Here is a 56,849-nt window from a genome sequence, read left to right on the forward strand (position 1 = left end):
CGGACTCGGCGACTCGTCGATCGTCAGCTGGGGCACGATCCTCTACTGGGCGCAGAACTCGAACGCGCTCCTCACGGGGCAGTGGATCCTGCTCTTCGCGCCGGGTCTCTGCATCGCCTTGCTGGCGATGAGCCTCACCCTGATCAACTTCGGCGTCGACGCCGTGTCCAACCCGCGGCTGCGCGACGGCGCACGGCCCCGTAAGGAGAAGCGCGCATGAGCGGCTTGCCAGAAACGCACCCGGCAGACGGCCTGGAGGCGCCCACCGGCGCCGCCACGGGCCTCCAGTCCGACGCCCGTCACGACCAAGGCGACGCCTCCGTCCTGCTCGACGTCCGCGACCTGTCGGTCGTCTACGAATCGGCCGGTCAGAGCGCCGTCCAGGCCGTCGACCACGTGTCGTTCCAGCTACAGAAGGGCGAGTTCGTCGGCCTGGTCGGCGAGTCCGGTTCGGGCAAGTCGACGCTCGGCTACGCGCTGACCCGGCTGCAGAAGCCGCCGGCGCGCACGAACGGCGGCAGCATCGTCTTCGCGGGCAAGGACATCCGCGACCTCGACGACGAAGCCCTGCGCCAGCAGCGGCAGGGCGGCTTCGCCATGGTGCTGCAGTCCGGCATGAACGCGCTCAACCCGGTGCGCACGATCCGGAACCACTTCATCGACGTCTTCAGGGCGCACGGCCACGTGTCACGCGACCGCTGGGACGCCCGGATGAAGGAGCTCATCGAGAAGGTGAAGCTGCCGACCTCGATGCTCGCCCGGTTCCCCGGGGAGCTCTCCGGCGGTATGCGGCAGCGCGTGTCCATCGCCCTGGCGCTCTCGCTCGAGCCGCAGCTCATGGTGTTCGACGAGCCGACGACGGCGCTCGACGTGCTCGTGCAGCACGCCGTGATGGACACGATCATCGAGCTGCAGCGCACCGAGGGCTTCACGGCGATCCTGATCAGCCACGACCTCGGCATCGTCCTCGAGGCCACCGAGCGCGTCCTCGTGATGCACGAAGGCCGCATCGTCGAGGACGGCGGCTCCCGCGAGATCCTCCGCGACCCGCAGGACGAGTACACGCAGATGCTCCTGTCGCACTACGCCGACCCCCGCGCCGAGGTGGTGTCGCTGCCGGGCTTCCCGGACCGCTCGCTCCGCGCCGAGGCCGGCGAGAAGCGGCAGGAGACGACCTCGTCGTTCAGCACCGTCGGCTCCCGCGAGCGCAGTGCCGCCCGCAACCCGATCGTCGTCGACCACATCGTGAAGACCTACCCGGCGCCGCGCCGCGGTGAGCAGCCGGTGCAGGCCGTGCGCGACGTGTCGTTCACCCTCGAGCCCGGGCAGTCGCTCGCCCTGGTCGGCCAGTCCGGTTCGGGCAAGTCGACCATCGCGAAGCTGCTCACCGGCGTCGAGAAGCCGACCACCGGCACGGTCCGGTTCGGGGACCTCGACGTCGCCCGCCTCGGCAAGCGCGGCCTGCGGGATCTGCGTTCCGAGGTGCAGATGGTGTTCCAGGACCCGTACTCGGCGCTCAACCCGCTGCACACGGTCGAGTACACGCTGTCCCGGCCGATCGCGAACTACACCGGGCTCACCGGGCGTGATGCCCGACGTCGGGTCCTCGAGCTGCTCGAGACGGTGGGGCTCACCCCCGTCGAGCAGTTCGCCCAGAAGCTCCCGCACCAGCTCTCCGGCGGGCAGCGGCAGCGCGTGGTGATCGCCCGTGCACTCGCGAGCGACCCGCAGGTGATCATCGCCGACGAGCCGGTGTCGATGCTCGACGTGACGCTGCGTGCCGGGGTGCTCGCACTGCTCGAGGACCTCCGCGAGCAGTGGGGCGTCTCGCTCCTCTACATCACGCACGACCTGCTGAGCGCGCGGCTCATCACGGACGACATCATGGTGCTCCACGAGGGCGCCGTGGTCGAGCGGGGTCACACGGCCCAGGTACTGCAGGACCCGCAGGACCCGTACACGATCGCCCTCCTCGACGCCGTGCCGAACCCGCGCCGCACGCTCTCGGAAGGACGACCATGACCACCCTGCACGACTTCCCGACGGTCCCGCCGTTCGGGCACCTGCCCACCCCGGACGGCGTCGACGTCGTCGGGATCGACGTCCCGGTCGGGCGGCTCACGGCCTACCGGATCGTGCCCGAGGGGGTGTCGAAGGGCACTGTGCTCATCGTCCCCGGGTACACCGGCTCGAAGGAGGACTGGCGCACGTTCCTGCCCGTCCTCCGCGACGCCGGGTGGACCGCCGTCGCGATCAGCCGGCGTGGTCAGGCCGACTCGGCCGCGCCGACCGAGCCGCGGGACTACTCCCTCGACGAAGAAGCGGCCGACGTCGTCCGGGTCGCGCGCCTGCTCGACGACGGCGCCCCCGTGCACCTGGTCGGGCACTCGCTCGGTGGTGTGATCGTCCGGGCGGCCGCGCTGCAGGACCCGACGGCGTTCCGCGACGTCGTGCAGTTCTGCTCCGGCCCGCACGGGTGGCCGTACCGCAAGGTCGCCGAGCTGACGATCCTGCACGACACCGGCGGGAACCTCCGGCAGCTGTTCGACTCGACGAACCCGCTCTGGGCGTACCGGCCCGACGAGGAGCTGCCCGACGACGTCCGGATGGTGCGCGACCGCTTCGACGCGACGAGCCCGCTCAGCGTCGTCGCCGGTGGCCACATCCTCGAGGACCACACCGACGCCTCCGACGCCCTGCGCGCCACGGGCCTGCCGGTCCTCGTCGCCCACGGCGAGTGGGACAACGCCTGGCCGATCCCGTGGCAGCGGGCGATGGCCGAGCAGACCGGCGCCGAGTACGTCGTCATCCCCGCGAGCTACCACGGCCCCCAGGTCGAGAACCCGCTCGGGACGGTCGCCGTCTTCGACGCATTCCTGAGCCAGCACTGACTCGAACACGCACTGAAAGGCACCATCATCTCCACGCTGCAGTTCCCCGACGGCTTCCTCTGGGGTGCCGCCACCGCCGCCCACCAGATCGAGGGCAACAACGTCAACAGCAACTGGTGGGTGCACGAGCACGAGCCGGACACCACCATCGTCGAGCCCTCGGGTGACGCGGCGGACAGCTACCACCGGTACCGCGAGGACATCCGCATCGCGGCCGAGCTCGGGCTGAACTCGTACCGGTTCAGCATCGAGTGGGCCCGCATCGAGCCCGAGCGCGGGTTCGTCAGCCGTGCCGAGGTCGACCACTACCGCCGCATGGTCGATGCCTGCCACGAGTTCGGCATCGAGCCGATCGTCACCCTCATGCACTTCACCGTGCCGCGCTGGTTCGAACGCGACGGCTTCTGGCGCGCCCCCGATGCCGCCGACCTGTTCGCCCGCTACACCGAGGCCGCGCTCCCCGTGGTGCAGGACGGCGTCCGCTACGTCTGCACGATCAACGAGCCGAACATCGCGGCGATGCTCGCCGGCGGCGAGGACGCGGCCAACCTGGTGGCGTTCGGCCTGCCGAACCCGGACCTGGGCGTCGCCGACGCCCTGCTGGCCAGCCACAAGCGGTCGCGCGAGGTCCTGTCACAGGTGTCGGGCCTCCAGTCGGGGTGGACCATCGCGACCCAGGCCTTCAAGTCGTCCGGCGAGCCCGGGGCGGACGCCATGCTCCGCGAGTACGGGTACCCGCGCGACGACTGGTACCTCGAGAACGCCGCCGGCGACGACTTCCTGGGCGTGCAGGCCTACACGCGCACGTTCATCGGTCCGGACGGGCCCCTGCCCGTGTCCGACGACGTCGAGACGACCCTCACCGGCTGGGAGTTCTACCCCGAAGCCTCGGCCGACGGGCTCCGCAGCGCGTGGGAGCTCTCCGGCGGCGTTCCGCTGATGATCACCGAGAACGGCATCGCCACCGCCGACGACAGCCGTCGGCAGGCGTACACGCAGGGCGCCCTCGAGGGCATCCACCGCTGCATCGAGGACGGCATCGAGGTCCTCGGCTACCAGCACTGGTCGCTCCTCGACAACTACGAGTGGGCGTCGGGCTTCCGGCCGACGTTCGGGCTGGTCGCGTGGGACCGTGAGACCTTCGAGCGCACGCCGAAGGACTCCGCCCGCTGGTACGGGCGCGTCGCGCAGGCGAACGCCGTCGAGCAGGTCACCGTCTAGGACGGTCGACCCGCGAGCGCGCGGCGGACGGGAGGCCCTGCTCCCGTCCGCCGCGCTTCGTCACGTCCGGCGCGGGTCGGCCCACGGGCCGTGGTGCGGACGGCGCTCAGGCAGCGGCGAGCAGGTCGGCCACGGCCGTCTCGCGGAGCAACTCCGCGCGGTCGGCAGCGGTCGAGCCCTCGTCGTCCACGGCATCGCGGTCGACGCCCTGCGCCAGCACCGCACGGACGGTCTCGACGTCGCCGGAGTCGACGGCCGCGATCAGCAGCGTCGCGCCACGTGAGCCGCGCGCCGCGGTGTCCGCACCCGCGGCGGCGAGGGCACGCACGATCGCGGCGTGCCCACCCCACGCGGCGCGGATGATCGGGGTGTTGCCGTCGCCGTCACGGGCCTCCAGGTCGGCACCCGCTGCCACCAGCACGTCGACCGCCCGTCGCGCGTCGCGGTCGATCGCCAGCGTCAGCGGCGTCCGTCCCTCGGTGTCCTCGAGCTGCAGGGTCGCGCCGCGGCGCAGGAGCTCCTCGAGCATCTCGGGGTGGTCGAACCACGCGGCGGCGTGCAGCGGGGCGAAGCCCCATCGGGGGTCGACGTCGTCGACGTCGCTCGCGTCGTCGGCCAGGTGCAGCCCGCCGAGGTCGCCGTAGGCCGCGGCCCGGACCACCTCGGTCGTCCACTCCACCCAGCCGTCCGGCACCGGGCCGTGCCAGCCGCGTGCCGGCCGCGACTCCAGGCCCGAGTAGACGGACTCGGCGACGCTCCGGATCGCCACCCGGACACCACGGAACCGGATCGCGACCTCGCCGACGGGGGAGATCAGCAGCCGGAGTTCCCAGGCGTCGTGCTCGTTCAGGTACTCGAGCTCGCCCCGGGCGACGTGCGCGTCACCGGCGAGCAGCGCTGCGGGATCGACCCCGTGCGGGTCGATGACGGCGTCCCGGAGCCGGAGCGACACCCTGGCGTGGTTCCAGCGGCGCCACAGGCCGCTCGGGGTGTCGAGGACCTCGTCGTTGCGGACCACGATGTCCGCGTGCACGACGACCGGGTCGGGCACACCGTGGCCCGGCAGGTCGACGGGGGTCGTCACGTCGTCCTCGTCGGCGTCCGGGTCGACGACGGCGTCGGCGGACTCCACGATCCAGCGTTCGATCCGCGAGTCGGTCCACTTGACCGTCAGGAGCGCGGCGACCGTGGGAGGGGCGTCCTCGAGCAACCGGGTCACGTGTTCGCGCTGGCCGTCGAAGTCCTCGAGGGAGACGTAGCCAACGGAGGGCCAGTTCACTCGACTCCATCGCACGGGACGACACTACCCGGCGGGTAGCCGGTGCCTCGCGGCGCGTGGGGTCCGTGGTGGTGCGGTCCGACGACGCTGGAGCCGCCGGATCACCGGACGGTCGACCGCGAACCACACCACGACCGAGGCGGCCACGGCGGCGACCGGCGCGGCGATGCCCGCGACGATCGGCGCTGCGGGGCCGGAGACGACCGCGGCGACCACGGCCACCGTCGCCGGTGCGAGGATCGGGTGCGTCAGGTACAGCGCGTACGAGGCATCGCCCAGCGTCCGCCCGACGGTGCCGGTGCACCGACGCAGGAGCGGCTCACCCACCACCGTCGTCGCCAGGGCCGCGGCCGCGAGCGGCAACAGCAGCAGGCTCGGCACGGACGCGCCCGCGACGGTGCCCACCACGAGCCAGATCGCGGTGATCGCCGCGGTCCGGAGCAGTGCCAGCCGGGTGCGGCGGTCGAGTGCCCACCGGCCGATCACCATGCCGACCAGGAAGCACAGCACGATGCGGTTCGCGTGGAACTGCCAGGTCGGCCACCCGTCCGGCCCGCGGAACGCCGAGGCGACCGCGAGCCCGACGAAGACGACGGACGCCAGCCGCAGGGGGTCGGAGCGGGTGGCGAGCGCGATCGTGACGACCACGTAGAACAGCAGCTCGAACGACAGCGTCCAGGTGACCGTGAAGAACGGCTCGACCACGCCGTTCGGGCCGCGGCTGGGCAGGAACAGGTACGACGACACGATGTACGTCGGTGACGTGGCCGCGCGTTCCAGGGCCTGCGGGGCCACCAGCAGCGTGACGAGCTTGATCGTCATCACCGCCCACGCGAGCGGCAGGATGCGGACCAGCCGACGGCGAAGGAACCCGCGCCAGGTCGGCCTCGGGGTCCGCTGTGTCACGAGCACCGCGACGAACCCGCTGATCGCGAAGAACACCGTCACCCCGACCTGGCCGACGGGGATGTCGACCAGGGGTGTGCCGAGACGGGCGTGCAGGTACGTCGGCAGGTGCGAGAACACGACGAGGAGCGCGGCGACGAACCGCAGCACCTGGACGCCGGTGAAGGTCGGTCGTTCGGCTGGCATCGAGCAACTGTGGGCGGGCGGGTTCGCCGATCGCCAGCAGTTCGTACTCCGAGTTCCGTGTTTCGCAGCGTGGTCGAGCCGATCGCATCGCATCGCAGGTGCCGTGCATTCCGATTGCTCGCCAGCACCCGTCCGTGCTGTCGATGATGGCCCGATGGAACACGTCGGGCCCTCCGTTGGCCGCCCCGCTCCCCGTCCCCCCTCCACCCGCCGCCGTGGCCTCACCGCAGCTGCCGTCACGGGCGTCCTCCTCGCGGCGATCCTGTCCGAGCACGCCCAGCCCTCGTCCGCACGGGGCACCACGTCGACGGCCTCGACGACGCCGACGATCCGACCGGTCGGCGGGAGCGGTCTGTTCGGACCCGACGATCGCCCCCGGTTCACGGTCGACGGCGTGGAGCGTGCGGCGGACGTCACCTGGCGGGTCAACGACACCACGGGGACGATCGTCGACTCGGGGACCGGCCGGGCGGGGACCCGATCGGTCGAGGTGCACCCCACGAGCGCCCTGCCGTCCGGCACCTACCGGCTGACCGTGCAGACGCCGGGCGCGACCTCCGCGTCGACCCGGTTCGTGCGGACCATCGCCGGTCCGGTCGGCTCGGACCCGTACTTCGGTCTCGGCGTCAACCCCGTGGCGAGCGCGCTGCCCTCACTCGCCGCACTCGGTGCCGGCAGCTACCGACAGGACCTGCAGTGGAGCGCGGTCGAGAAGGTCGCCGGACGGTTCGACTTCACGGCGACGGACGCCCGCATCGACCCGGTCGTGCGTGACATGGGGGTCAGCCCACTCTTCGTCCTCGACTACGGCAACGTCGCGTACACGAACGACCCGATGGCACCACCGGACGTCTCGAAACCCGCCCAGGCCGCCGCGTGGAAGCGGTACGTCAAGGAGACCGTTTCCCACATGCGGGACCGGCACCCGGACACCGATCTGTCCTACGAGGTCTGGAACGAGTGGACCAACAACCACGGTGTGCTGCCCGCGACGCCCGCCGCATACATCGAGCTCGCACGGGTCACAGCACAGGTCATCCGTGCCACCGACCCGGCGGCGACGATCGTCGGGCCGACCCAGAACGCGGTGTCCGACGACGAGCGCGCCTGGATCGGCGAGTGGTTCCGCCTCGGCGGCGCCGACCACGTCGACGCGGTCAGCATCCACCCGTACAGCAACCCGTGGGGTCCCGAGACCTGCGTCCCGACCAATCCGTGCATCGAGGACGCGCTCGCGTGGCTCCGGACGACGGCCGACCGGTACCCGCGCCCAGACGGCAGCGCCTTGCCGATCTGGATCACCGAGGTCGGATGGCCGACCCAGTTCGCCGGACCGGGCTGGGTTCAACCGGAGGACCAGACCGCCTACGTCCTGCGCACCTACGCCATCGCCGCGCAGTACGGCGTCGAGCGGCTCTTCCTGTTCGAGATGGCCGAGCCCGCCCTGGCGAACGGCACCGCACGGACGTTCGGTCTGCTCGGCAACGCCGACGGCGGCTACGAGCCGAAGCCCTCCGCCGCGGCCTGGGCGACCATGCAGCGGGTCCTCTCCGGCAAGCGGTTCGTGGCGGAGCACCGGATCGGTCCGGTCCGCCACATGCGGTTCACCTCGCCGGACGGCAAGCACCACGCCCGTGTCGTCTGGCAGTCGGAAGCGCAGCACCTGTCGACGTCCGTGCGCGTCTCACTCCGTGGAACGGGCCGGATCGTCGAACCCACCGGGTCCGACAAGGCCGTGCGGGGCACCGCCGGGAAGCTCGACATGTCCGCGAAGTGGATCCCGCGGTTCGTTGTCTGGGACGAGTGACTCCGAGCGGTCCCGCGGTGCACCTGGTGCTCCGCGGGGCCACTCGCGTCATCCGTGTGCCGGCGTCGTGGCGCAGTCGAACGCGTGGTGCACGCCGTGGTCGTCGGTTCCGTGCCACCCCTGCCACCGGCCACGGAGCTGTGCCTGTTGGAACCGGGTCGCATCGTGGTCCCGCTTGATCCGTGCCACGAGGACGGCCGCCATCGACCGGGTGACCCAGTAAGCCGCCTGGCCGCGGAGCCGGTGCTTCCGGAGCACCCGCCCGAACCCCCGGTTGTACCGCAGCACCTTGGCCAGGGTCTCGTCCGTCATGCCGTCGTGCCGGAAGTCGCCGTGCCGCACGGCCACGTCCGGCATGTAGGCGATGCGGGCACCGCGACGGAGTGCGCGGATGACGAGGTCGTTCTCCTCGCCGGAGCCGAACGGCGTCGCCGAACCGGTCCCGAGGGCGACGTCGAAGAGCCCGTGCCTCTCGAGCAGGTCGCGTCGCAGGAAGATGCCTGCAGCGACGATCGTCCGCGGTACCCGCCAGCTCGTGACCCGGCACGCTCGTCGGCGCCAGCGGAGCATCGTGCCGCTGTCGTCACTCGCACGGCAGGGGATGGCTGCTCCGTCGAGCTCCCGGTCGTCCATCCGCTCGGACAGGAGTTCGAGAACACCGTCGTCGAACCAGCAGTCGTCGTCGGGGAATGCCACGATGTCCCCACGGATCGTGGCGAGCCCGCGGTTCCGGCCGCGGCTGACTCCACGGACGACGGGCTCGTGCACGTGTTCTGCGTGACCGGCCTCGATCAGGTCCCGGAGGAGCGGCAGCGCGTCGGGCGTCGGGCGCTGCTCGACCACGGTCACGAATACCGGCAATCGTGTTCGGCGGATCGAGTCGAGGCAGCGTTCGATGTGTTCGGGCGAGCGGATCGTCGAGATGACCAGGTGGATGCGGTGGCTGGCCCCTGCGACGGCGCTCACACCGACACCGTGCTCGTCGTCAGCAGGTCCGTCGTCGAGCGCGTCCCCGACTTCCAGGCGAGCAGCTCGCCCCTGATCCGCTGCAAGCGGTCCTGCAGTTCGCGGACCCGTTCGGCGATGCCCGCACGCTCCTGTTCGGCCGCGCGCATCGCGTCGACCAGGTCGTCCGCCGAGTGGCCCACCGTGACGGGGGCGGCACGACCGGTGACGCTCGACCAGAAGTCGTCGCACTTCGAGGCGTAGGACAGCGGGACCGTCGCGATGCCGAGCGACACCGCGGCGACTGCGCCGTGCAGTCGTTCCGACACCACGAGGTCGCAGCTGCCGATCGCGGCCATCGTCGCAGCGACGTCCGTGTAGGCGTGGACGACCGACGCCGTCGTCAGACGGTCCGACAGGTGACGTGCGGCGGCCTGGTCGGCTGTCGACAGGGCGAACGCGACCACCTCGGTGGCACCGATGTCACGTGCGTGTTCGTCGACGGCCGCGGCGACGGTGGCGACGTCGAAGCGGGAGTGTGGATCGGACCCGAGGCTCACGCCGATGCGCGGAGCAGCCCGGGTGGGCCTGGGCACGTGCCGGACGAGGGGGTAGAGCAGCGCCGGGTCACCGCTGATGTCGACGGGCATCAGGTGCGCGGAGACCTCGTCCCGGGTGAGGGGACCGCGAACGCCGGCGATGTGCAGCCGCTGGAGCGTGCGCCAGGCTTCCCAGCGTTGCCGCTGCTGCGCCAGCGAGTACGTGTCCGATGCCGACGCTGCTCCGAGGCCCATACCGATCAGGCCGTCCGCGCCGAAGTTGCGGATCGCCAGCCGTGCGTGCTCGGCCCACGACGCGAACCCGACGGACGTCCCACCGCCGAGCAGGACGACCCGTTCCGCGCCGAGTGTGCGGAGCCGGTCGAGCCCGAATCGTGGCGCCGCTCGGAGGTAGTCGCGTGCGTTGAGCGGCGCCTGCACCGTGAGGGGGTCGTCGAGCGCAGCGCGCCAGGTCTCGTACAGCAGGTCGTCGCCGAAGTTGGCGTTCCCCTGCCACCCGAGGTAGACGAGTGAACGGCGTGCGGGCGGCTTCATCAGTGGTCCTCCGGGGTGCGACGAGCTCGCGACGATCGACGAGGGCTCTCGCTGACCGGCGCCGACGGCTCGTAGTTGTAGTAGGTCTTCGCGCGACGCTGCACCGGCAGACGGTTCACGACGAGGCCGAGCAGGCGCGCACCGACCTGGGTCACGGTCCGCTCTGCCGCGGTGAAGTCTGCTCGTCTGGTCCGCCCGTCCACGCTCACCACGAGCAGGACACCGCTGCAGATCGCACCCAGCACAGCGGGGTCGGTCACCGGAAGCATCGGAGGGGCGTCGACGATGACGTACTCGTAGCGGGACTCGAGTTCGCGGACCAGGTCGACCATGCGGCTCGAGCTCAGGAGTTCGCTCGGGTTCGGGGGGACGCGCCCCGCTGCGAGGACGTGGAGGGGTGTGTCCGCGCCGACCTGTTGGGTGGCGTCGTCGAGGGCGACCTGCCGGGTGAGCACCGTGGAGAGTCCGACGCGGCTCTCGATGCCCAGGTAGGTGCCGGTGGTCGGCCGTCGGAGGTCGGCGTCGACGAGGACGACGCGCGATCCGTTCTGCGCGAGCATGAGCGCGAGGTTCACGGCGGTCGAGGACTTCCCCTCGCCCGGCGTCGCACTGGTGACGACGATGCTCTGCGCGTCTCCGTCGAGGTTCGTGTAGGTCAGGTGGGTCCGGAGCTGGCGGAACGCCTCGGCGCGTGTGCTGTAGCGGTTGTCGAACGACACGAGCGGCTCCTTCGCGATCGTCTCGTCCATGGCGAACTCGCCCAGCACGCTCGCGTGGGTGAGTCGGCGCAGCGCCTCGAACGAACGGAGGCGGGTGTCCAGGACCTCGCGGAGGACGGCTTGGGCGATGCCGAGCGCGAGTCCGGCGAGCACACCGATGGCGATGTTGACCGCCAGTCGGGGCGAGAACGGCGTGCTCGGAGCGGTGGCGGGCTGGAAGACGCTGAGGTGGACGAGGCCGTCGGTGGCGGCTCCCTCGTTCTCGACCTGGTCGACCACCTTCACCAGCTGCTCCGTGACGGCGTTCGCGATGGCGGCGGCCTGCGTCGGGGACTCGTCGGTGGCGCTGATCGAGATGAGCACGGTGTCGCGTTTCGACTCCGCCGTGACCACCCGCCCGAGGCCGCCGCCACCCGGCAACCCGAGCTGCTTCGCGGCCTGCCCGAGCACCTGGGGCGTGACCGCCAGCTCCTCGTATGACTTGACCCGGGCGGCCGAGAAGGTGTTGCCCTGACTGAGGTCGGTGACCGAGGCCCCGCCCGCCACGGACACGAACACCTCGCTCGTCGCCCGGTACTGCGGTGCCTGGACCGCGGAGAAGGCCGCCGCGAGTCCGGTCGCGAGCAGCAGCACCGCAGCGATGGAGATCCAGCGGTGCCGGAGCACGTCGATGAACTGCGCGAGTGTCATCCGAGCCTTTCCTTCGGGTTTCGATGTGTGATACTCATAGTAGTTGATATGAAATATTACGCAACCAAGTGGAGGAAGCGCGGATGACCGTCCTCGGAGCCGTGCTCCTCGTCGCGCTCGGCGTCGGACTGACGGTGCGTCGCGAGTGGTTGCCGGTGATCATCGGGGTGGCCGCCGGGTTGCCGTACTCCGCGGGCGTCGTCCTCGGGGGGAACGGCGTGCCGCTGTTCACCGTCGCGGCAGCAGCCAGCGCCTGCGCACTCCTCGGGACGCGTCGGCTGGGGACGTCGCACTGGACAGCGAACGCGTTCGCCGTCTTCCTCGCGTGGACGACGGTGATCACCGCGGTGGCTCCGTGGATGTTCGGCGGCATCCGGGTCCTCGTCTCGCGCGGCGGAGTCGATCACCAGGTGGCCGACCCCGGTGTGCTCGCCTACACGGTGAGCAACGGGGCACAGCTCGCCTACCTGCTCCTCGCCGCCTGCTGCGCGCTCTACCTGGTGCGCGTCCGGGGTGCCGTCCTAGCGGTCGGTGTCGCGCTGGTCGTGGGGACGGTGACGACGAGCATCCGGGGCTTCCTCCTGCTGTTCCGAGCGGACGTGACGGCTCCCCTCTTCGACACCCTGCCGAACGTGGCGTACGCCTGGACCACGACGGAGGACCGGTTGCGCGGGGTCTTCAGCGAACCGAGCGAGCTCGCCGCGTTCTCCTTACCGGCGGTCGCGTTCTTCGTCGTTGCGGCGCTGCGCTCGACGGGCCGGGCCCGGTTCCTCTGGTCCACGGCGGCTGCCCTCGCATGCTCCAACCTGCTGCAGGCGTCCTCGGGGACCGCCGTCGTCGCATCCGCTGTCGTGATCGGGTTGGGCATCGTCGTGCTGGCCGTCCGGTACGTCGTCCGCGGCGGTGTCGGCACCCCGTCGCTCGTCATCGCCGTACTCACCGTGGCCGTGGTCGCCCTCGTCGCCGGTGACCACCTGCTCGCGCCGATCCGGGAACTCGTCGTCGACAAGGTGGACAGCAAGTCGTACGACTCCCGGACCGGGGCGGACATGTTCAGCTGGGGCGTCCTCGCGGACACGCTCGGGATGGGCGCCGGCATCGGCAGCAACCGGCCGTCGTCGTTCGGCATGTCCCTGCTGTCCACCGTCGGCATCCCGGGCACCGCTGCGTTCGCTGCACTCGTCCTGGGCATCGTCGCGACCGCGATCCGGCGTCCGGGCACGATCGCGGCGGCAACGGCACTCGTCGCGTTGCTCGTCGCCAAGGTCGTCGGGACGCCCGACTTCTCGACCCCGGTCCTCTGGGTCCTCATCGCGGCCTGCGCGACTCCGGCGTGGGTGCCGACCGCCGTCCCCGCCCTCCGGCCCACGATTCCCACCCTCTGGCCCACCGTCCCCGCACTGACAGGAACTCGATCGTGATCGCCATCCTCATCGTCTGCGAAGGGAACGTCTGTCGTTCCCCCTACGTCGAACGCGTGCTCCGGGCCCGCCTGGACGCCGTCGCCCCGGGAACGTTCCGGGTGTCCAGCGCAGGGACCGCCGCCGAGCCCGGTGCGGCGATGTTCCCGCGCTCGTCCGACGCCGTCCTGCGCCACGGTGCCGATCCCTCCGGCTTCGCAGGGACGCCCCTGACGGCACGCGTGCTCGACGGCCCCGCGCTCGTGCTCACCCTGGAGCGCCAGCACCGTGCCGCGGTGCTCGACATCGCTCCCGCGCTGTTGCGGCGGACGTTCACGCTGCGCGAGTTCGAACGGCTCGTCCGTCCGCTCCTCGGTCAGGACGCCGTCGGCGCAGGGTTCTGGGACGACTTCCCCAGGTTGGTCGCACGTTCCCGACTCGGCACCGCCCCCACCGAGCCGGAGGCGGACGACATCGCCGACCCGGTCCGTGGGGACGACGCCGACCACGCCCGGATGTGCGCGCTGGCCGACGAGGCGATCGACGCCGTCGTCGCCTGTGCCGCACGAGCGACGGAAGGAGCTCGAGATGCGCGGACTGCTCGTGCATGAGTGGATCGAAGCGGTCGGCGGCGCCGAACGTGTCCTCGACGCCATGGCGGACGAGTACCCGGACGCCGATCTCTTCGGCCTCTGGAACGACGCCACTGGCCGGTACCCCGGCCGGCGGGTGATCGAGAGCGCCCTCGCGCCGACGCCGCTGCGGGGTCGCAAGGCCCTGGCCGTCCCCTTCCTCCCCGCGCTGTGGTCGCACGGGCTGCGCGACCTCGGACCGTACGACTGGGCGCTCGTCAGTTCGCACCTGTTCGCGCACCAGGCCCGTGTGCCCGGTGTCGATCCCGAGCGCCAGTTCACCTACGTGCACACACCGGCGCGGTACCTCTGGAACCCGGAGCTCGATGCCCGCGGCGCGTCCGTCGCCGCACGGGTCGCGGGTCCCGCGCTCCGTGCAGTGGACCGCCGTCGGGGCGGGGCGCTCCGGCACGTCGCGGCCAACAGCCGTTTCGTGCAGCAGCGCATCCGAGCGAGCTGGGACGTCGATGCGGTCGTGATCCACCCGCCCGTCGGGGTCGAACGACTCACCGCTGTCGACGACTGGGCGCAGGTGCTCGACGACCGTGAGCGTGCGCTGCTCGAGTCGCTGCCCGCGGGCTTCCTGCTGGGTGCGTCCCGGTTCGTGCCGTACAAGCGACTCGACGTGGTGATCGAGGCCGGCCGGGCATCTGCGCGGCCGGTGGTGCTCGCCGGTGACGGACCCGACCTCGAACGGCTCCGGGCGCTCGCCGCTGACTCGGACGTCGACGTCCGCATCGTCGTCCGGCCGTCCGACGCGCTCCTGGCGGCACTATTGCAGCGTGCAGCCGTCTACGTGTTCCCACCGGTGGAGGACTTCGGCATCATGCCGGTCGAGGCCATGGCGCTCGGCACGCCGGTCGTCGTGAACGCCGTCGGCGGCGCGTGCGACTCGGTGGAGCCCGGTCGGAGCGGTGTCGTCCTGCACGACTTCGCCCCGTCGACGATCCGGTCGGCCGTCGAGGCGGCTGCGGGACTCGACGGTGCGGACTGCCGAGCGCGGGCCGACACGTTCTCCACCACACGCTTCCGGCGCGAGATCGGCGCGTGGACCGGGATCCCGAGCGCGGTCCGTTCCTGACGCGCCCGGCCAGGAGGCCCGCCAGTCGTCGCCGGGTCGGCCCGCGGCAGGCGCCGCGCACGTGCAGTGCCGCCGTCCCGCGTCAGCGGGCGGCCGCCACCAGGATCGCCTCGAGCTGCGCGACGACGCGCGGGAGGTCGAACCGCCTGGCGGTCCGACGGCCGTTGTCGGCGAGCCGATCCCGGGCCTCCTGGCCGTCTGCCAGTCGCACCATGGCGGACGCGAGCGCTGCGACGTCGCCGGGCGGGACGAGGAGGCCGTCCTGATCGTGGGTGATGATCTCGGCGGGGCCGCCCGCATCGCTGGCGATCACGGCCCGGCCCAGCGCCATGGCCTCGATGACGACCTGTCCGAACGGCTCCGCGCGTGTGCTGGCGTGGACGACGAAGTCACACGCGGCCATCTCGGCGGCGACGTCGTGCTGGTGCCCACGGAAGTCGACGGAGTCCCGCACATCGAGTTCGGACGCGAGCGTGTGGAGCGACCGGGCGAACGCGTCGTCGGCGCCGAACAGCGGTGCACCCACGAGACGGAGTCGTGCGTCGGGGTCGAGACCGGACGCGCGGGCGGCCGCGAAGGCGCGGAGGGCGACGTCCTGACCCTTCCACGGCGTGAGGCGTCCGACCATGCCGATCGTGCACACCGGAGCGGTGTGCGGCGTTGGTTCCGGCGGGACGGACACGGGGCAGGCGACGACGGCGACGGGCCGGGGCAGGCGACCGAGCGACCGGGCCGTGGTCCGGGAGTTCGCGACCACCGTCCGGGGGAGGACCGCGAACGCGAGCCGGAGCAGCGCTGCGTTCACTCGCGACGACTCATCGGCACCGACGAGGTCGTGTGCGTGGGCGACCACGGGGATCCCGGCCCGCCGCCCGGCGAGTCCACCCCAGATGTGTGCCTTCGCCGAGTGGGTCGTCAGCACGTCGACACCGAGGGCGCGCAGGACGCGGGTGAGTTCGTGGGTGGCGCGGAGCGTGCTGACCGTCTTCGCGAGGAGCCCAGCTCCCGTGGTGGCGGTGTGGTGCCGGACGGTCGCATCGAGGGGAACGACCTGGCAGCGCACCCCGGAGTCGGCGAGGCGTTCCTCGAGCGGGCCGTGTTCGCCGAGGACCACGATCGGTTCGATCGTCGTGCACGAGGCGGTCACCCGCGCGACGAGCAGTTCTGCCCCGGAGAGGGCTGCGGAGTGGCTGAGGAAGGCCACCAGAGGCAACCGATCAGTTGTCATGCATTCAGCATATCAAGTATTGTATAGAACGTGACATACAAATGTCCGCGGGTCCGATGACGCGCCCGACACCTCCCGCTCCAGATCGGAACACACCATGGCCCTGAGCTCCCATCCTCCCGTCCGCCGCTTGCTCGTCACCGGACTGACCGCCGTCGGCATCCTCGCTGCAGTGACCGCGTGCTCCGGCACCGGCGACGACAAGCCGACCCCGAAGCCGAGTGCGAGCGCGACGGCCCAGGCGGACGAGCAGGTCTTCTCGAACCCGCCTGCCGACATCGGGAAGGTCCGGGCCGGGTGCAAGGACGGCAAGGCCGTCGTCGACCAGGCCAACAAGGACGTCACCGTCGGGGACTGCGCGTCGGTGGAGATCACCGCGGGTAACGCGGTCGTGCACCTCGGGAACGTCGAGGAACTCGTCGTCTCCGGTTCCATCAACGACATCGCCGCGAAGCAGGTCGGCTCGGTGCGGGTGACCACCGACGGCAACCGCCTGACCAGTGACAACGAGCCGAAGATCAGCGACGACGGCAAGGACAACGTGTTCCGCACGCGCTGATCGACACACACGCAGAACGACGAATGCCGCCGGCCCCAGGCCGGCGGCATTCGTCGTTCTGTCCCGCTGTTCTCCTCCCGCATCGCGGTTGACGCACGGGAACGGGCGCCCCTCCTGGTGGAGGGGCGCCCGTCGCGTGGTGCTGGTGGTGTTACCGGATGACGTTGATGGTGCGCTGGTCAGCAGGGCCGTTGAGGTTGCCCTTGGTGATCTGCTTGGTGAACAGCGTGTACGCCTGCGGGGTGAGGGTGCGCTCGACGGAGATCGTCCAGGCGCCCTGACCGTTCACCGTCGCGGAGCCCAGGCGGCTCACGGTGCCGTTCAGGACGACCTTGGCGCCGGGGGCACCGGTCCCCGTGAAGACGACCTGGTCGCCTCGGAGGGTCCCACCGTTGCCGGGGGTCTCGATGACGAGGTCCGCGGGCGTGCCGTAGTCGAGCGTCGCCGTCTTGGGCGCCGAGACCGTGCCGTTGACCGTCTGGGTGACGGTGAAGGTGCGGACGCCGGCGACCGTGGCGGGGATCGTGACGGAGTACTTCCCGTCGACGGCCTTGACGCTCTCGATGATCGTCGTGCCTTCGCGGACGATGACGTCCGCCCCGGTCTGGGCGTTGCCCGAGACGACGGCGTTCTGCTCGACGTCACGGTCGAAGACCCCGTTGGCCGTCAGCGCCGTGATCTGCTCGTTGCGGACGGTGACGGTGATGTTGACGCGCTGGGTGAGGCCGCCCTTGCTGGTCTGGAGTGCGTGGAGGTCGTAGACCGCCGGGTTGAGCTGGCGGGTGACGTCCACGGTCCAGGCGCCGTCGGTGATCTTGGTGTCACCGACGGAGGAGCTGTTGCCGCGCATGTCGAGCTTGGCGCCGGTGGCTCCGGTGCCGGTGAAGCGGATGGAGCCGTTGGTGACGGTGGCGCCGTTGGCCGGGGTCTGGATGACCGGGGCTGCGGGGTTGCCGTAGTCGAGGGAGCGGTCGAGTGGTGCGGAGACCTGGCCTCGGACGGTCTGGGTGACGGTGAAGTCGTTGACGCCGAAGTGGGCCTTGTTCGCGGGGATCGTGATCGTGTAGCGGCCGTTGGTGGCGATGGCGGTGCCGATGGTGTCGCCGTTGCTGTCCTTCACGGTGACGGTTGCGCCGGGGTTGGCGGAGCCGGTGATCGTCGCGGGCAGGTTCTCGTCCGTGGTGTTGAACGCGGCGGTCGCGGTCAGCGGAGCAACCGGCGCCTCGTTGCGGACGGTGACGGTGATGTTGACGCGCTGGGTGAGGCCGCCCTTGCTGGTCTGGAGTGCGTGGAGGTCGTAGACCGCCGGGTTGAGCTGGCGGGTGACGTCCACGGTCCAGGCGCCGTCGGTGATCTTGGTGTCACCGACGGAGGAGCTGTTGCCGCGCATGTCGAGCTTGGCGCCGGTGGCTCCGGTGCCGGTGAAGCGGATGGAGCCGTTGGTGACGGTGGCGCCGTTGGCCGGGGTCTGGATGACCGGGGCTGCGGGGTTGCCGTAGTCGAGGGAGCGGTCGAGTGGTGCGGAGACCTGGCCTCGGACGGTCTGGGTGACGGTGAAGTCGTTGACGCCGAAGTGGGCCTTGTTCGCGGGGATCGTGATCGTGTAGCGGCCGTTGGTGGCGATGGCGGTGCCGATGGTGTCGCCGTTGCTGTCCTTCACGGTGACGGTTGCGCCGGGGTTGGCGGAGCCGGTGATCGTCGCGGGCAGGTTCTCGTCCGTGGTGTTGAACGCGGCGGTCGCGGTCAGCGGAGCAACCGGCGCCTCGTCGGTGATCGTGATCGTGATCGGGACCTGCGTCGTGAGTCCGCCCTTGGTGGTCTGCACGGCGCGCAGGTTGTAGACGTTGTTCGACAGGTCGATCGTCACCGGTGCGTTCCAGACACCGTCGGTGACGGTACCGGTCGCGATGGCTCGGACGGAACCGCGGACGTCGATGCGGGCGCCCTCGTCACCGGTACCGGTGAAGGTCAGGCCGTCCTTCTGGACCGTCGAGCCGTTCGCCGGGCTGGTGATGCGGATCGGTGCCGGCATGCCGTAGTCGAGCGAGACGTCCTTCTCGGGCGAGGTCGTGTCGTTCTTCGTCTGGGTCACGGTGAAGTCGTTGACGCCGGTGTGGGCGAACGACGGCGGGACCGGGATCGAGTACTTCCCGTCGACTGCCTCGGTGCGGCCGACCTCGTTGCCGAGGCTGTCCTTGACGATCACGGTCGCGCCCGTGGTGGCGTCGCCGGAGATCGTCGCGGGCTTGGTGACGTCGTCATCGAACGCGCCGACCGCGGTCAGCTCGGTCGTGAGCGGGTTCGTCGCGACCGTGAAGGAGACCTTCTCGGTGCTCGGTGCCCCGGTGAGCGGGGTCTGGATCACGTCGAACTCGTAGGAGCCGTCTGCGAGGTCCGCGGTCGCGGGGACGCTCCAGGCGCCGTCCTTCACGACGGTGGTCGCGATGAGGTTGTCGTCGGCGTCGCGGATCTCGATCGTGGCACCCTCGTCGCCGGTACCCGAGAACACCGGGCGCTTGGAGTCGACCGTGGAGCCGTCGGCCGGCGTGGTGACGACGAGCGCGTCCGGTGCGGGAACCTCGGCGGCTTCGACCGTGGCCTGCGTGGTGCTGGTGGTGTTGAACGCTCCCTCGGTGGCGGTACCGCTGAGCACGGTGCGCATCGGGAAGGTGCCGGCCTCGGCGTCCTCGGGCGTGTTCACGTCGATGTTCCAGCGCATCAGGGACGCGTCGGGAAGGTTCCAGGTCGTGGTGGTCGTCGCGAAGTCGTAGGTGTACTTCGTGCCGTCCGCGGAACGGACCCCGTTGGTCAGGGTCATGGCCGAGTTCGTCCAGGCGTCGTCACCCGGCTTCTTGAACGAACCCTCGATCGTGCTCTGGTCCGCGGCGAAGGTGGTGCCCTCGGGAGCGGTGAACTCGACCTTGCCCTGCGGGCGGCTGATCGAACCGTTCGTCTTGAAAAGGGATTCCACCGAGGTGACCTCGCCACGTTCGAGCGTGACTGCGGTGCCGGCCTGGCCAGAGATCGCGGCGTCGTTGATCACGACGTCGAGGTCCTTCGAGTCGTGCTCCTCGCCTTCGATCTCCTGCACCACGTGGAGTGCGTTCGTGCCGCGCTCGAGGCCGTCGACCGTGATGCTCCACGCACCGGTCTCGGCGTCGGCCTCGGTGCTCTCGTCGCCGATCGTGATCGTCGCGCCCGGAGTTGCGGTACCCGAGATCACGGCGGACTTGCCTGCGTGGTCGATCGAAGCGATGTCGGCCACGAGGTCGACGACGTTGGTCTCGATGGTGGTGGTCGTCGTGCCCTCAGCCAGGAAGTCGCCCTTGCTGCTGGTGCCCGGCATGGAGAACTCCATTGCGTCGGAACCGGCGGGAGCGTCCTCGTCAGCGGTCACGCCGACCATGAAGCGGTACTGCTCGTCGGCGGGGTGGTTCGCGGCCCACTCGGCATCGAACGTGATGGTCTTGCCGTCATTCGACCGCGAACCGTCGGTCAGCGGGACGGACGTGGTGTTCGCCCAGTCGTCCTCTCCGACGTCACGCATCTGGCCCTGGACCGTGGCCTGCTGGTCGAACGTGGTGCCTTCGGGTGCGTCGAGCGTGACCGTGCCGTCGGTGTTCGTGCGCGCCTCGCGGTTCTCGACCACGAACGGCACCGGGGTGCTCTCGCCGCGCTCGAGCTCGATCGGGCCCTGGTCGACACCGACGAGCGTGCCGCCCTCGACGATCGTCGCGGTGACAGTCTTCTCGTCGACCCGCGCGTTGTTGAAGCGCTGCGTCGCGGTGAGGGAGTTCGCCCCGACTGAGAGCCCTTCGACGGTCATCGACCAGTTGCCGCTCGAGTTGACGTCGACGGTCTTGTTGCCGATCGTCACCGTGCCGTTCGGCGTTGCCGTACCCGACACCTCAGCGGTCCTCGCGATGTTGTTCACCTTCGTCACCTGCGCGGTCATGGCTCGGGTGCTCGGGAAAATCTCATCGTACGTCGCGAGTTCGTAACCTGTCTGGCCTTTCCCAAGCCATGCTGGCTCATTCGAGTACGGCCAGATACCGATCCGGGAAGAACCCTCCCAGAGGGTGCCGCCACTGAGGTTGATCTGCACCGCGTTGCCGCAAGATCCAACGGTGTAGTCGTGGGTGAAGCCCGACGGTGCCGGGACAATGCACGAGGATCCGATCTTGAGCTCGCCAGTACCCGTAGTGAATGTTGCAGTCGCAGCAGCCGCTTTCGCGGCGGCGAGCGATGAATGGGCTGTGGCGCTGAGATTGGATCCGACAGCCCACCAGGTCGAGTTAGATCTGGACTTCATCACGAACTTGCCGGAGGCGGTGGCCTGGGTCGAGATCGACCGGGGCTCGGGCGAAGCGATCGCCGTTGCTGCACCGAATGACAGGCCGGACACGATGGTGGCAGCGGCCAGCCCGGCCGCACCCATGGACTTGAGGGCAGTCGATGCCCTCTTCTTGTGAGACATGTGCATCTTTCAGGACAGGCCGCGCGACGGCGGCTGTGCGGGAAGGGGGCACGCCCGTGGACAGACTCCAACGGCGCATGTGTATTCAGAATATCACGTGAAATACCAACATACGAACGTGCTACCTCACTTGCGCCCGACTGGGAGTTGAGTGGGACTGGCGCAGGTTTGTGCTCCCTGAAGTTGACTCCAGGTGACTCAGGAGTAGGGTTGAGTCCATCGGACGCAAGTCCAACGACTTACCCCCAAGCAAGAGGAGCAACACATGGGACGTGCAGTAGGCATCGACCTCGGAACCACCAACTCCGTCGTCTCCGTTCTCGAAGGTGGCGAGCCCACCGTCATCGCCAACGCCGAAGGCATGCGCACCACGCCGTCGATCGTGGCGTTCACGAAGGACGGCGAGGTCCTGGTCGGCGAGACCGCCAAGCGCCAGGCCGTGACGAACGTCGACCGCACCATCGCGTCGGTCAAGCGTCACGTCGGCACCGACTGGACCACCGAGATCGACGGCAAGAAGTACACGCCGCAGGAGATCTCGGCCCGCACCCTCGGCAAGCTCAAGCGCGACGCCGAGCAGTACCTCGGCGAAGACGTCACGGACGCGGTCATCACCGTGCCGGCGTACTTCAACGACGCCGAGCGTCAGGCCACGAAGGACGCCGGTGAGATCGCCGGCCTCAACGTCCTCCGCATCATCAACGAGCCGACCGCCGCCGCTCTCGCCTACGGCCTCGACAAGGGCAAGGAAGACGAGCTCATCCTGGTCTTCGACCTCGGTGGTGGCACGTTCGACGTCTCCCTGCTCGAGGTGGGCAAGGACGATGACTTCTCGACGATCCAGGTCCGCGCGACCTCCGGTGACAACCGCCTCGGTGGTGACGACTGGGACCAGCGCATCGTCGACTACCTGGTCAAGAAGTTCAAGGACGAGCACGGCGTCGACCTGTCCACGGACAAAATCGCCAAGCAGCGTCTGAAGGAAGCGGCTGAGCAGGCCAAGAAGGAGCTGTCGTCGCAGATGTCGGCGAACATCCAGCTCCCGTACCTGACGCTCACCGCCGAGGGCCCGCTGAACCTGGACGAGACCATCTCGCGCGCACAGTTCGAGCAGATGACCTCCGACCTGCTCGACCGCACCAAGAAGCCGTTCAACGACGTCATCAAGGAAGCCGGTGTCTCGGTCAACGACATCGCGCACGTGGTGCTCGTCGGTGGCTCGACCCGTATGCCCGCCGTGGCCGAGGTCGTCAAGTCGCTGACCGGTGGCAAGTCCCCGAACCAGGGCGTCAACCCGGACGAGGTCGTCGCCGTCGGTGCCGCGCTGCAGGCCGGTGTGCTGAAGGGCGAGCGCAAGGACGTCCTGCTCATCGACGTCACGCCGCTGTCGCTCGGCATCGAGACCAAGGGCGGCCTGATGACGAAGCTCATCGACCGCAACACCGCGATCCCGACCAAGCGGAGCGAGACCTTCACGACCGCTGACGACAACCAGCCGTCGGTCGCCATCCAGGTCTTCCAGGGCGAGCGCGAGTTCACCCGCGACAACAAGCCGCTCGGCACCTTCGAGCTCACCGGCATCGCCCCGGCTCCCCGTGGTGTGCCGCAGGTCGAGGTCACCTTCGACATCGACGCCAACGGCATCGTGCACGTGTCCGCCAAGGACAAGGGCACCGGCAAGGAGCAGTCGATGGTCATCTCCGGCGGCTCGTCGCTGCCGAAGGAGGACATCGAGCGCATGGTCCGCGAAGCCGAGGAGCACGCCGCCGAGGACAAGGCACGTCGCGAGGCCAACGAGCGTCGCAACCAGGCCGAGCAGCTCGTCTACTCGATCGAGAAGCTCATCAAGGAGAACGACGAGAAGCTCCCCGCGGACGTCAAGTCCGAGGTGCAGGCCGATGTCGACGCGCTCAAGTCCGCTCTTGCGGGCGAGGACGACGACGCCGTGAAGACCGCCTTCGACAAGCTCAACGAGTCGCAGGGCAAGCTCGGCCAGGCCATCTACAGCCAGCAGGACGCAGCAGCCGGCGCCGCCGGTGGCGAGCAGCCCGCGGGTGAGCAGCCGGCCGACGACGAGGACATCGTCGACGCCGAGGTCGTGGACGACGAGGACGACAAGGACAAGAAGTAACGATGACGGATCCCAAGGACAACGCGCCCCACGAGGACGAGCCCCAGGTCGAGGGCGACGCCACGAACGCGGCCGAGCCCGAGGACCTCATCGAGGCGGAGGGGCCCGACGTCGAAGTACCGACGGACGGCCCCGCCGCCGGGGGCCCGGCGGCCGAAGCAGCGAACGACCTCTCCCCGGAGGACGAAGCGCTGCTCGCCGACGCAGCCCGCGGCATCGCCGAGGACAAGCTCAGCACCGAGGACCGTGACCTCGTCGCCGAGATGCGTGCGGACATGCTCCGTGCGCAGGCCGAGCTGGTGAACTTCCGGAAGCGCGTCGAGCGTGACCGGGAGGCCAACCGCGAGGTCGCCATCGCCGAAGTGGTGCGGGCCCTGCTGCCGGCGCTCGACGACCTCACCCGGGCCGAGGCCCACGGTGACCTCGCCGAGGGGCCGATGCAGGTCATCGGCCAGAAGATCCGCGGGGGCTTCGAGAAGTTCAAGCTCGTGCAGATCGGCGAGAAGGGCGAGGCGTTCGACCCGAACATCCACGAGGCGATCGTCCAGCTCCCCACCCCGGGCGCCACCGGACAGACCGTCGCGGACGTCGTCGAGCCGGGCTACAAGCTCGGTGAGCGCGTTCTCCGCGCGGCCAAGGTCGCGGTGGCGGTCCCGGCCTGAGCCGGGTCCCCACGGTGACGACAGAAGAAGGCAGGTGATCCATGGCCAGTCAGGATTGGTTCGACAAGGACTTCTACAAGGTCCTCGGCGTGTCCAAGGACGCCTCCGACGCCGAGCTGAAGAAGACGTACCGGAAGCTCGCGCGGCAGTTCCACCCGGACTCCAACCCGGGTGACGCCGCCGCCGAGAACCGCTTCAAGGAGATCAGCGAGGCGTACTCGGTGCTCTCCGACAAGGAGCAGCGCCAGGAGTACGACCAGGTCCGCGCCATGGGCTCCGGCGCCCGCTTCACAGCGGGCGGCGGGGGCCAGGGCGGCTTCGAGGACGTCTTCGGCGGGATGTTCGGGCAGCAGGGCGGCGGCGGACAGCGTGTCCGCTTCGGCCAGGGTGGCCCCGGCGGTGCCGGTGGATTCGAGGACATCCTCGGCGGGATGTTCGGCGGAGGTGGCGGCTTCGGCCAGACCTCCGGCGGCTACCGCGGTTTCGGCGGGCCGACGAAGGGCCGCGACGTCACGGCGTCGACGACCCTCGACTTCACCACGGCGATCGCCGGTGACACCGTCAAGCTGTCGCAGGGCAACGGCCGACCGGTGAACGTCCGCATCCCCGCGGGCGTCGCCGACGGTCAGAAGATCCGTCTGCGCGGCCGCGGCGAGCCCTCGCCCGATGGCGGAGAGGCCGGTGACCTCGTGGTCGCCGTGTCGGTGCGGAAGCACCCGGTGTTCGAGCGCGACGGGCTCAACCTGCGCGTGGACGTCCCCGTGACGTTCACCGAGGCAGCGCTCGGCGCGACGATCGAGGTCCCGACGCTCGGCGGTTCGCCCGTGAAGCTCAAGGTCGCCCCCGGCACGCCGTCGGGTCGCGTCCTGCGCGTCAAGGGCCGCGGCGTCACGACGAAGAACGGCACGGGCGACCTGCTCGCGACCGTCCAGGTCGCGGTGCCGTCGCACCTGTCGGACAAGCAGCGCGAGGCCGTCGAGGCACTTGCGGCTGCGCTGCCCGACGAGAACCCCCGCGAGGACCTCCTCGCCAAGGCGCGCGACTAGCGTCGCGCACGCAATGCAGTAGACCCGGCCTGGAGGAACGGCGCGGCTTCCTGACGGACGCTCGCCGTTCCTCCAGGCTGGTTTCCACCCCACGCGGACGACGGAAAGGAACGCGCCATGACCGACATGGACGAGAACTCGCCCGTCTTCGCGATCGCGGTCGCTGCGGAGCTCGCCGAGATGCACCCGCAGACGCTGCGGCAGTACGACCGGCTCGGCCTGGTCGTGCCGGGTCGCACCCGGGGTGGGTCGCGGCGGTACTCGATGCGCGATGTCGTGCAGTTGCGCGAGATCGCGCGACTCGGCTCCGAGGGGGTGTCGCTGGAGGGGATCCGGCGGGTGCTCGACCTGGAGAACGAGAACAAGGCGCTGCGCGACCGGGTGCGCGAACTCGAGTCGGCGTTGGCCGACCAGCTCATCAACCGGCCCGGTGCGCGGGTCTTCGCCGCCACCGCGAGTGGTGCGGCGATCTCGCTCAAGGCGGGGTCGCGGCCGCAGCGGAACACGCAGATCGTCCTGTACCGCGGACCGCGCTGACGGGGATCGACAGGCGAACGCCCCCGGTGACCGAGTGGTCACCGGGGGCGTTCTGTGTGGGCTGTGTGGCTTACTTGACGGTGAAGCGGACGGGGAGCTCGCTGGTGGCGTTGCCGGGCGTGGTCTGCTTCGCGGTGAGGGCGTAGCTGCCACGGCCGAGGTCGATGTTCGACGCCACGCTCCACTTGCCGTCGGCGTTGACCTCGGCGGTCGCGACGACGCGGGAGGTGCCGCGGATCTCGATCGTCGAGCCGGCCTGGCCGGTGCCGGTGAAGGTGGGGCGGGGTCCGGTGGTGGTGCCGTTCATCCCGGGGGACGTGACCGTCAACGGCGCTGCCGTGGCGGTGACGGAGAAGCGGACGGGGGCTTCGCTGGTGGCGTTGCCGGTGGTGGTCTGCTTCGCGGTGAGGGCGTAGCTGCCGCGGCCGAGGTCGATGCTCGACGTGGCGCTCCACTTGCCGTCGGCGTTGACCTCGGCGGTCCCGACGACGCGGGAGGTGCCGCGGATCTCGATCGTGGACCCGGCCTGGCCCGTGCCGGTGAAGGTGGGGCGGGGGCCGGAGGCGGTGCCGTTCATCCCGGGGGACGTGACCACGAGCGGTGCGACGGCGTCGTCTTCGGTGGTGAAGGCGATGTTGCGCATTACCGAGGAGCGTCCGTCGGCGGTGGTCTGCGTGAACGTGACCTCGTACCCGTCCTTGCTGGTCAGGTCGGCGGTGGCGTCCCAGGTGCCCACGCCCGACCGTGCGCCGTCTGCCTTCGTCTCGAAGAGTCGCTGGCCGCGCTGGTCGGTCGCGGTGATCGTCGCGCCGGCCTCGGCGGTGCCGGCGAACGCCCGCTTGCCCGGCGTGTAGTCGTTCTCGTCCGCGAGGCCCTCGACCCGCAGGAGGCGGGGAAGCGCAACGCGCTCCGATGTCCCGCTGAAGTCGCGGCCGTTGAAGACCAGGTTGACCATGTCGAGCTGCTTGCCGGTCGCGGCGGCGGCGATCGTGTAGCTCCACACCGCATCGGCGCGGGTGGTGTGCCCGACGACGCGGTCTCCGTCGAGGATCCAGAGCCCAGGAGCGTCATCGCGCTCCCCGACCACCTGGACGCGCCCGTCCGGGTAGACGAACACGGACCGGAGGGACGGTGCGGCGGCAGTCGGGTCGATCGGCAGCTGCTCGAGCGCGACGGGCACGCGGGCCGAGGAGGTGCCGTCGGCAGTGCGTCCGACGACGTAGACCGTGGAGCCGACGCGGTCCTGCGGGAGCCGAGCGGAGTAGCCGGTCTCGCCGAGGCTGGCGTCGGCGATGGTGGAGCCGGCTTCGTCCTGCACGACGACCGAGTCGACGTCCTCAGCGACGGAACCCGCCACGACGAACGACCCGTCGAGGACGCGCCCCTTCTGCACGACCGTCGGCGCCTGCGGCGCCTCCGATGCCGCCGGCGAGAACCGCACGTCGCGGAGCTCGTTCTTCCGACCGTCGGTCGTCGTCTGCGTGAGGGTGATCACGTGGTCGGAGTCGGCGAGGTCGGCATCGGCGTTCCAGGTGCCGGTCCCGTTGCGTGCCCCGCTGACCTCGGTCGTGAACAGGGTGGCGCCCGAGGTGGTGTCCTTCGCGACGATCGTGGCACCGGCGGTCGCACTGCCGGCGAAGTGGGTGGTGCCGGGCGTGAACGTGTTCTGCTGCTGCAGTCCGTCGATCTTGATGGTGCGGGGGATTGGGGTGCGCTCGCCGCGGGTCTGGGTGCCGTCGGCGGCGGTGTGGACGCGGATCGCTTCGAGCGGTTCGTCCTTGTGGCGGTCCTGCACGACGAGGAAGAAGATGCCGGTGGTGCTCCGGTCGTACACCTGGTTGCCGCTGACGAGCCAGACGTCGTCGCCACCACCGGCTCGTCCGCCGACGATGCGGGATGACCACGGGGTGCTCCAGTCGATGGAGAAGCGCAGTGCCTCCAGCGAGGGATCGACGGGGATGGAATCGAAGTCCGGAAGAGTCTCCTGCACGGTGGAGTCCGACGACGAGGCGGCTGCGGGAGTGGCGGTGGCAGCGGTGGCGGCCGCGGGCGTCAGCAAGCCGAAGCCGAGGGAAGCGGTGAGGACGCCGCAGACGACCGCGGCGCTCCGGAACGATGTGGATGCCATTGAGGGCTCCTTCTGGTGGGGGGACTCCCAGTGTATTGACATGTGAAATACACAGGCTGTTGATATCGCGAGTGCAATCACCATGCGCTTCGCCGCGGGCTGTCGCCGGGTACGCTGACGCGGTGCCAGACTTCGCCGACCTCTTCCGCCGACGCGACGACGACGCGCCCGACCTCATCGCGATCGACGGCACCGACCGCTTCCTGCTCGACGAAGCACCGCACGTGCACGGCGACGCACTCCGGCAGCCGGGCGAGGTCGCGGTCGTCGACGACCGGTACGGGGTGCTGACGCTCGGCCTCATCACGCAGTACGGCGCGAGCGACATCCGGGTCGTGCAGGACTCCCTGGTGGGGGAGCGGGCGCTCGAGGCCAACGCCGGCACCTTCGGACTCCGTGGGTTCCACCACCCCGACTCGTTCGAGGCTGCGTTCCGCGACGTCCGGCTGGTCGTGCTGCGGCTGTCGAAGTCGCACGACCGTCTGGACGAGATCGCCCGCGCCGTCGCCCGGTTCGCCGCGCCCGACGTCGTGTTGCTCTGCGGCGGCAACGTCAAGTACATGAACCTGTCGCAGAACGACGTGCTGCGCCGGTCGTTCGGCGACGTCGCTGCCTCGCGTGGCCGGGGCAAGTCGCGGCTGCTCATCGCGCAGGACCCGCTCCGCGCCCAGGCCACCCGTGCCGCGACCACGAACCCCTGGCCCCGGTCGGTGCACGTCGACGACCTCGGCATGACCCTGGTGGCACACGGTGGCGTGTTCGCGGGGGCGTCGCTCGACCAGGGCACGCGGGTGCTCCTCGACGCGATGGACCGAGCGGTCCCCACCGCGCGCACGGTCGTGGACCTGGGGAGTGGCAACGGCGTGATCGCAGCGGCGATCGCGCTGCGCCGACCGAACGTCCGCGTGGTCGCCACCGACGTGTCGCGGATCGCGGTGGAGTCGACGCGCGCGACGGCGGAAGCCAACGGGGTCGCCGACCGGGTGACGGTGCTGCGGACCGACGCGGGCGACGAGCTCGCCGAGGGGTCCGCGCAGCTGGTGCTGTGCAACCCGCCGTTCCACGCGGACACGGCGGTGACCACGGACACCGCCGAGGCGATGTTCCGGAACGCGGCCACGATCCTCCAGGCCGGCGGTGAACTGTGGTGCGTCTGGAACACGCACCTGCGCTACCGGCCGGTCCTCTCGCGCCTGGTCGGGCCGACCCGCGAGGTCGTCAGGACCCCGAAGTTCACCGTGACGGCCTCGGTCGCGACGAACCGCTGACGGCCACGGACGGCGAGAGCCGCCCGGGCTGACCCGGACGGCTCTCGCGACGTGCTGCTGTGCTGGGATCGATCAGGCCGGCACGTAGTCGAACGTGTCGGGGTCGGGACCCGTGCGGTGGCCCTTGTCGAGGCCGGTGATGTCCGTCATGTCCTCGTCCGAGAGCTCGAAGTCGAAGATCGCGAAGTTCTCCTCGACGCGGGCGCGCGTGACGGACTTCGGGAACACGATGTCGCCGCGCTGGATGTGCCAACGGAGGACGACCTGCGCCGGGGACTTGCCGACCGACGAGGCGATGCGGGTGATGGTCTCGTCGTCGAGCACGAGGCCCTGCGCGATCGGGGACCACGCCTCGGTCGCGATGCCGTGCTCACGGTTGTAGGCGCGGAGTTCGTCCTGCGCCAGGTACGGGTGCACCTCGATCTGGTTCACGGCCGGGGTGATGGTCGTCTCGGCGGCGAGGCGGTTGAGGTGGTTGGTCTGGAAGTTCGAGACACCGATCGACCGGGCGGTACCGGCGGCGTAGAGCTCCTCGAAGGCCTTCCACGTCGGCACGAAGTCCGAGACGGTGGGCAGGGGCCAGTGGATCAGGAAGAGGTCGGTGTAGCCGCCGAGCAGCTCGGCCGACTTCTTGCCGTTCTCCAGCGCAGCCTCGGGGTCGTGGAAGCCGTTGTTGAGCTTCGAGGTGACGAAGATCTCCTCACGCGGGATGCCGGACGCAGCGATCGCCTCACCGACCTCCTTCTCGTTGCCGTACATCTCGGCGGTGTCGATGTGGCGGTAGCCGACCTCGAGCGCAGCCAGCGTGGCGGCCTTCGTCTCGGAGGGGTCGATCTGGAAGACGCCGAAGCCGAGCTGCGGGATGGTCTTGCCGTCGTTCAGGGTGATGTTCGGAACGGTCATGGACCCATGCAACCAAACGCTCCTCAGCGCGCATTCCGCCGACACCCAGGAACGGCGAGCCCGGGCGCGCCGCTCGGGCTGCGCCGCGCGGGCTGCGCAGCTCAGGAGAGCGCAGCCGTGATGTACGCCTGCAGTGCCTGCCCGTACGCGATCGCGGGCACCTCGGACGCGAAGCTGCGGTCGACGCCCCCGATCGTCGCGGTCACCGTGAAGACCACGCGCCCGCCGACCGGCACCCGGGTCAGCCCGATGAACGACGGCCCGAGCAGGTCGCGCAGCTGGTCCTCGCGGGGCAGCCAGAGCGACTCCGACGCGGTGACCGAGTCGAGGGCCCACTCCGTGGTGCCGTTGAAGCCGAGGATCGTGCCGGTGGGGGAGTCGTGCCGTTCGACGGTCATCTCGGACACCGTGTAGACGTCGTCGTCGATGCCGGGCTTGTCGATCACGAACCGGTCCCCGGTCTCGGGGTGCCAGCGGAGGCCGGCGTCACGGAGGGACCTGGCGAGTTCGACGGTGATCACGTTCCCACCTTGCCCGCGCGACCCGCCCCTGTCACCACCTAGGTTGCCGAAAGCATCCCGTACTAGCATCGCCGAGCACCCCTCGCGCGAGCGCACCCCGTTCGCGCGCGCGGCGTGACGACGCCCGGGCAACCGGTGCCGCGCCTCCAGGCCGTGGGACCGGTCGTGGGCCGGGCCGCCGGCCGGCGTCCCCGACCGAGGCTGACGGACACCCTGCCGCCGAAGAGAAGGACCCGCATGACCCTCGAACGCGAGGAACTCCGCGACCACTGGACCGTGACGATGGCCGGAGGAACCGGCGCGCCGGACGGCGTCGTGGGCCGCACCATCCCGGCGACGGTGCCGGGCCAGGTCCACACCGACCTGGAGCGGGAGGGCCTGCTGCCGGACCCGACGTTCCACCTGAACGAGCAGGCCGCCAAGTGGGTCGGCCGCGCCGACTGGGCCTACCGCCGCACGGTCGACGTCGACCCGCGCGGACACGAGCGCGTCGACCTGGTCTGCGACGGCCTGGACACCGTCGCGGAGCTCAGCCTGGACGGCGTCGTCGTGGGCACGACCCGCAACATGCACCGCCGCTACCGGTTCGACGCCCGGGTGCAGACGGGGTCCGGTGGCACCACGAAGGACCTCGAGATCCTGTTCGAGTCGCCGTACCGCGAGGCCGGCCGGGTGGCCGCGAAGGCCGGCAGCATGCCGGGCCCGTACGACGAACCGTTCCCGTACATCCGCAAGATGGCGTCGAACTTCGGCTGGGACTGGGGCCTGACCGCGGTCACGAGCGGCCCCTGGCGGCCGGTCGCGATCGAGCGCTGGTCGACCGCGCGCCTGCGCGAGGTGCGTCCACTCGTCGACGTCGAGGCCGGTGAGGGCGTGCTCGACGCCCACATCACCGTCGAGCGTTCGGGGATGAACGACCTGGACCAGGACGGCGAGGACGACGACCTGGTGCTCGTCGTCACCGTGAGCGGCGAGACCGAGGACGGCGCCACCACGCGTCAGCGCTCCCGCGCGCAGCTGACCCCGAAGGACGACGAGACGGTCGTCACCGTGCGCGTTCCCGAGGCACGACGCTGGTGGCCGCGCGGCTACGGCGCGCAGCCGCAGTACGACGTCGTGGTCGAGCTGCAGACCGTCGACGGCGAGGTGCTCGACCGCGACACGTTCCGCACCGGCTTCCGGTCGACCCGGATCGAGACCCAGGTGGACGGCATCGGTCGCCCCTTCGCGGTGCACGTCAACGGCACCCTCGTCGACGTCCGTGGCGTCAACTGGATCCCCGACGACGTCATCGTCTCGCGCGTGGACCGCGCCCGGCTCGAGTCCCGGCTGGGTGCCGCGGCGTCGCTCGGCACGAACCTCGTGCGCGTCTGGGGCGGCGGCGTGTACGAATCGCGCGACTTCTACGAGGTCTGCGACGAACTCGGGCTGCTCGTCTGGCAGGACTTCCCGTTCGCCTGCTCCGCCTACCCGGAGGTCGAGCCGATCCGCAGCGAGGTCATCGCCGAGGCGCGGGACAACGTCGCCCGGCTCGCCCGCCATCCTTCGCTGGTGGTCTGGAACGGCAACAACGAGAACATCTGGCTGCACGACGCCGACGGCTGGGGTGCCGAGCTGGGCGATCGGGGCTGGGGCCTCGACTACTACCTCGACCTGTTGCCGACCATCGTCGACGCCGTCGACCCGTCGCGCTTCTACACGGTCGCGTCGCCGTGGTCCGGTTCCGAGTCGCTGCCCGCGAACGAGGTCGACCACGAGACGCACCACTCCTGGGACGTCTGGAACCGGCTGCCCGACACCGCCTACCGCGAGTCGGTGCCGCGCTTCGTGTCCGAGTTCGGCTGGCAGGCGCCGCCCGCTTGGCGCACGCTGCGCGATGCGGTCACGGACGCGCCGCTGCGGGTCGACTCGCCCGGTGTGGTCCACCACCAGAAGGCGGCGGACGGGATGGCCAAGCTGGCCCGCGGGCTGGAGCCGCGCTTCGGCGGGGTCGACCCGGCAGCGTTCGACGCCTGGCATTACCTGACGCAGCTGCAGCAGGCACGGGCGATCGCGACCGGCATCGAGCACTGGCGCACGCACTGGCCGCGGAACACCGGCGTGGTGGTGTGGCAGCTGAACGACCTGTGGCCGGTGTCGTCGTGGTCCGCGATCGACTCGGCGGGGCGGCTGAAGCCGCTGGCGCACGAGCTGCGCCGCCTGTACGACGACGTGCTGCTGACGATCCGTCCGGTGTCGTCGGTGTCGGTGGCGCCTGGGGCGGCCGACGCGTCCGGTGCGGTCGTTCCGACCAGCGCGTCGGGTGCGTCGGGTGCGGAGCGGACGGGAGGCCCGGATCACCCGGGTGCGTCGCCTGCGGCCGGCGAGACGGCCGATCTGGGTGCGCTCGCGGACACGCTCTCGCTGGGCGTCTCGCCCGGCGCCTTCGGGTCCTCGCCCGTCGAGGTGGCCGTCCGGTCGACCCGCACCGGGCACGACAGCGTCGTCCGGGTCCGCCGGATCACCACGGCCGGCACGATCCTGGCCGAGGTGTCGCTGCCGGTCCGGTTGTCCGGCGCCGGCGTCGCGGTGGTGTCGCTGCCCGAGTCGGTGGGCGTCGTCGACGACCCGGCGAACGAGCTCATCGTCGCGGACATGGACTGGCGCCGTGCGGTCTGGACCCCCGGCCCCGACGCTGCGATGCGCTGGGAGCCGGCGCGCTACCGGACCGCGTTCGCGGTGGTCGACGGCGGCGTGGACCTGACCGTCGAGGCTGACTCGCTCGTCCGCGACCTGCTCGTGCAGCCGGACCGTGTGGCGGCCGGCGGCACGGTCGACCGCGGGTTCATGACGCTGCTGCCCGGCGAACGGGTGGTGTTCCGGCTGCGCGGGGTGACCGAGGCCGACGTCCCCGCGCTCCGGGAGGCGCCCGTGCTATGGAGTCTGGACCGCGCGCTCGACCGTTGATATGCAGAACGACACGGTGATATATTTGACGGTGCGCCGCTCGATGTCGTGACCTGAGCGACTCCGGCGTCCGATCGATCTCCTCGTCGATCGGTCGACAGGAGGCCCCAGATGTCGTTCGCGATGCGCCCACCCACCGGAGCGGTCCCCACCGTGCTCCACTCGACCGTGCTCCACCCGACCGCGCTGAACTCGACGGTGCCGACGTCCGCCGGGCCGGTCGGTGCCACGGCGTCACTCCGGACGGTCGCTCCGGCGGGGGCGCGCCGGGGGTTCGTCCCCGCGGTGGCGTTGCTCGACCTCGCGCTGCTGCTCACCGCGTTCGCCATCGCCCACGTCGTGCGGTTCCCCTGGGAGCTCGCATCCGTCCGACCACGCTCGGGCTGGTTCGAGTTCGTGGTGGCCCCCGCCATCGTCGTGGTCTGGATGCTCCTGCTCTCGGTGTTCCGCACCCGCGACCCCCGGATCGCGGGCATCGGCGGCGAGGAGTACCGCCGCCTCGTCACCGCGAGCCTCGTCGCCATCGCCGGGGTCGCGGTCGTCGCGTACGCGGCGCAGCTCGACCTGGCCCGCGGGTACGTCGCGATCGCGTTCCCGCTGGGGCTCGCGTTCCTGACACTCGGCCGCAAGGGTGTCCGCACAGTGCTCGCCCGGAGTCGCGCCCGGGGCGAGCACCTGCAGGACGTCCTGATCGTCGGCGACGCCGAGGACGTCCGGTACGTGGGTGCGCGGATCGCCGCTGCGCCGAGTGCCGGCTACCGCGTGCGGGCCGTCGTCACGGACTGCGCTCCGGCCGGGGCCCGTGTCGACCTGGGGGCGGCAACGGCTCCGGTCGTCGGGGGCATCGATGACGTGCTCGCGCACGCCCGGGCCGAGGGCGTCTCCGCCGTCGTCGTCGCGGGTGCCGTCCGTGGTGGGCACGCCCGCCTCCGTCGCCTCGGGTGGCAGCTCGAGGAACACGGCGTCGAGCTCGTGGTGTCCTCCCCCCTGGCCGACATCGCCGCCGGGCGGGTGCACGAGCGCCCGGTCGACGGGCTGCCGCTCATGCACGTCGAGACCCCCGACTACCGCCGCCGGATGGGCAAGCGGGCGCTCGACGTCGTCGGCGCCGTGCTCGGCCTGGCGTTGCTCTCCCCGGTCCTGGCCGCGGTCGCGCTGGCGGTCCGCGCTGACGACGGCGGGCCGGTGTTCTTCCGGCAGGTCCGCGTCGGTCGCGGTGGCGCGGAGTTCCCGATCCTGAAGTTCCGGACGATGTGCGTCGACGCCGAGGCGCGCATGGCTGCTCTGCAGTCCGAGAACCAGGGCGCCGGTCCGCTGTTCAAGATGCAGGACGACCCGCGGGTGACCCGGGTCGGTGCCTTCCTGCGACGGACCTCGCTCGACGAACTGCCGCAGCTGTGGAACGTGCTCACCGGGTCGATGAGCCTGGTCGGCCCCCGACCGGCCCTGCCCCGCGAGGTCGCGCTGTACGAGGACTTCGCCGACCGCCGACTCCTCGTGACCCCGGGGATCACCGGCCTGTGGCAGGTCAGCGGCCGATCGGACCTCGACTGGGCCGAAGGGGTGCGGCTCGACCTGCACTACGTCGAGAACTGGTCGTTCCTGCACGACCTGGTGATCCTCGCCCGCACCGTCCCGTCGGTGCTGCGGTCCCGCGGCGCGTACTGAGCGCTGCGCTTCCCTGGACGAACGGTGTCCGTTCCGGGGGCCGGCCTGGGCTTCCAGGGGCGGGGGAGTTACGATGGAGGCACACGGACTTCCGCCACGTGGGTCGACGACGATCACCGGACGGCGACCAGTTCCACAACAAGGAGTCATGATGCTCGGAAACCTCGGCGGCATTCACCTGCTGATCATCCTCGGGATCGTCATCCTGCTGTTCGGCGCGACCAAGCTCCCGGCGCTCGCCAAGGGCCTCGGTCAGTCGATCAACATCTTCAAGAAGGAGATGTCCGACGACGAGAAGAAGGCCCAGGCCAACGGTGCGGCGCCGGACGGCACGGTGCACAACAGCACCGTCCAGAACGCTCCCGCCGAGCCCGCCGCCGGTCCGGTCCTGAACCCGGGACCGAGCGCGCAGCCCAACACCGACTCCCGGCGTTAGGACACCCAGCCCCGTCCTGTCGGCAGCCCCCGCGACCACATCGGTCGCGGGGGCTTCGTCGTGCGGGATCGACCGCCGGGCACCCCGTGCCGCAGGATGAGCACATGACCGCTCCCGTCCCCGCGCCGCACGCCGTCGCACCGCTCCGGGACGACCGACGCATCGTGCTGGTGGTGGCGATCCTGGCGTCGTTCGTCGTCGGGCTCGACTCGAGCGTCGTGAACGTCGCACTCCCCGCGATCCGGCAGGAGCTCGGCGGCGGACTCGTCGTGCAGCAGTGGGTCGTCGACGCCTACCTCGTCACCCTGGGCTCGCTCATCCTGGTCGCCGGGAGCCTGTCCGACCTGTTCGGCCGGGTGCGGATCATCACGTGGGGGCTCGTGGTCTTCGGCATCGCGTCCGTGGCGTGCGCGGTCGCCCCGGCCGGCGAGGTGCTCATCGTCGCCCGCGCGCTGCAGGGCGTCGGCGGGGCGCTCGTCATGCCGAGTGCGCTCGCGCTGATCGTGGCGGCGTTCCGCGGGGCGGCGCAGGCGAAGGCGATCGGCACGTGGACAGCCTGGTCGAGTGCAGCCACCATCCTCGGGCCCGTGGCCGGCGGCCTGGTGGTGGACGGGATCGGGTGGCGGTGGATCTTCGTGCTCACCGCGGTGCCGATCGCCGTGACGATCCCCCTGGTCCTGCGCATCACCGGCGAGGTGCACCCAGTCGTCCGCCCACGCATTGACGTCGTCGGGGCGCTGCTCGCCGTGGTCGGGGTCGGCGGTGTCGTGCTCGGGCTCATCGAGCAGGAGCGGCTGGGATGGGGTTCCCCGGTGGTGGTCGCCGCGCTCGTGCTCGGTGCCGCTGCCCTCGTGGCGTTCGTGCCGTGGGAACTGCGGGTGACCCGGACGGCCGGGTCGCCGCTCGTGCCGCTCGAACTGTTCCGGGCGCGCAACTTCACCGTCGGCAACCTCGCGACGCTGTCCATCTACGGCGCACTCGGCATGGTCTTCTTCGTCGTCACGCTCTTCCTGCAGGAGGTCTGGCGGTTCCCGGCCTGGCTCGCCGGCCTCGCGACGCTGCCGCCGACGATCATGTTGCTCGTGCTCTCCACCGCCGTCGGGTCCTTCGCCGGTCGGTACGGCCCACGCTGGTTCATGGCCGCGGGGCCGGCGGTCGGTGCGGTCGGGGCGCTCCTGCTGCTGTTCGCCGGCGACGACCCGGACGGCTACTGGTGGTCGGTGTTCCCCGGACTGGTGCTGATCGGCGTGGGCATCGCGCTGATGGTCACACCCCTGACGAGTGCGGTGCTCGGTTCGGTCCCGCAGTCCGAGGCCGGGTCCGGGTCGGCGGTCAACAACGCCTTCGCCCGGATCGCCGGCCTGGTCACGGTGGCACTCGCTGGCGTCGTGCTCGGCGGCGAGGTGAGCGTCGAGGGGCTGCACCGGGCCATGGTGGTGATGGCGCTCCTACTGCTGGCCGGTGCCGTCGTCTGCGCGGTCGGGATCCGGAATACGCCCGCGCGGACGTAAGTTGAGTGGAGTAGACTCAAGTCCAGGACCACCGCAACGAAAGGACGGAACGCATGGCGAACCTCCAGGGCGCTCCTGACTCGCAAGAACGACAGAAGACCGCCCTCGAGCAGTACGGCATCGACCTCACGGCGATCGCCCGCAGCGGCAAGCTCGACCCCGTGATCGGACGTGACTCCGAGATCCGGCGCGTGTCCCAGGTGCTCACGCGCCGCACCAAGAACAACCCGGTGCTCATCGGCGAGCCCGGCGTCGGCAAGACCGCCGTCGTCGAGGGGCTCGCGCAGCGCATCGTCGCCGGCGACGTCGCCGACTCCCTCAAGGACAAGCGGCTCATCTCGCTCGACATCTCCGCCCTGATCGCCGGCGCCAAGTACCGCGGCGAGTTCGAGGAGCGGCTGAAGGCCGTGCTCAAGGAGATCAACGACTCCGACGGGCAGGTCATCACGTTCATCGACGAGCTGCACACGCTGATGGGGGCCGGTGGCGGCGAGGGGTCCGTCGCGGCGTCGAACATGCTCAAGCCGATGCTCGCCCGCGGTGAGCTCCGGCTCATCGGTGCGACGACCCTCGACGAGTACCGCGAGTACATCGAGAAGGACGCCGCCCTCGAGCGTCGCTTCCAGCAGGTCTACGTCGGTGAGCCCAGCGTCGAGGACGCCGTGGCGATCCTCCGCGGGCTCAAGGAACGCTACGAGGCGCACCACAAGGTGACGATCAACGACTCCGCACTGGTCGCCGCCGCGAGCCTGTCGAACCGGTACATCTCCGGCCGCCAGCTGCCCGACAAGGCCATCGACCTGATCGACGAGGCCGCCAGTCGACTCCGCATGGAGATCGACTCCAGCCCCGTCGAGATCGACGAGCTGAAGCGGAACGTCGACCGTCTGCGCGTCGAGGAGTTCGCGCTCAAGCAGGAGAAGGACGACGCCTCCAAGGCCCGCCTCGAGACCCTGCGCAACGAGCTGCACACGCGCGGGGCCCGGCTGGCCGAGCTCGAGCAGCGCTGGCAGGCCGAGCGCGCGAGCCTGAACCGCATCGGTGAGCTCAAGCAGCAGCTCGACGACCTGAACATGCGGTCGCAGCGAGCCCAGCGCGAGGCCGACTACGAACTCGTCTCCCGCCTGGAGTACGGCGAGAAGCCCCGCATCGAGGCCGAGCTCGCCGCCGCCGAACAGGCCGAGAGCGCCGACCGGATGGTGAACGACAGCGTCACCGACGAGGACATCGCCGCCGTCATCGCGCAGTGGACGGGCATCCCGCTCGGCCGACTGCTGCAGGGCGAGACCGAGAAGCTCCTGCACCTGGAGAGCGAGCTCGGCCGCCGCATCATCGGGCAGCGCACGGCCGTGACCACCGTGTCCGAGGCCGTCCGGCGCACCCGCGCCGGCATCTCCGACCCGGACCGTCCGACCGGTTCGTTCCTGTTCCTCGGCCCGACGGGCGTCGGCAAGACCGAGCTGGCCAAGGCGCTCGCCGAGTTCCTGTTCGACGACGAGAAGGCCCTCGTCCGGATCGACATGAGCGAGTACGGCGAGAAGCACTCCGTGGCCCGCCTGATCGGTGCCCCGCCCGGGTACGTCGGGTACGAGGCCGGTGGGCAGCTCACCGAGGCCGTCCGGCGTCGTCCGTACTCGGTGATCCTGCTCGACGAGATCGAGAAGGCCCACCCCGAGGTGTTCGACGTGCTGCTCCAGGTGCTCGACGACGGACGGCTCACCGACGGCCAGGGCCGCACGGTCGACTTCCGGAACACGATCCTGGTGCTGACGTCGAACCTCGGGTCGCAGTTCATGACGGACCTGTCCCTGAGTGACGTGCAGCGGGAGGAGGCGGTCCGTGAGCTCGTGCAGCAGGCGTTCCGCCCCGAGTTCATCAACCGCCTCGACGACATCGTGGTGTTCCAGGCCCTGACCGCCGAGGACCTCGGACAGATCGTGTCGCTCTACGTCGACCGGCTGGCTCGTCGCCTGACCGACCGTCGGCTCGAGCTCGCGGTCACCCCCGAGGCGCGCGGCTGGCTCGCGGAACGCGGGTACGACCCGCTCTACGGTGCGCGGCCGCTGCGTCGCCTGATGCAGCGGCAGATCGACGACCGGTTGGCCCGCGCGATCCTGTCGGGTGACGTCCGTGACGGCGACACCGTCCGGGTGGACGTCGCCGCGGACGGCGACGGCCTGACGGTCGAGCCCTTCGAGCTGGCCGAGATCGTCGAGGAGTAGCCCACCAAGACGGACGGGAGGCCCGCCACCGGTTCCTGAGACCGGTGCCGGGCCTCCAGGGTGTTGGCTGCAGAGCATGCCTGCGATCCGCGCGCTCCGCCGCCTCACCGACGCCGTCGAGCACGCCAGCGTACTCGACAAGGCCGTCGACATCGACCGTGCCGTCGTGAATGCCCTGGCCAAGCCGAAAGCCCTGCGTCAGCTGCTGCACGGAGTCCCGTTCGGTCACCCGATCCACCCGCTCATGGTGCAGGTGCCGCTCGGCGCCTGGATCTCCGCCGCGGTGCTCGACCTGCTCGGCGGGAAGGGCAACGCGAAGGCCGCCAAGACCCTGGTCGGCGTCGGGGTCGTCTCGGCGAGCAGCGCCTCGGTCGCCGGCTACGTCGACTGGTCGGAACTGGACCGCGAGCAGCTCCGCACCGGATGGGTGCACCAGGCCGTGAACTGGACCGGACTGTCGCTGTACGGCCTGTCGTGGCTGCAGCGGAAGCGCGGCAACCACGGGGCCGGCAAGCTGCTCGGCTTCGCCGGGCTCGCCGTCGTGAGTGTCGGCGGGTACCTGGGCGGACACCTGTCCTACCGGCAGCGCGCCGGCGTCAGCGACCACGGCGAGGTGCCGTTCGACGCCTGATCTGCCTCCCAGGTCCAGTACAGGTACGTCACGTGTGATGTATCGATGCGCGTACTCGTGGTGGACGACGAACGGGCCCTCGCCGACCTGATCGCGACGGGCCTGACCCGACAGGACATGGCGGTGGACGTCGCCTACCGAGGCGACGACGCCGACGAGCTGCTGGCGGTGCACGACTACGACGTCGTCGTGCTCGACCGCGACGTCCCCGGGCTGCACGGCGACGAGGTCGCACGGCGTCTCACCGCTCGTGGCGCACTCACACGGATCCTCCTGCTCACCGCAGCGACCACGTTGCGCGACCGGGTGCAGGGGCTCGAGCTCGGTGCGGACGACTACCTGACCAAGCCGTTCGAGTACCCGGAACTCGTCGCCCGGGTCCGCGCGCTCGGTCGGCGGAGCGTCCCACCCGTCGCCCCCGTGCTCGAACGCGCGGGACTCGTCGTCGACACGAACCGGCGGATGGCCACGCGTGACGGTCACCCGCTCGACCTGACGTCGAAGGAGTTCGGGGTGCTCGAGACCCTGCTCCGCGCGGACGGTCGCATCGTCTCCGCCGAGCACCTGCTCGAGAAGGTCTGGGACGTGAACACCGACCCGTTCACCGCCGCGGTCCGCGTGACGATGTCGAAGCTGCGCCGGAAACTCGGGGACCCGGACCCGATCCGGACGGTGCCCGGCCAGGGCTACTCGCTGTGAGTCGGTGGGCCCGAGGCTGGAGCATCCGGACCCGGACGGCCCTGACGTTCGCGCTGGCGGCCATGGCGCTCGCGACCGGGGTCGTGGTCTTCACGAACACCATGTCCCTGGCGGGCGTCGGCGCGGGTCTCGACACGGCGGCCGTCGAGCGACCACCGTCCGGATCGGACAGCGCCACGACCGCTCCGGCCCCGCTCGCGGTGGACCCAGCGGCGGCGGACGAGCGCACCGGTGCCGTGGCGGTGATCCGCCTCGTCGCGGTGCAGCAGTGGCAGTGGTCCGCGATCGGGACCGCCGGTGCCGGGATCGCTGCCGGCGGCATCGGTTGGATCGTCAGCCGCCGGGTGCTCCGTCCCATCGACCGGATCACGGCGACCGCGAACCGGATCTCCGCGTCGAACCTGCACGAGCGCATCGCCCTGGGCGGACCCGACGACGAGCTCCGACGGCTCTCGCGGACGGTCGACGACCTGCTGGCCCGTTTGGAGACCGCGTTCGAGAGCCAGCGACGGTTCGTCGCCCAGGCGTCCCACGAACTCCGGACGCCCCTGGCAGTGCAACGCGCCGCGGTGCAGATCGGGCTGCACGACGACGCCGACCCGGCCGAGGTGCGTGCCGTCCGCGCCGAGCTGCTCGAGCAGAACCGGCGGACCGAGCGGCTGGTCGCGTCGCTGCTCGTGCTCGCCGAGGCCGACCGCGGCCTGGCGGGCGCGACACGGGCCGTCGACCTCGTCGAGGTGACCGACGAGGTCGTCGCGAGCGCGGCCCGGGACGCGGCCGAGGCGGGAGTGACGCTGACCCACGAACGCCGGACCGGGCCTCCTGGCAGCCTGGTCGTGTCCGGCGAGCCGACGCTGCTGCGGCAGCTGCTCGGCAACCTCGTCGGCAACGCCGTCGAGTACAACGAACCCGGCGGTGCCGTGCGGGTGACGACGGAACCGGACGGCTTCGTGGTCGAGAACGACGGGCCGGTGGTCGCGGCGGACGAGGCGGCGTTGCTCGTCGAACCCTTCCGTCGCGGCGGCGCGGACGCCGGACGTGGGCAGCACAGCGGTCTGGGCCTGTCGATCGTGGCCGCGATCGTGCACGCGCACGGGTGGACGCTGTCGATCACCGCACGGCCGACCGGTGGGCTGCTCGTCCGGGTCGGTGTTTCGCCGGTGCAACCCGACGTGCACGCGGGGCGAAACAGCCCGTCCGCTGTGCTGGAGGCATGAACCACACCACGATGACGACCACCCGTCGCACCCGGTCCCTGATGAGCGTGGCCGCGGCCGTCGTCCTGCTGCCCCTGCTGCTGGCCGGCTGCTCCGACCCGGCACCCGACGACGACGCGACGACCGCCTCCGGGGGCGCGGCACCCGGCGTCGCCCTCGCCGAGTGCATGCGCGACCGCGGCTACGACATGCCGGACCCCGGCACCGGCGGCGGGTCGATGCAGCTCAGCGCACCGGACGGCGTCGACCCCGAGCAGTACCAGGACGACCTCAAGGGCTGCCTCGACGACTCTGCGGCCGCGGGTGACGCGCAGGCCGCGCAACCGATGCCCGGCACCGAGGAGATCGCCCGGAGGACGGCGGAGTGCCTGCGGGAGCAGGGGTTCCCGGACTACCCGGACGACCAGGACGCGCAGATGCGGTTCCAGCCGGACGACCAACAGGCGTTCGACGAGGCCGCCGGGCCGTGCACCGACGCGGCGTTCGAGGCTGTCCAGGGCGGAGCCGGGTCGTGACCCACCGACGCGCCCGTCGCCGGGTGATCATGTCGGGGTGCCTCGTCGCAGCGGTGGCCGCGGGGGTCGGGACGTGGGCCCTCGCCGTGGCGCCGAACGGTGCGGGCGCCTCGGCCAGCAGTGCGTCGCGCGGCGGGACTGCACCCGCCGGAGCCACCGGCACCGTCACGCGCGGTGACCTGACGGATTCGAAGGTGTTCGCCGGGACGCTCGGGTACGGCGCGGCCTCGGGGGTCCCCGGTGCAGCCGCCGGCACGATCACCTGGCTGCCCCGGGTCGGCGACGTGGTCGAACGCGACGGGGCGCTGTACGCCGTCGACGAGCGGGACGTCCGGTCGATGTACGGCACCGTGCCGCTCTGGCGCGACCTGGAGCGGGGGCTGCAGGGCGCGGACGTCAGGCAGCTCAACGAGAACCTGGCAGCGCTCGGGTACGACGTGTCGGTGGACGACCGGTTCGGCCCGCGGACCGAGCGAGCAGTCCGGCAGTGGCACGAGGACCGGGGACACGAGGGCACCGGGGTGCTCACTGCGGACGACGTCGCCTTCGTGGACGGCGCGGTCCGGGTCGCCTCGGTCGAGGGGCGGCTCGGCGAGCGGATCGCCGGTGGTGCGGGAGCGGCCGCGGGTGGTGCTGGTGCAGCGGCCGGCGACGGTCCGGCGGGAGCGGGCGCCGGTATCGGCAGCGCGGGCGCGACGACCGACGTGCTGCAGGTCACGAGCACCCGGCGGGTCGTCACGGCGACCGTGCCGCAGCGCGATGCCGAGCGGCTCGCCGTCGGCACCGACGTCGAGGTCCGGGTGAACGGCGCCGGTGCGGCCATGCCCGGTTCCGTCGTCGACGTGCAGCCGACGACGAGCGAGGACGGCGGCACGGCCGTCGACGTCTCGGTGTCGTTCGACCCGGGCAAGCGGTCCCTGCCCGAGGCCGCGTCCGCGCAGGTCGACGCGGAGGGCGCCACCGAGCACGACGTCCTGTCCGTGCCGGTCGCCGCCCTCGTCGCGGGTGCCGGTGGCAGGTACGCCGTCGACGTCGTGCAGCGGGACGGCACGACCGAGCGGGTCCGGGTCGAGCCCGGCTTCAGCGCCGACGGGCGGGTCGCGGTCACCGGCGCCCTGACCGCGGGCGACCGGGTGGTGGTGCCCGGATGAGCGCCGTCGTTCCCGCCGTTCCCGCCGTGCCCGTCCCGGCCGCCGTGCCCGCCGCGGCCGTCCTGCCGGCGGCCGCCGTCCTGTCGCTCCGGGACGTCACGAAGACCCACGGCGACGTCGGAGCCCTGCGCGGTGTGTCGCTCGACGTCGGCGCGGGGGAGCTCGTCGCGGTCGTCGGCCCGTCGGGCTCGGGCAAGTCGACGATGCTCAACGTCGTCGGCACGCTCGACCGTCCCACCTCGGGCACGGTGACGATCGCCGGCAACGACGTCGCGACGATGTCCGACGACGATCTGTCCGGCCTGCGTGCCGACCACATCGGGTTCGTCTTCCAGCACTTCCACCTGCAGGCCGGGGCGACCGCCGCCGAGAACGTCGCCGACGGCCTGCTCTACCGGGGGGTCCCCCGGCGCGAGCGGCACCGCCTGGCCGTCGAGGCCCTGGGCCGCGTGGGACTGGCACACCGGGTGGACCACCGACCGCACCAGCTCTCCGGCGGCGAGCGCCAACGCGTCGCCATCGCGCGGGCCGTCGTCGGCGACCCGACGATCCTGCTCGCCGACGAACCCACCGGGGCGCTCGACACGGCGTCCGGTGCGACGGTCGTCGAGCTGCTGCGCGAGCTCAACGCTGCGGGCACGACGGTGGTGGTCATCACGCACGACCTGGACCTGGCGGCATCGCTGCCCCGGCAGGTCCGGATGCGCGACGGCATGATCGAGCCCGAGGTCGCGCCGGTCGACGAGGTCGCCCCGTGAGCCGCCGTCGGTCCGTGGGCGGACTCGACCTGCTCCGCCTCGGCGTCTTCGGGCTGCGGACCCGACCGGGTCGCGTCGTGCTGTCCGCGCTGGGCATCGCGATCGGCATCGCGGCGATGCTCGCGGTCGTCGGGATCTCGTCGTCGAGCAAGGCGAAGGTCGACCAGGTGCTCGACACGCTCGGCACGAACGTGCTCACCCTCACCCAGGCGCAGGGCCTCGGCGAACCGGTGCCGTTGCCGTCCACCGCACTCGAGTCGGTGCTGCGACAGGACGACGTCGAGTCGGCTGCTGCGGTCGGCACCGTGCCGGACACCGGCGTGTACCGGAACGACTTCGTCCCGGCACCCCAGACGAAGGGCCTCGGGGTCCTCGCTGCGTGGGGCGACGTGCCACGGGTGCTCGGCGGGCGGCTCGCATCCGGGCGTTGGATCGACGCCGCCGCCGGCGCCCCGCCGCAGGTCGTGCTGGGAGCGCGGGCCGCAGTCGTGCTCGGCATCGGCGACCCACGGCCGGACAGCCGGGTCTGGCTCGGTGGGCAGTGGGTGCAGGTGGTCGGGGTGCTCGAACCCGTGGCGCTCGCCGCCGACCTGGACTCGCGGGTGTTCGTGCCCCGCGGGTTCGCCGAGCAGCTGGGCTTCGACGGGGCACCGACCGCCGTCTACACACGCGTCGACCCGGCGCACGTCGAACGGTCGCGGGACCTGCTCGCCGGCGCGGTCCGGCCGGGGGACCCGCAGGACGTCGGCGTCACCCGGCCCTCGGACGCGCTGGCGGCGAAGGACGCCACCGACGACTCGTTCACCGGGCTGCTCGTCGGCATCGGCGGGGTGGCGCTGCTGGTCGGTGGCATCGGGGTGGCGAACACGATGGTGATCACCGTCCTGGAGCGCCGCGCCGAGGTCGGTGTCCGTCGTGCCCTCGGCGCACGTCGTCGGGACGTCCGCGACCAGTTCCTGGTCGAGTCGTTGCTGCTGTCGTTCCTGGGTGGGGTGGCCGGTGTCGTCCTCGGGGTCGGGGTGACCATCGTGTTCGCCGTCACCCGGGGGTGGCCGGTCGCGCTGCCGGTCTGGGCCGTCGTCGCCGGGCTCGGCGCCACCGTCGTGATCGGCGGGGTCTCCGGGCTCTACCCGGCGGCCCGCGCCGCGAGGATCCCACCGACGTCCGCCCTGGCGGCCGTCTGACGCGTGCGGTGGACGTCCGCACAGGAGGGCCGGTGCCGGTCCGCCGGACCGGCACCGGGCCTCCAGGCGGTCGCCGCGACCCAGCGGGCGTGACGGCCGGCACCTGTGGACCTGTTGGTTTCAGGACGGAACGGTTGCGTTCTTGTGGGTTTGCGACGTACAGTGCTCGAAACCCAACGGAACGAAGGAGTTCGGGCATGTACGCAACCGAGCGGCACACCGCCATCGCCGCCGAGCTGCAGTCCGCCGGTCGCGTGTCCGTCGCAGGCCTGGCCGAGCACTTCGACGTCACCACCGAGACCGTGCGCCGTGACCTCGACGCCCTCGAGTCCGCCGGGGTCCTGCGCCGGGTGCACGGGGGAGCGGTGCCCGTCGGCCGCTCGAGCGTCGTCGAACTCAGCGTCGCCGAGCGCGAGGGACAGCACGGCACCGCGAAGTCGGCGATCGCCCGCGCCGCGATGCGCCTGGTGCCGCCCACCTTCACCGGCTCGATCGCCCTCGACGCCGGCACCACCTGCGCCGCCGTGGCCTCCGAACTCGCCCGCTGGGAGCCCGAGGTCGCCGGCTCGACGATCACCGTCATCACGAACTCGGTGCCGATCGCCGCGACCCTGCAGCACAGCGAGCACCTCGAACTGCACCTGCTCGGTGGCCGGGTCCGCGGCGTCACGAGCGCGGCGGTCGGCACGGCCACCGTCGAGCAGATCGGTGCGCTCCGCCCCGATGTGGCGTTCATCGGCACGAACGGCCTGTCCGCCGGCTTCGGCCTGAGCACTCCCGACGAGTACGAGGCCGCCGTGAAGGGTGCCTACGTGCTCGCCGCCCGACGCGCCGTGGTGCTCGCCGACGCCGCCAAGCACGGCGTGGAGGCCCTGATGCGGTTCGCACGCCTGGACGAGATCGACACGCTCGTCACCGACGACGAGCCCCCGGCCGACCTCGCCGGAGCACTCGCCGACGCCGACGTCGAGGTGGTCGTCGCATGAACGCCCGCATCGTCACCGTCACCCCGAACCCGTCGCTCGACCGCACGATCGAGCTCGCCGGTGAACTGCAGCGCGGCGCCGTCCAGCGCGCGACCCGGTCCACGGCGGAGCCCGGCGGCAAGGGCGTCAACGTCTCCCGTGTGGTCGTCGCGAGCGGTGGGGACACCGTCGCGGTCCTGCCCGGCGACGAGCTCGACCCGGTCCTGCTCGGCCTGGCCACGCGCGGCATCCCGACCGCCGCGCTGCCGATCGGGGCACCGCTCCGCTCGAACGTCACCGTGACCGAGCCGACCGGCACCACCACGAAGCTCAACGAACCCGGCCCCTCGCTCGCCGGGCGCCTCGACGACCTCGCCGCCCTGGTGGCCGACACCGCCGCCGCGACCGCCACCGGCCCCGCCGCCCGCTGGGTCGTGGTCGCCGGGTCCCTGCCGCCCGGTCTGCCGGACGACGCCCTCGCCGTGCTCGTCCGGGCCGTCCGTGCCCGCCACGGTGCGGACGTCCGGATCGCCGTCGACTCGTCCGGGGTGCCGTTCACCGCGCTGCTGCAGTCCGGCGAACACCTCGACCTGGTGAAGCCGAACGCCGAGGAACTCGCCGAGGTCGTCGGCGGTGACCCCGAGGAGTACGAGCGCGACCTCGACGCCGCCGTCGCCGGAGCCCAGCGGCTGCGGCGCAAGAACGTCGGCACCGTCCTGCTCACCCTGGGCAGCGCCGGAGCCGTGCTGGTCTCGGACGAGGGGGCCTTCGCCGCCGCCGCACCGAAGATCATCGCCCGCTCGACGGTCGGCGCGGGGGACTCCTCGCTCGCCGGCTACCTGCTCGCCGAGGTCGCGGGAGCGTCGCCGGAGCAGCGTCTCGCACAGGCCGTCGCCACCGGGGCCGCGGCCGCAGCGCTGCCCGGCAGTGACGTTCCGGCACTCGACCACACCGACCCGACGGCGGTCTCCGTCCGGGTGCTCGAAACGCACCCGGCTCCGGAACCCGCCTGATCCCCACCCCACCCGATCACCCCACGAACACCCGCACCACCGCGCGATCAGCGCCATTGCGAAGGAGCAAGCACATGTCCGCAGACTCGAGTCCGCGCCTCATCAGCGCACAGCTCGTCGGCCTCGACGAGGACCTCGGCGCCACGTCGACCGACGTGATCCGGGTGCTCGCCGACCGCGTCGCCGCGACCGGCCGCGCCGCCGACGGCGCCACGCTCGCCGACGACGCCATCAAGCGCGAGGCGAGCGTCGGCACGGGCGTCCCCGGTGGCATCGCCATCCCGCACGCCCGGTCGGCGTCGGTGTCCGAGCCGACGCTCGCGTTCTCGCGCCTGGCCCGGAAGGTGCCGTTCGGCGCTCCGGACGGCGACGCCGACATCGTCTTCATGATCGCCGTGCCCGAGGGGGCGGACAAGGACCACCTGACGGTCCTCTCGACCCTGGCCCGCGCACTCATCCGTGAGGACTTCACCGCCGCGCTCCGCGCCGCGACCACGGCCGACGAGATCGTCCGGTTGGTCGACGACGAGGTGAGCGGCGAAGTGGCCGAGGCCGGCGTCGGGACGGCGAGCAGCGCCTCCGCTCCGGCGACGACAGGCAGCGCGACCGCCGCGGCCCCCGCTGCCGACCGCAAGGTCTTCGTCGGCGTCACCGCATGCCCGACCGGCATCGCACACACCTACATGGCTGCCGACGCCCTCGTCGCCGCCGCCCAGCGTGCCGGTGCCGAGATGCACATCGAGACGCAGGGGTCCTCGCAGGTCGAGCCCCTCGACCCAGCCCTCATCGCCCGTGCCGACGCCGTCGTGTTCGCGGTCGACGTCGACGTCCGCGACCGCGGCCGGTTTGCCGGCAAGCCGCTGGTGTCCGGCCCCGTCAAGCGCGGTGTCGACGAGCCCGACAAGATGATCGCCGAGGCCATCCGCGCCTCGGAGGACCCGCACGCCGCACGCGTGCAGGGTGGTGCCGCCGTCGAGGGTGAGTCCACCGCCAAGAACGAGCACTTCGGCCAGTCGCTCAAGCGCTGGCTGCTCACCGGCGTCAGCTACATGATCCCGTTCGTGGCCGGCGGCGGGCTCCTCATCGCGCTCGGCTTCCTGCTCTCCGGGTACGGCATCGCGCTGGACCACGGTGACTCGGGGATGAGCAACGCCGCCTACACGCTCACGAACTCCACGCTGCTGAACCTGCCGCCGGAGGGCCTCGGGTACTACCTCGGCGCCGCCGCGTTCCAGATCGGACAGGTGTCGCTCGGCTTCCTGGTCGCCGCACTCGCCGGGTACATCGCCTACGCCATCGCCGACCGCCCGGGCATCGCACCGGGCTTCGTCGCCGGGTCGATCGCCGTCTTCATGAACGCCGGGTTCCTCGGTGGTCTGGTCGGTGGCCTGATCGCCGGTGCCGCCGCCTACTGGATCGGGCGCATCCCGACCTGGCGCTGGCTGCGTGGCCTGATGCCCGTCGTGATCATCCCGCTCTTCGCCTCGATCATCGCCTCGGGGCTGATGCTCCTGGTGCTCGGTGGCCCGATCGCCTGGGTCATGACCGAGCTCACCGCCTGGCTCAACTCCCTGTCCGGCGCCTCGGCCGTGCTGCTCGGGATCATCCTCGGCCTGATGATGGCCTTCGACCTCGGTGGTCCGGTCAACAAGGTGGCGTACGCGTTCGCCGTCGCCGGGCTCGGTGCCGGCACCGCCACGAACGTCGTGCCGTTCGAGATCATGGCCGCCGTCATGGCCGCCGGCATGGTGCCGCCGCTGGCACTCGCGCTCGCCTCGACCGTGCTCTACCGCAAGGGCTTCACGAAGCCGGAGCGCGAGAACGGCAAGGCCGCGTGGCTGCTCGGCGCGTCCTTCATCTCCGAGGGTGCGATCCCGTTCGCCGCAGCCGACCCGCTGCGCGTCATCCCGGCGTCGATGGTCGGGGCCGCGATCACGGGCGCGATCTCGATGGCTGCCGGTGTGACCTCACGAGCGCCGCACGGCGGGATCTTCGTCTTCTTCGCGATCGGTGACGTCCTGATGTTCGTCGTCGCGATCTTGGCTGGGACCGTGGTGTCCGCGCTGGTGCTCGTCGCCCTGAAGAAGTGGGTGCGTCGTCGCCCCGTCGACGAGGCCGCTGCGGGCAGCGAGGCTGCCGTGGCCGGCGAGACGATCGGCCAGCGCGCGCCGGTCGCCGCGTAGTAGATCCGCGAGACGCCGGCGTCCGACTGAGACGCCGTGGCGTCGCCGAGACGCCGTCGGATTCGGGGGCGTCTCGCGGGAGCACGGGCGCTTCAGCAAGACGACGGTGTCTCGCGGTGTCAACGCCACCATTTGACGGACGGGAGGCCCGGTGCCAGCTGGCACCGGGCCTCCCGTCCGTCGTCCCGTCGCCTTCGCCCGCCACGCGCGCCGAATCACAACGACTGGTCACGGATCGTCGTCTGCGCCGGTTCCATCCGACACTTGCTGACCAGTCCGCGGAGCTGAGCGGGGTGTCGTGACCGGGCGGCTCCACCGAGGCCGAAACCGAGGTCGTCGCTCTGCACGAACTCGGCCGACACCCAGGTGGCGCGCCGGGTCCTGACAGGGCGTTCAGGGATGCTGGGGGCATGACGACTGCCGTGACCGCCCGCGCCATGACCGTCGCCAGTGGCGACTCCACCGCCCCCTCGGACCTCGGTGGGCTCTCCGGCCTGGTGCTCCAGCTGATCGACGCCCTGGGGGAGTGGGGCGTCGGGCTGATGCTCTTCGTCGAGACGGTGTTCCCGCCCATCCCGTCCGAGGTGATCCTGCCGCTGGCCGGGTTCCTGGCAGGTGCCGGTCAGATGAACCTGGTGCTGGTCCTCGTGCTGGCGACGATCGGCTCGTACCTCGGGGCCCTGGTGCTGTACTGGCTCGGCGCGAAGATCGGGTTCGAACGCACCACGCGGTGGTTCGGCAAGCTGCCCCTCGTCGACGAGGACGACTTCCGCAAGGCGGCCGGCTGGTTCCACCGCCACGGCAAGAGCGCGGTCTTCTTCGGCCGGTTCATCCCGATCGTCCGCAGCCTGATCTCGCTGCCCGCCGGCGCCGACCGCATGCACCTCGGCACCTTCTCGGTGTTCACGATCATCGCGAGCGGCATCTGGAACAGTGCACTCGTGCTGCTCGGTGCAGCGTTCGGGTCGCAGTACGACAAGGTCGAGGCCTACACCGAGTGGATCGACCGCGTGCTCTACGTCGCGATCGCGGTGGTCGTGGTGAGCTTCGTGGTGCGGCGGCTCCGCCGGGTGCGGGCCGAGCGTCGTGCGGGCGGGTCCGACGACCACGACGACCGCGGCAGCAGCAGCCCGGCCGCGAGCGGTGCCCGGGGTCGTCGTCGCGCCGAGCCCGCCCGCGACTGACCCTCAGGCCTTCGTCAGCGCCGACTCCTTGTGGGCGGCCTGCTTGCCGCTCTTGCCCGACTCGACGATCCAGTACGGGTCGTCGTCGGTCGGCTTGAAGTGCTGTCCGTCGAACTCGAAGTCGCTCGTGCGCTTCCGCACGAGCGTGCCCGTCGTCTTGCCTTGCGAGGTGTTCCAGCGCACCTCGTCACCCTTCGACAGTGCCATGATGTCCTCCTTGCGCGTTCGGTCTTCCTGATGGGTGTCGGACTGTACCCCGGAGATCCCCGGAGATCCCCGGAAAACCGGGGAAGTACGGCGGTCACGATGTCGTAACGGCCCCTGCGGATACAGAGTCGGACGCGTACCGTTTCCCGTGAGTCCACACGTCGGCAGCGGCCGCGGAACCACGGGCTCCGGAACGGGACGACGGACACCATGACCCTGCTGGACAGCGCGCGGGCGGACACCGTCCTCGCTGCGCGCTACCGGCTCGTGAAGCTCATCGGCACCGGCGGCATGGGATCCGTCTACGAAGCCCGTGACGAGCACACGTACCGCGCCGTGGCCGTGAAGCTCTTCGCCACCCCGGACAAGATGACCACCGCTGACCGTGTGCGCCAGGAGCGCGAGATCCGGCTGCTCAGCATGCTCTCCCACCCCGGCCTGATCCCGCTGTACGACGCCGGCACCCACGAGTTCGAGGACGGCCCGCACCGGTTCATCGTGATGGAGCTCATCGCCGACACGACGCTGCTGCGCCGCCTGTCCGAGGGCGCGCTGCACAACTACGAGGTGGCCGACCTCGGCGCACAGCTCGCCGACGCCCTGGCCTACGTGCACTCGCGCGGCATCGTGCACCGCGACGTCAAGCCCGCCAACATCCTGATCAGCGACGAGGGCTCGTCCGGGTTCGCCCGCACCGTCAAGCTCACCGACTTCGGCGTCGCCCACTTCGTCGACGGCTCCCGCTTGACGAACGACGGCACGGTCATCGGCACCGCCGCCTACCTCAGCCCGGAGCAGGTCGCCGGCGAGCCCATCAGCTTCGCCACCGACGTGTACTCGCTCGGACTCGTCCTGCTCGAGGCGCTGACCGGCAAGCAGGAGTACTCCGGCACCCTGATCGAGGCAGCGCTCGCCCGGCTCCGCCGAGACCCCGAAGTGCCGGACGACGTCGCCGACGAGTGGCGCGAGCTGCTCAGCCGGATGACCGCCCGCGACCCCGAGCGCCGGCCCACGGCGGTCGCGATCGCCAACGCGCTGCGCGGTGGGTCCACCCAGATCACCGGCCCCGTGCCGCTCGGCCCGGAGCGCGTGAAGCACCAGCGCGACCACCGCATGCACCGCGCTGCCCACCGCCACGCCCGGCGCGGCACGTTCTCGGCGGTCCGCCGGTGGCGCCGACGGAACGTCCTGGTGGGGTCCTTCGCAGCGTTCGGCGTCACCGCGGCCTGCGTGGCCGCCTACGTCGCGGGCGCCCTGCACTGACCCACCCGCGGATCCGGACTCCGGACTCCGGAGACCGGTGCGCTGCGGACAGCGGCACCCTGGCAAGATGGAAAGCATGACCGACCAGCGCTGGATCAAGATCTGCGGCCTGTCGACGCCCGACACCGTGGACGCCGCCGTCGACGCGGGTGCCGACGCCGTCGGGTTCGTCTTCGCGGCGGGCAGCCCCCGCACCGTCACCGCCGACCTGGCGAAGGAACTGGTGGAGCGGGTGCCGGACGGCATCGACGCCGTCGGGGTCTTCCGCGACCAGAAGATCGACGAGATCGTCGGCATCGCGTCCGAGGTCGGACTCACCACGCTGCAGCTGCACGGTGGCGAGTCGCCGTCCGACTTCGCCCGGGCGCGTGACGCCGGCTTCTTCACCATCCGGGCCCTCGCGGCCGAGGACTACCTGCGCGAGACGCCCGAACAGCGCGCCGCGTTCGACCACGACCTGCTGCTGCTCGACGCGGCTGTGCCCGGCAGCGGCCGACTGATCGACCCGGCCACGATCGACGGCGTCGACGAGGCCTGGATCCTGGCCGGCGGGCTGACCCCGGCGAACGTGGTCGCCGCGGTCGAGGCACTCGACCCCGACGGTGTCGACGTGTCGAGCGGCGTCGAGTCGGAGCGCGGCGTCAAGGACCCCGCGAAGATCCGCGCCTTCGTCGAGGCCGTCCGCAGCCTGGGCTGAGCGCGCGCTCGCGCCGATCGTCCGCGGACGCGGCTCTGGACCCGACTGCGGACGGACAGGAGGCGCGGGGCGGGCCCGCAACGGGCCTCCCGTCCGCCGTGCGTCCGTATCGGGCGCGGAAGACGCCGTCGTGTCCTGTCGACGCCGCGATGCATCCGAGACGCCTCCGGATCCGGCGGCGTCTCGGCGACGCCGCGGCGTCCTGGCGAGACTCCGGCGTCTCGCGCGGGGATCAGCGCAGGGTGGGGATGAGCTCGGTCAGGAACGCGTCGGTGTCCTCCCAGCCCTCGACCGCGTGGCAGGGGACGCCCAGCGCCTTCACCGGGTAGTCGTTGCCCTCTGGGTCGAGCCGGTCCCCGACGAAGAGCATGTCGTCGAGCGCGATGCCGGTGATCTCGGCGAGGCGCTGCATGCCGTAGGCCTTGTCGATGCCCTTGCGGGTGATGTCGATGCTCGTCGAACCGCCCGAGCGGACCTCGAGGTCGGCGAGGTCCTGCTGCACCAGGCGGCGCAGGTGGTCCTTCTTCTCGCCCGTCGGGTCCCACTGCTTCTTGACGTCCACCGGTGCCGACTGGCCGAGGGCGGAGAACGTGATCTGCGACCCGCGGTCCTCGAGGATGGGGCCCCAGGTCTCGGACTCCCAGTACCCGGCTTCCTTCGCACGGGTCTCGACCGCGGCGAGGGCGCGGTCCTTCTGCTCGTCGGTGAGGTCCTCGGCGTACTGCAGCGCCCAGTCCTGGTCCTGCCACCGGTAGTAGCGGGTGCCACAGGTCGGCAGGAGGTGCAGGGCGTCGAGCGTCAGCCCGTCGCGCTGCCGGAGCGGGGTGACCAGCTGCTGCTCGAACTGCGTGAAGTTGCCGCCGGAGATGACCGCGACCGGCACGACCTCGAGCAGGGACGCGAAGGTCTCGAGCATGCGGGGGTCGAGGGAGGACTTCGACGGGGCGAGCGTGTCGTCCAGGTCGAAGGCGACGAGGCGGGGCGTGGTCATGCCCCTGATCCTGCCAGAGGCCGCCGATCACATGCCGCGTGCGGTGCTCCGGGCTGCCGGGTGCTGCGTGATGTCTGCGGGGTCACGCGCGGTGCGTGGCGGGGACCCGGTCGCGGGCGTAGGTGATGTCGGTGTAGCCGTGCGGGGCGGGGCTGCCGTCCTCGTCGAGGTTCACGAACACGACCTCGTCGATCGTCAGGATGCTCCGGTGCGTGAAGAGGTTGCGCGCCTCGGCCCGCATGGTGAGCGACGTCCGGCCGAACCGGGTGGCGACGAGGCCGATCTCGACGATGTCGCCCTCCTTCGCCGACGACAGGAAGTTGATCTCCGACATGTACTTCGTGACGACCTTGCCGTTGCCGAGCTGGATGATCGCGTAGACGGCGGCTTCCTCGTCGATCCAGCGGAGCAGGCTGCCACCGAACAGGGTGCCGTTCGCGTTGAGGTCCTCCGGTCGCACCCACTTCCGGGTGTAGAAGTTCATCTCCGGCGGGGCGTCGTCCTGGTGCTGATCCATGTCACGTCATGGTACGCCGACGGCCGCGCCCCCGCAGGGACACGGCCGTCGTGACGATCCGGGGGCGGCGGTGTGCCGCCGTCGCTCACTCCTTGACGAGGACGACCTCGTCGAGGGCGATGCGGCTGCGCGGGGCGACCTCGCGCTCGGCGGCCTTCTCGTCGAGCTGCGACGGGTGCGCGACGGTGCCGACTGCCGTGACGGTGTACGGGACGAACCGCTCCGGCAGGTCGAACGCGGTGCGCAGTCCGGCGGCGTCGATGCCCGCCATCTGGTGCACGTGCAGCCCCTCGGCGTGGGCCTGCACCGTCAGGGCGGCGAGCGACTGGCCGAGGTCGTACTGGGCGAAGGGACGCTCGTCGCCGTCGGCGGTCACGGTCTCGAGCACACCGACGACCAGGGCGCTGGCACGGAAGGCCCACGCGGCGTTGAAGCCGAGCAGGTTCTCGTTGATCTTCCGGAACGTCTCGGTACCGCGGCGGCCAGCGATGAAGCGGCGGGGCTGGAAGTTCATGGCCGACGGTGCCCAGCGAGCTGCCTCGAGGACGGCGTCGAGCTGGTCGTCCGAGATCGTCGCGGTCCCGTCGTACGAGCGGGGGCTCCAGCGCTCCTCGAGCAGCGGCACGAGCGGCTGGCTGGAGTCGGTGGACCGGGTCAGGGTGTCAGCGTTCGTCGAGGTCATGGTGCGCTCAACGGTATTCGATGCGTACGCATTTCCGACCTGAGTGACGTCACATCCCCGCCTCCAGGTGCCAGGATGGAGGGGATGGGTGGCGTGTTGACCGGCTTCGCGATCATCGGCGTGATCATCGCCGGTGGGTACGTCGTCGGACGCATCGGTCTGCTCGGCCCGCACGCGCAGTTCGTGATGAGCCGGCTCGCGTTCTTCGTGCTCATGCCGTGCCTGCTGTTCCACACCATCGCGACGGCCGACATCGCGTCGCTGTTGTCGTCGATGCTCTGGGTCTCACTGCTGAGTGCTGCCGTGGTCGCCCTCGCCGCCGCCGTGGTGTTCCGCTTCGTGCTGCGGCGGTCCGTCACCACGACCACCGTCGGAGCGCTGGCCTCGAGCTACGTCAACGCGAACAACATCGGGCTGCCGGTGGCCGTCTACGTGCTGGGGCAGGCGACCGCGGTCGTGCCGGTGATCCTGCTGCAGCTCGTCGTGATGGCCCCGATCGCGCTGACGATCCTCGACGCCGCGACCGCGGGTGGTGGCGGGTGGGGCAGGCGGATCGCCGGGCCGTTCCGGAACCCGATCATCATCGCCTCGCTCGTCGGGCTCGTGTGCTCGGCGACGGGGCTCACCCTGCCCGACCCCGTGCTCGAGCCGTTCTCGCTCGTCGGCGCTGCCGCGGTGCCCGTCGTGCTGCTGTCGTTCGGGATGAGCCTGCACGGTGCGACCCCGCTGCGGGACCCGGCGATCCGGACGGACGTCATCGTGGCGTCGTCGATCAAGCTCGTGGTGATGCCGGCGGTGGCGTTCGTGTTCGCGCGGTTCGTGTTCGGCCTGGGGGACCAGGACGTCTTCGTGCTCACCACGCTCGGCGCCCTGCCCGCGGCGCAGAACGTCTTCAACTACGCGCAGCGGTACGGGGCCGCGGTGCCGGTGGCGCGTGACGTCGTGCTCATCTCGACCCTCGGCTCGGTGCCCGTGCTGGTCGCGATCGCCGCCCTGCTGCACCCGTAGCGCTCGAGACGCCGGCGTGTGGCGTTGCGGAAGACGCCGTCGTGTTGTCGAGACTCCTCGATCTCGCCGAGACGCCGCCGAATTCGGCGGCGTCTCGCGCACTTGCGGGCGTCGTGCGCGCACGCCGGCGTCTTCCGCGTCCGGACGCGCGGCGGGACGGACGGGAGGCGCGTGGCGGGGCTGCACCGGGCCTCCCGTCCGTCACGTGGTGGCGACCACCGCGGACCGTGCGCAGGAGCGGTCGGGTCGCGCCCGCCGACCCGACCGTTCCTGCTCACGAAGTGGGAACAGCGCGCGCGTATCGTGGCGGGCACGCGGGGCGGACCGCCTCGCGACCGATGACCACGACGAGGAGACCTCCGATGGACACGATGGCGATGATGCAGAACATGTCGACGACGGACATGCCCGTGCAGATGGACATGACCACGATGCAGGACACGATGATGGCGATGAACGCCGCGTCGATGGCCGCGACGATGTGTTCCGCGGCCGACATGCGCATGGGCGGCGACATGGCCACCTGCGCCGCGATGTGCTCGAACACCGCGATGCTCGCCGACACCGGCATGCGGATGATGATGCGTCCGATGGGCATGGACACGGCCGCGATGCAGGCGATGCTCATGGCCGTCGTCGCGATGGGCACCGCGTGCGCCGCCGAGTGCCGCACGCACCAGGACATGGACGAGTCGTGCCGCTACTGCGCGATGGCCTGCGACGAGATGGTGTCGAAGTGCCAGGCGATGCTCGACGCGATGACCGCGTGAGCCGCTCCGCGTGAGCCGCTCCGGCTGCGCTACGCGACGCGCGCGGTGGTCTGCCGGCTGCCGGCGCTGAGGATCTCGGCGACCGGGTGGTGGGCGACCGGCTCGCCGACCGACAGGACG

At 71.1% G+C, this 56,849-nt stretch carries 50 protein-coding genes (2 of these 50 cut by a window edge); 35 read left to right on the plus strand and 15 right to left on the minus strand.

Translation table 11 applies throughout. From position 1 onward, the window contains the following. The 4 genes in view from QRN30_RS00560 to QRN30_RS00575 are tightly spaced (at most 24 nt apart) and all read left to right on the plus strand, a layout consistent with a single transcriptional unit that may run on beyond the window. A protein-coding gene (locus QRN30_RS00560; protein ID WP_017886394.1) for an ABC transporter permease crosses the window boundary here: on the plus strand, positions 1–220 show its final stretch. It extends 728 nt beyond the left edge of the window; the window shows 220 of its 948 coding nt (coding positions 729–948); the start codon falls outside the window, past its left edge; its stop codon occupies positions 218–220. After that, complete coding sequence (locus QRN30_RS00565) at positions 217–2,022, plus strand: ABC transporter ATP-binding protein (protein WP_017886393.1); 1,806 nt, start codon at positions 217–219, stop codon at positions 2,020–2,022. Before QRN30_RS00560 ends, QRN30_RS00565 begins: the two co-directional genes overlap by 4 nt. Further along, positions 2,019–2,891: an alpha/beta fold hydrolase gene (locus QRN30_RS00570; protein ID WP_071250596.1), complete on the plus strand. Its 873-nt coding sequence runs from the start codon at positions 2,019–2,021 to the stop codon at positions 2,889–2,891. Before QRN30_RS00565 ends, QRN30_RS00570 begins: the two co-directional genes overlap by 4 nt. A 24-nt stretch (positions 2,892–2,915) precedes the next feature. Continuing rightward, the gene (locus tag QRN30_RS00575; RefSeq protein WP_502869527.1) at positions 2,916–4,112 is read left to right on the plus strand and encodes a glycoside hydrolase family 1 protein; all 1,197 of its coding nucleotides are present in this window, start codon (positions 2,916–2,918) and stop codon (positions 4,110–4,112) included. A gap of 106 nt (positions 4,113–4,218) precedes the next feature. Here the strand turns inward: QRN30_RS00575 and QRN30_RS00580 are convergent, their stop codons facing one another. Together QRN30_RS00580 and QRN30_RS00585 are read right to left on the minus strand one after the other, a co-directional pair. After that, on the minus strand, positions 4,219–5,406 hold the full coding sequence (locus tag QRN30_RS00580; RefSeq protein ID WP_284760031.1) for an ankyrin repeat domain-containing protein: 1,188 nt from the start codon (positions 5,404–5,406) through the stop codon (positions 4,219–4,221). Between the two features lie 9 nt (positions 5,407–5,415). Continuing rightward, positions 5,416–6,483 (minus strand): acyltransferase family protein, encoded by a 1,068-nt coding sequence (locus tag QRN30_RS00585; RefSeq protein ID WP_284760033.1) that lies wholly within the window; start codon positions 6,481–6,483, stop codon positions 5,416–5,418. Between the two features lie 154 nt (positions 6,484–6,637). Between QRN30_RS00585 and QRN30_RS00590 the strand changes: the two genes are divergently transcribed. Next, positions 6,638–8,290, plus strand: a complete 1,653-nt coding sequence (locus QRN30_RS00590) for a GH39 family glycosyl hydrolase (protein ID WP_284760035.1) — start codon at positions 6,638–6,640, stop codon at positions 8,288–8,290. A gap of 48 nt (positions 8,291–8,338) precedes the next feature. On the opposite strand, the gene QRN30_RS00595 is transcribed toward QRN30_RS00590, so the two are convergent. Genes QRN30_RS00595 through QRN30_RS00605 form a run of 3 tightly spaced genes read right to left on the minus strand, consistent with a single transcriptional unit; the run spans position 8,339 to position 11,738 of the window. Continuing rightward, on the minus strand, positions 8,339–9,256 hold the full coding sequence (locus QRN30_RS00595) for a glycosyltransferase family 2 protein (RefSeq protein ID WP_017886388.1): 918 nt from the start codon (positions 9,254–9,256) through the stop codon (positions 8,339–8,341). Beyond that, positions 9,253–10,329 (minus strand): polysaccharide pyruvyl transferase family protein, encoded by a 1,077-nt coding sequence (locus QRN30_RS00600; protein ID WP_042538632.1) that lies wholly within the window; start codon positions 10,327–10,329, stop codon positions 9,253–9,255. The genes QRN30_RS00595 and QRN30_RS00600 overlap by 4 nt, the downstream gene beginning before the upstream one ends. Next, complete coding sequence (locus QRN30_RS00605) at positions 10,329–11,738, minus strand: tyrosine-protein kinase domain-containing protein (protein ID WP_017886386.1); 1,410 nt, start codon at positions 11,736–11,738, stop codon at positions 10,329–10,331. Before QRN30_RS00605 ends, QRN30_RS00600 begins: the two co-directional genes overlap by 1 nt. A gap of 83 nt (positions 11,739–11,821) precedes the next feature. Here QRN30_RS00605 and QRN30_RS00610 point away from each other — a divergent pair, with 83 nt between their 5' ends. The 3 genes from QRN30_RS00610 to QRN30_RS00620 are packed head-to-tail and all read left to right on the plus strand — an operon-like array spanning position 11,822 to position 14,851. Further along, positions 11,822–13,159 (plus strand): hypothetical protein, encoded by a 1,338-nt coding sequence (locus QRN30_RS00610; RefSeq protein ID WP_284760038.1) that lies wholly within the window; start codon positions 11,822–11,824, stop codon positions 13,157–13,159. Next, positions 13,156–13,749: an arsenate reductase/protein-tyrosine-phosphatase family protein gene (locus QRN30_RS00615; RefSeq protein ID WP_052481740.1), complete on the plus strand. Its 594-nt coding sequence runs from the start codon at positions 13,156–13,158 to the stop codon at positions 13,747–13,749. Before QRN30_RS00610 ends, QRN30_RS00615 begins: the two co-directional genes overlap by 4 nt. After that, positions 13,727–14,851 carry a glycosyltransferase gene (locus QRN30_RS00620; protein WP_284760040.1) on the plus strand — a complete coding sequence of 375 codons (1,125 nt, stop codon included), beginning with the start codon at positions 13,727–13,729 and terminating at the stop codon, positions 14,849–14,851. Before QRN30_RS00615 ends, QRN30_RS00620 begins: the two co-directional genes overlap by 23 nt. Before the next feature lie 82 nt (positions 14,852–14,933). Here QRN30_RS00620 and QRN30_RS00625 read toward each other — a convergent pair whose 3' ends face one another. Continuing rightward, the gene (locus QRN30_RS00625; protein WP_082046885.1) at positions 14,934–16,079 is read right to left on the minus strand and encodes a glycosyltransferase; all 1,146 of its coding nucleotides are present in this window, start codon (positions 16,077–16,079) and stop codon (positions 14,934–14,936) included. A 97-nt stretch (positions 16,080–16,176) separates the two neighbouring features. Here QRN30_RS00625 and QRN30_RS00630 point away from each other — a divergent pair, with 97 nt between their 5' ends. Next, positions 16,177–16,638: a DUF3060 domain-containing protein gene (locus QRN30_RS00630; RefSeq protein WP_156155317.1), complete on the plus strand. Its 462-nt coding sequence runs from the start codon at positions 16,177–16,179 to the stop codon at positions 16,636–16,638. Positions 16,639–16,789: 151 nt separating this feature from the next. Here the strand turns inward: QRN30_RS00630 and QRN30_RS00635 are convergent, their stop codons facing one another. Then, a complete protein-coding gene (locus QRN30_RS00635; protein WP_159557256.1) occupies positions 16,790–20,593 on the minus strand; it encodes an Ig-like domain-containing protein in 3,804 nt (1,267 codons plus the stop codon). Between the two features lie 226 nt (positions 20,594–20,819). Between QRN30_RS00635 and QRN30_RS00640 the strand changes: the two genes are divergently transcribed. The 5 genes from QRN30_RS00640 to QRN30_RS00660 all read left to right on the plus strand — a co-directional run bounded on the left by QRN30_RS00640 (position 20,820) and on the right by QRN30_RS00660 (position 25,491). Continuing rightward, positions 20,820–21,110 carry a hypothetical protein gene (locus QRN30_RS00640; RefSeq protein ID WP_139179641.1) on the plus strand — a complete coding sequence of 97 codons (291 nt, stop codon included), beginning with the start codon at positions 20,820–20,822 and terminating at the stop codon, positions 21,108–21,110. A gap of 270 nt (positions 21,111–21,380) precedes the next feature. Further along, a complete protein-coding gene (gene dnaK / locus QRN30_RS00645) occupies positions 21,381–23,246 on the plus strand; it encodes a molecular chaperone DnaK (RefSeq protein WP_017886379.1) in 1,866 nt (621 codons plus the stop codon). Positions 23,247–23,248: 2 nt separating this feature from the next. Continuing rightward, positions 23,249–23,908 (plus strand): nucleotide exchange factor GrpE, encoded by a 660-nt coding sequence (locus QRN30_RS00650; protein ID WP_017886378.1) that lies wholly within the window; start codon positions 23,249–23,251, stop codon positions 23,906–23,908. Between the two features lie 41 nt (positions 23,909–23,949). Then, positions 23,950–24,954 (plus strand): DnaJ C-terminal domain-containing protein, encoded by a 1,005-nt coding sequence (locus QRN30_RS00655; protein ID WP_017886377.1) that lies wholly within the window; start codon positions 23,950–23,952, stop codon positions 24,952–24,954. Between the two features lie 126 nt (positions 24,955–25,080). Further along, entirely contained in the window at positions 25,081–25,491 is a 411-nt protein-coding gene (locus QRN30_RS00660) for a heat shock protein transcriptional repressor HspR (protein WP_027464889.1), read from the plus strand. 70 nt (positions 25,492–25,561) lie between these two features. Here QRN30_RS00660 and QRN30_RS00665 read toward each other — a convergent pair whose 3' ends face one another. Next, the gene (locus QRN30_RS00665) at positions 25,562–27,619 is read right to left on the minus strand and encodes an Ig-like domain-containing protein (RefSeq protein ID WP_017886375.1); all 2,058 of its coding nucleotides are present in this window, start codon (positions 27,617–27,619) and stop codon (positions 25,562–25,564) included. 122 nt (positions 27,620–27,741) lie between these two features. On the opposite strand from QRN30_RS00665, the gene QRN30_RS00670 reads away from it, so the two are divergent. Next, on the plus strand, positions 27,742–28,887 hold the full coding sequence (locus QRN30_RS00670) for a class I SAM-dependent methyltransferase (RefSeq protein ID WP_284760041.1): 1,146 nt from the start codon (positions 27,742–27,744) through the stop codon (positions 28,885–28,887). A 72-nt stretch (positions 28,888–28,959) separates the two neighbouring features. Here the strand turns inward: QRN30_RS00670 and QRN30_RS00675 are convergent, their stop codons facing one another. Further along, positions 28,960–29,790: an aldo/keto reductase gene (locus QRN30_RS00675; protein WP_017886373.1), complete on the minus strand. Its 831-nt coding sequence runs from the start codon at positions 29,788–29,790 to the stop codon at positions 28,960–28,962. 101 nt (positions 29,791–29,891) lie between these two features. Then, positions 29,892–30,311, minus strand: a complete 420-nt coding sequence (locus tag QRN30_RS00680) for a hypothetical protein (protein ID WP_017886372.1) — start codon at positions 30,309–30,311, stop codon at positions 29,892–29,894. A 237-nt stretch (positions 30,312–30,548) separates the two neighbouring features. On the opposite strand from QRN30_RS00680, the gene QRN30_RS00685 reads away from it, so the two are divergent. The 16 genes from QRN30_RS00685 (at position 30,549) to QRN30_RS00760 (ending at position 50,594) form a co-directional block, all read left to right on the plus strand. Beyond that, on the plus strand, positions 30,549–33,257 hold the full coding sequence (locus tag QRN30_RS00685; RefSeq protein WP_052481747.1) for a glycoside hydrolase family 2 protein: 2,709 nt from the start codon (positions 30,549–30,551) through the stop codon (positions 33,255–33,257). Positions 33,258–33,368: 111 nt separating this feature from the next. Then, positions 33,369–34,925 carry a sugar transferase gene (locus tag QRN30_RS00690; RefSeq protein ID WP_017886370.1) on the plus strand — a complete coding sequence of 519 codons (1,557 nt, stop codon included), beginning with the start codon at positions 33,369–33,371 and terminating at the stop codon, positions 34,923–34,925. Between the two features lie 151 nt (positions 34,926–35,076). Beyond that, positions 35,077–35,361 (plus strand): twin-arginine translocase TatA/TatE family subunit, encoded by a 285-nt coding sequence (gene tatA / locus QRN30_RS00695; RefSeq protein ID WP_031259354.1) that lies wholly within the window; start codon positions 35,077–35,079, stop codon positions 35,359–35,361. 104 nt (positions 35,362–35,465) lie between these two features. Continuing rightward, positions 35,466–36,872: an MFS transporter gene (locus QRN30_RS00700; RefSeq protein WP_071250555.1), complete on the plus strand. Its 1,407-nt coding sequence runs from the start codon at positions 35,466–35,468 to the stop codon at positions 36,870–36,872. 53 nt (positions 36,873–36,925) lie between these two features. Further along, positions 36,926–39,094: an ATP-dependent Clp protease ATP-binding subunit gene (locus tag QRN30_RS00705; RefSeq protein WP_082046896.1), complete on the plus strand. Its 2,169-nt coding sequence runs from the start codon at positions 36,926–36,928 to the stop codon at positions 39,092–39,094. 76 nt (positions 39,095–39,170) lie between these two features. Further along, positions 39,171–39,725 (plus strand): DUF2231 domain-containing protein, encoded by a 555-nt coding sequence (locus tag QRN30_RS00710; protein ID WP_284760044.1) that lies wholly within the window; start codon positions 39,171–39,173, stop codon positions 39,723–39,725. Positions 39,726–39,770: 45 nt separating this feature from the next. Continuing rightward, positions 39,771–40,424: a response regulator transcription factor gene (locus tag QRN30_RS00715; RefSeq protein WP_159557250.1), complete on the plus strand. Its 654-nt coding sequence runs from the start codon at positions 39,771–39,773 to the stop codon at positions 40,422–40,424. Further along, entirely contained in the window at positions 40,421–41,641 is a 1,221-nt protein-coding gene (locus QRN30_RS00720; RefSeq protein WP_159557248.1) for a sensor histidine kinase, read from the plus strand. Before QRN30_RS00715 ends, QRN30_RS00720 begins: the two co-directional genes overlap by 4 nt. Next, entirely contained in the window at positions 41,638–42,156 is a 519-nt protein-coding gene (locus QRN30_RS00725; protein ID WP_056069528.1) for a hypothetical protein, read from the plus strand. The genes QRN30_RS00720 and QRN30_RS00725 overlap by 4 nt, the downstream gene beginning before the upstream one ends. Further along, positions 42,153–43,307: a peptidoglycan-binding protein gene (locus QRN30_RS00730; RefSeq protein WP_284760045.1), complete on the plus strand. Its 1,155-nt coding sequence runs from the start codon at positions 42,153–42,155 to the stop codon at positions 43,305–43,307. Before QRN30_RS00725 ends, QRN30_RS00730 begins: the two co-directional genes overlap by 4 nt. Continuing rightward, positions 43,304–44,065 (plus strand): ABC transporter ATP-binding protein, encoded by a 762-nt coding sequence (locus QRN30_RS00735; protein ID WP_274007638.1) that lies wholly within the window; start codon positions 43,304–43,306, stop codon positions 44,063–44,065. The genes QRN30_RS00730 and QRN30_RS00735 overlap by 4 nt, the downstream gene beginning before the upstream one ends. Next, entirely contained in the window at positions 44,062–45,249 is a 1,188-nt protein-coding gene (locus tag QRN30_RS00740; protein ID WP_231564064.1) for an ABC transporter permease, read from the plus strand. The genes QRN30_RS00735 and QRN30_RS00740 overlap by 4 nt, the downstream gene beginning before the upstream one ends. 197 nt (positions 45,250–45,446) lie before the next feature. After that, entirely contained in the window at positions 45,447–46,235 is a 789-nt protein-coding gene (locus QRN30_RS00745; protein ID WP_042538715.1) for a DeoR/GlpR family DNA-binding transcription regulator, read from the plus strand. After that, on the plus strand, positions 46,232–47,227 hold the full coding sequence (locus QRN30_RS00750) for a 1-phosphofructokinase family hexose kinase (RefSeq protein ID WP_042538717.1): 996 nt from the start codon (positions 46,232–46,234) through the stop codon (positions 47,225–47,227). Before QRN30_RS00745 ends, QRN30_RS00750 begins: the two co-directional genes overlap by 4 nt. Before the next feature lie 74 nt (positions 47,228–47,301). Beyond that, positions 47,302–49,410: a PTS fructose transporter subunit IIABC gene (locus QRN30_RS00755; protein WP_071250539.1), complete on the plus strand. Its 2,109-nt coding sequence runs from the start codon at positions 47,302–47,304 to the stop codon at positions 49,408–49,410. A 410-nt stretch (positions 49,411–49,820) separates the two neighbouring features. Then, positions 49,821–50,594 carry a DedA family protein gene (locus QRN30_RS00760; RefSeq protein ID WP_228499450.1) on the plus strand — a complete coding sequence of 258 codons (774 nt, stop codon included), beginning with the start codon at positions 49,821–49,823 and terminating at the stop codon, positions 50,592–50,594. Between the two features lie 3 nt (positions 50,595–50,597). On the opposite strand, the gene QRN30_RS00765 is transcribed toward QRN30_RS00760, so the two are convergent. Then, a complete protein-coding gene (locus QRN30_RS00765) occupies positions 50,598–50,801 on the minus strand; it encodes a hypervirulence associated TUDOR domain-containing protein (RefSeq protein ID WP_017886355.1) in 204 nt (67 codons plus the stop codon). Positions 50,802–51,011: 210 nt separating this feature from the next. On the opposite strand from QRN30_RS00765, the gene QRN30_RS00770 reads away from it, so the two are divergent. Then, on the plus strand, positions 51,012–52,064 hold the full coding sequence (locus QRN30_RS00770; RefSeq protein ID WP_051067362.1) for a serine/threonine-protein kinase: 1,053 nt from the start codon (positions 51,012–51,014) through the stop codon (positions 52,062–52,064). 76 nt (positions 52,065–52,140) lie between these two features. Then, the gene (locus QRN30_RS00775) at positions 52,141–52,761 is read left to right on the plus strand and encodes a phosphoribosylanthranilate isomerase (protein ID WP_017886354.1); all 621 of its coding nucleotides are present in this window, start codon (positions 52,141–52,143) and stop codon (positions 52,759–52,761) included. A gap of 232 nt (positions 52,762–52,993) precedes the next feature. On the opposite strand, the gene QRN30_RS00780 is transcribed toward QRN30_RS00775, so the two are convergent. The 3 genes from QRN30_RS00780 to QRN30_RS00790 form a co-directional block, all read right to left on the minus strand. Continuing rightward, positions 52,994–53,752, minus strand: coding sequence for an HAD-IIB family hydrolase (locus QRN30_RS00780; protein ID WP_017886353.1), 759 nt, complete (start codon positions 53,750–53,752; stop codon positions 52,994–52,996). A gap of 82 nt (positions 53,753–53,834) precedes the next feature. Continuing rightward, the gene (locus QRN30_RS00785; protein ID WP_082046898.1) at positions 53,835–54,269 is read right to left on the minus strand and encodes an acyl-CoA thioesterase; all 435 of its coding nucleotides are present in this window, start codon (positions 54,267–54,269) and stop codon (positions 53,835–53,837) included. Positions 54,270–54,354: 85 nt separating this feature from the next. Beyond that, complete coding sequence (locus QRN30_RS00790) at positions 54,355–54,951, minus strand: nitroreductase family protein (protein ID WP_071250535.1); 597 nt, start codon at positions 54,949–54,951, stop codon at positions 54,355–54,357. 84 nt (positions 54,952–55,035) lie between these two features. Between QRN30_RS00790 and QRN30_RS00795 the strand changes: the two genes are divergently transcribed. Next, entirely contained in the window at positions 55,036–55,959 is a 924-nt protein-coding gene (locus tag QRN30_RS00795; protein ID WP_017886350.1) for an AEC family transporter, read from the plus strand. Positions 55,960–56,321: 362 nt separating this feature from the next. Beyond that, positions 56,322–56,729 carry a four-helix bundle copper-binding protein gene (locus QRN30_RS00800; RefSeq protein WP_262118362.1) on the plus strand — a complete coding sequence of 136 codons (408 nt, stop codon included), beginning with the start codon at positions 56,322–56,324 and terminating at the stop codon, positions 56,727–56,729. A 29-nt stretch (positions 56,730–56,758) separates the two neighbouring features. Here QRN30_RS00800 and QRN30_RS00805 read toward each other — a convergent pair whose 3' ends face one another. Continuing rightward, positions 56,759–56,849, minus strand: partial view of a hypothetical protein gene (locus QRN30_RS00805; RefSeq protein ID WP_056069500.1) — the 3' end only. The gene runs 158 nt beyond the window's last position; 91 of the gene's 249 nt are visible here — the last part of the coding sequence; the start codon falls outside the window, past its right edge — the gene reads right to left on this strand; the stop codon is at positions 56,759–56,761.

Source organism: Curtobacterium sp. MEB011 (assembly GCF_030209655.1).
Classification (GTDB): domain Bacteria; phylum Actinomycetota; class Actinomycetes; order Actinomycetales; family Microbacteriaceae; genus Curtobacterium; species Curtobacterium poinsettiae.

Excerpts from the sequence above, each read along its gene's own strand:
- QRN30_RS00565 (WP_017886393.1), top strand. The coding sequence starts at position 217 with ATGAGCGGCTTGCCAGAAACGCACCCGGCAGACGGCCTGGAGGCGCCC.
- QRN30_RS00570 (WP_071250596.1), top strand. The coding sequence starts at position 2,019 with ATGACCACCCTGCACGACTTCCCGACGGTCCCGCCGTTCGGGCACCTG.
- QRN30_RS00585 (WP_284760033.1), bottom strand. The coding sequence starts at position 6,483 with ATGCCAGCCGAACGACCGACCTTCACCGGCGTCCAGGTGCTGCGGTTC.
- QRN30_RS00590 (WP_284760035.1), top strand. The coding sequence starts at position 6,638 with ATGGAACACGTCGGGCCCTCCGTTGGCCGCCCCGCTCCCCGTCCCCCC.
- QRN30_RS00600 (WP_042538632.1), bottom strand. The coding sequence starts at position 10,329 with ATGAAGCCGCCCGCACGCCGTTCACTCGTCTACCTCGGGTGGCAGGGG.
- QRN30_RS00605 (WP_017886386.1), bottom strand. The coding sequence starts at position 11,738 with ATGACACTCGCGCAGTTCATCGACGTGCTCCGGCACCGCTGGATCTCC.
- QRN30_RS00610 (WP_284760038.1), top strand. The coding sequence starts at position 11,822 with ATGACCGTCCTCGGAGCCGTGCTCCTCGTCGCGCTCGGCGTCGGACTG.
- QRN30_RS00620 (WP_284760040.1), top strand. The coding sequence starts at position 13,727 with ATGCGCGGACTGCTCGTGCATGAGTGGATCGAAGCGGTCGGCGGCGCC.
- QRN30_RS00625 (WP_082046885.1), bottom strand. The coding sequence starts at position 16,079 with ATGACAACTGATCGGTTGCCTCTGGTGGCCTTCCTCAGCCACTCCGCA.
- QRN30_RS00630 (WP_156155317.1), top strand. The coding sequence starts at position 16,177 with ATGGCCCTGAGCTCCCATCCTCCCGTCCGCCGCTTGCTCGTCACCGGA.
- QRN30_RS00635 (WP_159557256.1), bottom strand. The coding sequence starts at position 20,593 with ATGACCGCGCAGGTGACGAAGGTGAACAACATCGCGAGGACCGCTGAG.
- dnaK (WP_017886379.1), top strand. The coding sequence starts at position 21,381 with ATGGGACGTGCAGTAGGCATCGACCTCGGAACCACCAACTCCGTCGTC.
- QRN30_RS00650 (WP_017886378.1), top strand. The coding sequence starts at position 23,249 with ATGACGGATCCCAAGGACAACGCGCCCCACGAGGACGAGCCCCAGGTC.
- QRN30_RS00655 (WP_017886377.1), top strand. The coding sequence starts at position 23,950 with ATGGCCAGTCAGGATTGGTTCGACAAGGACTTCTACAAGGTCCTCGGC.
- QRN30_RS00660 (WP_027464889.1), top strand. The coding sequence starts at position 25,081 with ATGGACGAGAACTCGCCCGTCTTCGCGATCGCGGTCGCTGCGGAGCTC.
- QRN30_RS00665 (WP_017886375.1), bottom strand. The coding sequence starts at position 27,619 with ATGGCATCCACATCGTTCCGGAGCGCCGCGGTCGTCTGCGGCGTCCTC.
- QRN30_RS00675 (WP_017886373.1), bottom strand. The coding sequence starts at position 29,790 with ATGACCGTTCCGAACATCACCCTGAACGACGGCAAGACCATCCCGCAG.
- QRN30_RS00685 (WP_052481747.1), top strand. The coding sequence starts at position 30,549 with ATGACCCTCGAACGCGAGGAACTCCGCGACCACTGGACCGTGACGATG.
- QRN30_RS00690 (WP_017886370.1), top strand. The coding sequence starts at position 33,369 with ATGTCGTTCGCGATGCGCCCACCCACCGGAGCGGTCCCCACCGTGCTC.
- tatA (WP_031259354.1), top strand. The coding sequence starts at position 35,077 with ATGCTCGGAAACCTCGGCGGCATTCACCTGCTGATCATCCTCGGGATC.
- QRN30_RS00700 (WP_071250555.1), top strand. The coding sequence starts at position 35,466 with ATGACCGCTCCCGTCCCCGCGCCGCACGCCGTCGCACCGCTCCGGGAC.
- QRN30_RS00705 (WP_082046896.1), top strand. The coding sequence starts at position 36,926 with ATGGCGAACCTCCAGGGCGCTCCTGACTCGCAAGAACGACAGAAGACC.
- QRN30_RS00710 (WP_284760044.1), top strand. The coding sequence starts at position 39,171 with ATGCCTGCGATCCGCGCGCTCCGCCGCCTCACCGACGCCGTCGAGCAC.
- QRN30_RS00715 (WP_159557250.1), top strand. The coding sequence starts at position 39,771 with ATGCGCGTACTCGTGGTGGACGACGAACGGGCCCTCGCCGACCTGATC.
- QRN30_RS00725 (WP_056069528.1), top strand. The coding sequence starts at position 41,638 with ATGAACCACACCACGATGACGACCACCCGTCGCACCCGGTCCCTGATG.
- QRN30_RS00735 (WP_274007638.1), top strand. The coding sequence starts at position 43,304 with ATGAGCGCCGTCGTTCCCGCCGTTCCCGCCGTGCCCGTCCCGGCCGCC.
- QRN30_RS00745 (WP_042538715.1), top strand. The coding sequence starts at position 45,447 with ATGTACGCAACCGAGCGGCACACCGCCATCGCCGCCGAGCTGCAGTCC.
- QRN30_RS00750 (WP_042538717.1), top strand. The coding sequence starts at position 46,232 with ATGAACGCCCGCATCGTCACCGTCACCCCGAACCCGTCGCTCGACCGC.
- QRN30_RS00755 (WP_071250539.1), top strand. The coding sequence starts at position 47,302 with ATGTCCGCAGACTCGAGTCCGCGCCTCATCAGCGCACAGCTCGTCGGC.
- QRN30_RS00760 (WP_228499450.1), top strand. The coding sequence starts at position 49,821 with ATGACGACTGCCGTGACCGCCCGCGCCATGACCGTCGCCAGTGGCGAC.
- QRN30_RS00765 (WP_017886355.1), bottom strand. The coding sequence starts at position 50,801 with ATGGCACTGTCGAAGGGTGACGAGGTGCGCTGGAACACCTCGCAAGGC.
- QRN30_RS00770 (WP_051067362.1), top strand. The coding sequence starts at position 51,012 with ATGACCCTGCTGGACAGCGCGCGGGCGGACACCGTCCTCGCTGCGCGC.
- QRN30_RS00775 (WP_017886354.1), top strand. The coding sequence starts at position 52,141 with ATGACCGACCAGCGCTGGATCAAGATCTGCGGCCTGTCGACGCCCGAC.
- QRN30_RS00780 (WP_017886353.1), bottom strand. The coding sequence starts at position 53,752 with ATGACCACGCCCCGCCTCGTCGCCTTCGACCTGGACGACACGCTCGCC.
- QRN30_RS00785 (WP_082046898.1), bottom strand. The coding sequence starts at position 54,269 with ATGGATCAGCACCAGGACGACGCCCCGCCGGAGATGAACTTCTACACC.
- QRN30_RS00790 (WP_071250535.1), bottom strand. The coding sequence starts at position 54,951 with ATGACCTCGACGAACGCTGACACCCTGACCCGGTCCACCGACTCCAGC.
- QRN30_RS00795 (WP_017886350.1), top strand. The coding sequence starts at position 55,036 with ATGGGTGGCGTGTTGACCGGCTTCGCGATCATCGGCGTGATCATCGCC.
- QRN30_RS00800 (WP_262118362.1), top strand. The coding sequence starts at position 56,322 with ATGGACACGATGGCGATGATGCAGAACATGTCGACGACGGACATGCCC.